The sequence below is a fragment of the Paracoccus onubensis genome (assembly GCF_003591515.1).
GTDB classification, from domain to species: Bacteria; Pseudomonadota; Alphaproteobacteria; order Rhodobacterales; family Rhodobacteraceae; genus Paracoccus; species Paracoccus onubensis.
The window spans coordinates 1-55,015 of the sequence record NZ_QZCG01000017.1 but is presented as its reverse complement, the minus strand read 5'-3'; the positions used below and the strand labels follow the sequence as shown (position 1 = coordinate 55,015).

Sequence of the window (55,015 nt, the reverse complement as noted above, 5' to 3'; positions counted from 1 at the left end):
GGACGGCCATGGCCTTCCCAGTCATCGCCCCCATCGCCCGGATGCTGGACCGCGACGAAGAAGGTCGTCAGGTCGGGGGTCGGACATGGGCCGCACATTTCGGCTCCGACCGGCACCCGGTAGAAAAGCCGCGAGGTGCCGCGTGCCGATCCTTCGGTGTCCAAAGCCCAAAGGCCATCGGTACGGCCAGTATCGGCCAGCGTATTGCCGTCGGTCGTGACCCAAAGCCGGCCATCACTGTCGACGGCGCAATTATCGGGCATGCCGAACCAGCCGTCCTCGGTGGTCGCGGTCGAGAATGTGGCGCCGACCTCGGCGATCGAGGGATCGCCGCATTGCACCAGAATTTCCCAGCGCCCGCTGGTCGCAGTCAGATCGCCGCCATCTTCGGAAATCTCGATGATGTGACCGAACGCGTTTTCGACCCGCGGGTTGGCGGCATCCGCCTCTTCCCGTTTGGTGTTGTTGGTCAACATGACATAGGCCTTGCCCTTCGCGGCATCGGGCTCGATATCTTCCGGGCGGTCCATCGGCGTGGCTTCCAGCAGATCGGCGGCACGGCGTGTCTCGATCAGAATATCGGCCTGCGATTCAAAGCCGTTTTCGGCAGTCAGCACGCCTTCGCCATGGATCATCGGCAGCCATTCCATCGTTCCGTCCTCGTCGAAACGGGCCACGTAAAGCGTGCCTTCATCCAGCAGATCCATATTCGCGGCGCGGTCGTCTGGATTATATTTGCCCGCGGTCACGAATTTGTAGACATAATCGAAACGCTCGTCATCGCCCAGGTAGAAGACGACGCGGCCATCAGCCGCAACCGCGCTTTCCGCGCCTTCATGCTTGAAGCGGCCCAGAGCCGTGCGCTTTTTCGGCCTGGATTCCGGATCCATCACATCGACCTCGACGACCCAGCCGAAGCGGTTCGGCTCATTGGGTTCCTTCGAGACATCGAAACGGTCTTCGAATTCGCCCCAGGCATAGCTTTCATCGGGAATGCCCATCCGCTCGTAATTCGCGGTCTCGGGATGGTCTTCGGGCAATGTGCCCATGAAATAACCGTGGATATTTTCCTCGGCCATGATGTAAGTGCCCCAGGGCGTCACACCGCCGGCGCAGTTATTGATCGTGCCCAGCACTTCCTTGCCGGTCGGATCGGCATTGGTTTGCAGACGGGCATGGCCGGCCGCCGGACCGCTGATCTCCATCGGGGTCCTGGCGGTGATACGGCGGTTCAGCTTGCCGTCCAGAACCGGCTGCCATTTGCCATCCGTCTTGCGGATCTCGATCACCGTGCCGCCATGTGCCGCCATTTCGATATTTACCCGGTCCTCGGTCGCGGCGGCAAGCTCGATCTCGCCATCCTTGATCGTGACAATTCCGGGAAACATCAGATGTTCATTGGTATATTCGTGGTTCACCACCAGCAATCCGTGATCGTCAGCCCCTTCCAGAGGGATGAAACCGACGAAATCGTTGTTATAGCCGAACTGACGCTCTTGCGCAGCCTGGGACTGGTTCGCCGGATCGAATTCCGGCGCATCGGCGAAAACCTTGTCGCCCCAGCGAAGCAGCACATCGGCATCATAGCCTTCGGCCACGTGATGATCGGCATCGACGCCCGCCTTGACCTCGGGGAAATTGAAGGCCGAGCCTTCAATTGCCTCTTGCGCATGTGCATCATCCGCCGCCAGCAACGCGATCGGGCTGACCGTGGCCGAGATCGCCGTGGCCGCCATCGAGCCACGAAGGAAGCCCCGGCGCGAGAAACGGGCGGCGATGATCTCGCCCATGGTGCGGTTATTCGTGGGGTTCAGACCGGGACCATCGGCTTCTTCAAGCTGGCTGGTCCGGAAGACATGACGCGAATGGTTCTGATCGTTCATGGCGCTCTCCTGGCGAATGCTGGGAAGGCCCGGAAACGAGCCTTTCGCCGAAGAGTTAGGAGCGCCGTGTAACGCGACCACAACGATTATGCGAAGGATTTATGACAGCGGGTTAAACACCCAGACAATAACGCAGAACCGCCTTCTGGGCATGCAGCCGGTTCTCTGCCTCGTCCCAGATAACGGAATGCGGGCCGTCCATGACGGCGCTGGTCACCTCGTCCTCGCGATGCGCAGGCAGGCAATGCATGAACAACGAATCGGGCTTGGCTTTTGCCATCAGTTCTTCGTTCACCTGATAGCCGCGCAGCTGGTTATGCCGCCGCTCCTTGGCGGATTGCGGGTCATGCATGCTGACCCAGGTATCGGCAAAGACCAGATCGGCGCCCTCGACCGCCTTATGGGGATCGCGTTCGATGGTGACTCCGACGCCCTGCGAACGGGCGAAATCAAGCGCCTCATGCTCGGGATCGAGCGGCGGAGGCCCGGTAAAGGTGAAATCGAAGCCTAACTGCCCGGCGGCATGGATCACGCTGGCGCAGACATTGTTGCCGTCGCCGACCCAAACCGCCTTCTTGCCCCGGATCGGGCCGCGATGTTCCTCGAAGGTCATCACATCGGCCATGATCTGGCAAGGATGGGTGCGATTGGTCAGCCCGTTGATGACCGGCACCGTCGCATATTCGGCCATCTCCTGAAGCGTGGCCTCTTCAAATGTGCGGATCATGATCAGATCGACATAGCGCGACAGCACCCGCGCGGTATCGGCAATCGTCTCGCCATGGCCAAGCTGCATTTCACTGCCCGACAGGACCATGGTCTGCCCACCCATCTGCCGCACGCCGACATCGAAGCTGACGCGGGTGCGGGTCGAGGGCTTTTCGAAGATCAATGCGACCATATGGCCGGCAAGCGGCTGTTCGTCATCGGACATGCCCTTGGGGCGGCCATTGCGGGCCAGTTTCATCGCCAGAGCCTGATCGATGATCGAGCGCAGGTGGTTCTTGGGGGTCGTGTGGATGTCTAGAAAATGATTCATCTGGATGTCTTTCACGTATTTGGGCCAGCAAGCCCGCTTGCTGCGACGGGGTCAAGGGGGCGCTGCCCCCGCTCAGCCTCAAAATTGAGGCTGAGCACCCCCGAGGTATTTCGGCAAAGAAGAAGTCATCGGAGGCGGGTCATGATCCGGGCGAGTTGCCCCTCGCCGTCCTTGCGGATCGTTTCGCCATGGAATCCGGCCTTTTCATAAGCGCGGATGGCACGATGGTTATCGGGGCTCGGGTCGATGACCAGGGTCGATATTTCGCGCAGGAGCAGATCGCCAAGCCTGCGCAACCAGGCGCCGCCATAGCCCCAGCCTTCTGGCGCGTTGAAGACATCGATCGCAATGGCGTCTTGCGGAAGGTCGTAAAGATGCGGGGCTTCCCATTCATGCGCCGGGAAGTGCTGCGCATATCCGACAGGGGTTTCGCCCTGCAGGGCGATCAGCTGACGCATGGCGGGCTGGTCGAGGTCCTCGGTGATCAGTGCCAGTTGATGCTTCGGATCCGGCCACCATTCCGCGACCGCCGGTTCCTTCAGCCATTCGGCCAGCATCGGCAGGTCGTCCCGGGCGACCGGTCTGAAGCTGTAGTCAGGCATCGAGGCTTTCGGCGGCGCGGTCCAGCCTTGCCACCGCCTCGGCGATCTCTTCCTCGGTGATATTCAGGGGCGGCAGCAGGCGCAGGGTGTTGTCGGCGGCAGGAACCGTCAGGATTTGCTGCTCGTAACCGGCCTTGACCAGATCGGCGGGCGGCAATTTGCATTTCAGCCCCAGCATCAGCCCCTGCCCGCGCACGCCCTCGAATACCGACGGATGCGCGGCGACCAGACCTTCCAGCTTTTGCCGGAACAGCGAGGATTTGCGGTTCACCTCGGCAAGGAAGGCATCATCGGCGACGATCTCCATCACCTTTGCCCCCACCGCGCAGGCCAATGGATTGCCGCCATAGGTCGAGCCATGGGTGCCCGCGACCATGCCCGCCGCCGCCTTTTCCGTGGCCAGCACCGCGCCCAGTGGGAAACCGCCGCCAATACCCTTGGCGACCATCATGATATCGGGCGCGACCCCGGCATATTCATGCGCGAACAGCCGACCGGTCCGGCCCATGCCGCATTGCACCTCATCCAGGATCAGCAATGCGCCGGTCTTGTCGCACAGCGCCCGGATCTCGCGCAGATCGGCATCCTCCAGCGGGCGGATTCCGCCCTCGCCCTGAATCGGTTCCAGCATGACGGCGGCAGTGCGGTCGGTAATCGCGGCCTTCAACGCCTCGATATCGCCCCAGGGCAATTGCCGGAAACCGGGCAGAAGCGGGCCGAACCCCTTGACCATCTTTTCCGAACCGGCGGCGGCGATCGCTCCGGTCGAGCGGCCATGAAAAGCACCCTCGAAGGTCAGGATTTCGATGCGCTCGGCGTCGCCCGCATCGCTCCAGTATTTCCGGGCCATCTTGATGGCAAGCTCGGCCGCCTCGGTGCCGGAATTGGTAAAGAAAACCGTATCGGCGAAGGTTTTTTCGACCAGCATCCCAGCCAGTTTCTCCTGTTCCGGGATCTGGTACAGGTTGGACACATGCCAGATTTTCCCGGCCTGCCCGGTCAATGCCGCCACCAGATCGGGATTGGCATGACCCAGCACATTCACTGCGATCCCCGCGCCCAAATCCAGATATCGGGTGCCGTCCGTGGCGGTGGCCCAGACGCCCTCGCCCCGTTCGAACGCGACGGGAGCACGATTATAAGTCGGCAGAACATGCGAAATCATGGCGGATTCCCCAAATGGAATGATAAATTGTGAAGGCAGGTACGATCGGACGGTGACGAAGCGTCAACGTCGGGAGCGGGCGATTATGGCGGTCCAGGCGATCATGACATCGCCCATAGCGCGGTTTTGCAGGACGCGCAATCACGGTTTCATCCGATAGCCCGTTTTCAGCCAGTGACGGCACAGATACAACACCGCCACCACTACGGCGAGGCAGATCAGCAGCCCGCGCCAGACCGGAGCGTCGCTGACCCCGGTAATCCCGAATCGCGCACCGTCAATCAGGTAGAAGATCGGGTTCCAGTGCGACAGGCTGCGGAACGGCTCGGGCAATGCCTCGACCGAATAGAAGGTGCCGGACAGAAAGGACAGCGGCGTGATCACGAAATTGGTGATCGCCGCCATCTGGTCGAATTTCTGCGCCAGAATCCCGGCAAGGATCCCCAGCCCGCCAAGAAGCAGCGCGGCCAGCAGGATGAAGACCGCCGCCCAGAAAGGATGCGCGACGCCGGTGCCCGTGACGATGACCATGCCCGTGCCGATCACCACCGCAACCAGAGCGGCGCGGGCGACCGATCCGGCAAGATAACCGCTTAGCAGCTCGCCTGCGGAAAGCGGCGGCATCAGCGTATCGACGATATTTCCCTGCACCTTGGCCGAAGTGATCGAGGACGAGGTATTGGCGAAGGCGTTCTGGATCACCGTCATCATCAGGATGCCGGGGCCAAGGAATTCCAGATAGGGCAGGCCCATCACTTCCCCCCGATTCCGTCCCAATGCAAGCGCGAAGACCAGAACGAACAGCCCCGCCGTCATCAGCGGCGCAAAGACCGTCTGCTGCCAGACCGCAAGGAAGCGCATCACCTCGCGCCGGGCCAGGGTCTGCAGCCCCAGCCAATTGACCCGACCGAAGCGGCGCACGCCCATTGCCGTCTGATTCTCCGGAGTCATCTCGCTGTCCTTGAATTTTCCTCGCACGAGGGCTAAATCTCGGCATCCCGTTTGTGACGGGGTCAATCGCGGGTTTCAAGATGGGGCGGCGGACAAATCCCGCCCGGAAAGGCAGTCATGTCCTGGACGGACGAACGAGTCGAGACGCTGAAACGTATGTGGGCCGAGGGTCAGTCGGCCAGCGCCATCGCCAAGGAATTGGGCGGGGTGACGCGCAATGCCGTGATCGGCAAGGTGCATCGGCTTGGCTTGTCCAACCGCAATGACGAAGCCGAAGCCGCGCCTGCCCCCGCCCCGGCAGCCGAAAAGAAAGCCGGGAAGAAGCCGCCCAAACCCGCAGCCTCTCCTGCGCCGGAACCCGCAGCAGCCAAGCCGGCACCCGCTCCGGCCCAGGAAACCGCAGCGCAACCGTCTTTCGTTCCCGTGCCGCGCCGCCCCATCGTTCCCGCCGGCCAGCCCTTGCCGCCGCAGCCTTCGGCCAATGAAATCAGCCCCGAGGCGCTGGCAACCGTCCGCGAGATCGAGAAAAAGGCGCGCAAGCTGTCGCTGATGGAATTGACCGAACGGACCTGCAAATGGCCGATCGGCGATCCGGCGACCGACAAGTTCTGGTTCTGCGGCCTGCCCAGCCAGCCCGGCAAACCTTACTGCGAAGCCCATGTCGGAGTGGCCTTCCAGCCGATGAGCTCTCGCCGCGACCGCCGCCGGTAATGCCTGTCTGTCCCCGGTTGGCTGCCCTTGCCGTCACGATTCGGGACGATGAGGTTCTTCTTGTGCGCCGCCGCAACCCGCCTGATGCCGGTCTTTGGGGATTTCCCGGCGGTCATGTGGAACTGGGGGAAACGGCGTTGCAGGCCGCCGCCCGCGAACTGGCCGAGGAAACCGGCGTGATCGCCGCGCCGCGCCGTTATATCGAGAATGTCGATATGATCCGGCACGGTTCCGACGGCGCGTTGCAACATCATTTCCTGCTGGCCGCGGTTCTGTGCGACTATCTTGACGGCCAACCCACGGCCGCCGATGACGCGTTTGAGGCTGGCTGGTACCCGGTTGAACATGTCCTTGCCGGAAATTTGCCGCTCAGCGATCAGGTTGCGGCGGTTTTGCGGCGCGCTCTTGAAGTGATGCAGCAGGAGGCATGAACCTCCCCTCCGGAGGATCGCGCCTGTGGCAGGCCATAAAATATCGGCAAACCCACCGCTACAGCGTTCCGGCATTACATCAAGGCGTTTCACGATCCGACGAGCCGCTTCCGATCGTGCCTGTCCGGCCTCTGTCTCTTCTTCTTTGCTCAAATACCTTGCCGGGGGTCCGGGGGATGCAAAATCCCCCGGCCATCGCGGGACGCAAAAGGCTCGTCACCCATAATCGAATGAAACCATCATGCTGATGTTGTTTCCACCGAATCTGCCGACGCAAGCCCGGCATCCTGAAATGTCTTACAGGTTGAACACCCGCTCGGGCTGAACGGTGCCGCCCTGATAGCGGCCGATGCAGACCGGGCCTTCGCCATCACTGACCCAGACGGCCTCGCCCCATTCCGCCGTGCCGGTCACTTCGCCCGGATTTCCGTTGCGGATCCGCTGTGCGCCCTGCGGCGTGGCCCGCAGCACCGGCATATCCTCCAGCGCGGCCTCAAGCGGCAGAAGCTGTTCTTCCAGCCAGCCCTGCGTCTCGCGGTCGATCTTGTCGAACCCCACACCATCTTGCACGTCAAACGGCCCCGACCAGATCCGGCGCAGCCCGGCCACATGGCCAAGGCATCCCAGATCCCGCCCCAGATCCCGCGCGATCGAGCGGACATAGCCGCCCTTGCCGCAAACCATCTCGAACCGCGCCGAATCCGGCCCCGATTCGATCAGCGTCAGGCTTTCGACCCAAAGCGGACGGGCGGCGAGTTCGACCTCTTCCCCTTCGCGGGCCAGATCATAGGCGCGTTCGCCCTGTACCTTGACCGCCGAATAGGCCGGCGGAACCTGCATGATCTCGCCCAGATATCCGGGTATAACCCTTTCGATGGCATCGGCATCCGGGCGGATATCGGAACGTCGCAGCACCTCGCCCGAAGCGTCGTCGGTGCTGGTTTCCGCGCCCCAGTTCACGGTGAAATCATAGCATTTCAACGCGTCGGTGATATAGCTGACGGTCTTGGTCGCCTCGCCCAGCGCCACGGCCAGAACCCCGGTCGCGTCCGGATCCAGAGTCCCCGCGTGGCCGGCCTTCTTGGCGTCAAGCGCCCAGCGAACCTTGTTCACCACCGAGGTCGAGGTCATGCCCGCAGGCTTGTCCACGATCAGCCAGCCATTGATATCCCGGCCCTTCTTGCGCGCCATCCGTTACCCCTGAGTTTCCGGAAGATCGGCGGAATAGCGGCAGGGGCACGGGGCGTCAAGCTGCGACAACAGGGTTTTGCCGTCGCCGGCTGGTTGTCGAACCAGTGGTGTGCCTGCCGGCGCCCCCCGAGGTATTTGGACAAAGAAGAAGAGGAGGGCGTGGCCGAGTCCCCGGATCGATCCGGACATCGCCCTTCAGCCGGTCTGATCCACCAGCCCGATCATCGGCCCAAGGCTTCGCCCGAAATCGGCGCGGTTCACGCCGGGCGCATAGAGCCGCGAGATCGAGCCGTCGAAATACAGCGCATCGCGGACGCCAAGCCCGTCGCGGAACAGCCGCCCGAATTCGTGGAACGTCACGGGACGGTCGGAAATGGCGAACCATGCTGTTTGCCCATCGGGCGAAACGCCCACGCCATTGCGGATATATCGGCTGTCCGAATCGACCAGAAAGCGCGGATGCAGATTGCCATCGATCACCAGCATCGGCCCCGATTGGGTGGCCAGCCGGCATTCGGGCCAGGCATCGGCAAAGGCGCGGCTTTCGATCACCTGAAAGGGCCGCTGGCCGCCGGTGCAGAACACCCCGTTTGGCAACATCCCGAAATTCCCGCCGCTCGCAGCCGTGGTCAGCGGCGACAATTCCTCGCCATCGACGATCAGCAACCCGACGGGCCGGTAATCGGAATGGAACATCCCGGCATTCATGGCGAAATTCAGGCTTTGGCCCTGATCCAGCAATTTGCGGACATTCGCGAAATTCCGCAGCGGCTTACCATCCGCGCCATCCTGCCACAGCCGCAGCGCAGGTTCTTGCGCGGCATCGACCTGACAGATGACATAGCCCTGCCCGTCATGGCTCAGCTTGCCGCAACCACCCGAGCCCGCAACAGCGGGCACCGTCATCGCCAGAAGCATCCCCGCCGCAACGCCAAGCCGGCGGCGCAGATCAAGCCTCGTCTTCATCCGGAGCCTCGACATCCCGGCGCACCTGCTCATCCAGAAACATCCGCCGGGTATCGTCCATCCTGTCGAAAGTCTCGTCCAGCCGAAAACGCAGTTCCGGGGCGTATTTCAGCGACATCCCCCGGGCCACCAGATGCCGCAGCTCCGACGCGTTCTGGCGCAGGGCGGCAAGCGCCTCTTCCGCCTCCCGTCCGCCAAGGGGCAGCACATAGGCCGTCGCCACCTTGAGATCGGGCGAGCAGCTTACCTCGCCGACCGTGATCGAATGCCGGTTCAGGGCCGGGTCATGCACATCCCCGCGCAAAAGCACGTCGGAAAGTGTGCGGCGGATCAACTCGCCCACGCGCAGCTGCCGCTGCGACGGGCCGTTGCCATGAGAAAAGCGGTTCTGTGCCATGCGTTCCGACATAGGGGGTCGCGGCGCGCATCGCAACGGGATAAAAGACCCGAAACCATGGGGGTGACAGATGAGTGATCGGGAATTGCCGGGAATCGTGGTGACGGGCGCATCGGGCCGGATGGGGCAGATGCTGGCCCGGCTGCTGCTGGAAAGCGAAACCGCCCGGCTGGTCGGCGTCTTGGAACGCCCCGGCCATGACTGGATCGGGAAGGATATCGGCGAGGCCATGGGCGGTACGGCGGTCGGCGTGACGGTCAGCGGTGACGCCGTGGCCACGATCGCGCAGGCGCAGGCGGTCATCGACTTCACGTCACCGGCCGCTTCGGTCGCCTTCGCGGAACTGACCGCGCAGGCCCGCGCCGTGCATGTGATCGGCACGACCGGCTTCGAGGACGCCGATCTGGTGCCCCTGAAGGCCGCCGCCCGCCACGCGCCGATCATCCGGGCCGGAAATATGAGCCTTGGGGTCAATCTGCTGATGGGGCTGACCCGCAAGGTCGCCGCCGCACTGGGCGAGGACTGGGATATCGAGGTGGTCGAGGCCCATCACCGCCATAAGGTCGACGCCCCGTCCGGCACCGCCCTGATGCTGGGTGAAGCCGCCGCCGAGGGTCGCGGCGCTTCGCTGGCCGACCTTCGCACCCCTGCCCGCGAGGGAATCACCGGCCCCCGCGAAACGGGCAGCATCGGCTTCTCCGCCATTCGCGGCGGCAATGTCGTTGGCGAGCATGACGTGATCTTCGCCGCCGATGGCGAACGCATCGTCCTGCGCCATCTGGCGACCGACCGGGCCATCTTCGCCCGGGGCGCGATCCGCGCCGCGCTTTGGGGGCAGGACAAGGGGCCGGGCGAATATGATATGGCGGATGTGCTGGGACTTGGCTGAGCCCGGGGTAGCCCGGACGGAAAACCGCACTCCACTTTTCCCGAGAATGCTCTAATCTTGCACGCATGGCCCCGTGTGAACCCGTCAAAGTCCCCCTTTCCATGCGCCCGACAGGAATCCTTGGCACCGTTGCGATCGCGCGGCGCAATGTGCTGGAACTGATCCCCGGCATCGCGCTGCGCCAACCCATCGTCTCGGGCCGCACGGGTCTGCGCTGGCATATGGTCATGGACCCGGACAGCCTGCGCCATATCCTCAAGGACCGGGTCGAGGATTATCCGAAATCCACCACCACCAAACTGATCCTCGAACCCGCCATCGGCAACAGCCTGTTCATCGCCGAGGGCGCGGAATGGCGCTGGCAGCGCCGCGCAGCCGCCCCCGCCTTTGCGCATCGCCATGTCTCGGCGCTGGGTCCGGTCATGACGGCGGCGGCCGAGGCGTCATGCAGACGGCTTGAGAATGCGTCGCAACCGGTCGATCTGTTCGCCGAAACCGTCGCCGCGACATTCGAGGTGATCTCGGATCTGACCTTCTCGGGCGGCGAGGGTTTCGACCGCGACGCCGTGCATCAGGCAATCGACGGCTATATCGCCCAAACGGCAAAAGTCTCGCTTCTGGACGTGCTGGGCCTGCCCGCATGGCTGCCACGCCCGGGGCGACTGATGTCGGGCGCGGGGCTGCAGCGGATGAAACAGGTCGCGGATCAGGCCATCGCCCGCCGCGCGGAAGCCGCAGGAACCGATGGCACGCCCGATCTGCTGGATCTGCTGCTGGACGCATCCGACCCGGAAACCGGGCGCAGCATGAGCCGCGGGGAATTGCGCGACAACCTGCTGACCTTCATCGTCGCCGGGCATGAAACCACGGCGCTGACTCTGGCATGGGCGCTGTATCTCTGCGCCTTCGATGCATCGGTGCAGGACCGCGCCGCGACCGAGGCCCGCGCGGTGCTGAATGGCCGCGCCGCCGAGGCCGGGGATATTCCCGCGCTCCCCTATATCGGGCAGGTGGTGAACGAGGCGCTGCGCCTTTATCCCCCCGCCGCCTTCCTAGCCCGGACGGCACGCGCGCCCGACCGGCTTTGCGGGCGGGAAGTCCGCCCCGGCGATACCATCGTGCTGCCGATCTATGCGCTGCATCGCCACCATCTGCTGTGGCGCGATCCCGATGCTTTTGATCCCGATCGTTTCGAAACCCCGCCGGACCGCTTCGCCTTTCTGCCATTCGGCGCCGGCCCCCGCATCTGCATCGGCGCAAGTTTCGCCATTCAGGAAGCCGTCATCATCCTTGCCACGCTGCTGAACCGTTTCCGCTTCTCGCCGGTGCCGGGCCGCGATCCGGAACCCCGCATGATCCTGACCCTGCGCCCGCATGGCGGCGTCTGGCTGAACGTATCGCCAAGGAGCTGAGGGCAATCGCCCTGAGCCGGAACACCGCGCCCCTTCTTCTTTGCTCAAATACCTGCGACAGTTGCCACAGGCACATCCTGGCATGCCTGCCATTCTCCGGGCACAGGGGCAAAACCGCGCAGAAGGCTTTCCCCCCGCCGCATCTGGTGCTAGTTCATGCCCCGACATGACGCCGAGGCTAATCAAATGGATGATCTGACCCCGCTGCGCCAGCAATGGCTGGACCGCATCAAATCCGCCGCCGACCCCGCCTCTATCGAAGAGGTCAGGCTGGCCGCGCTTGGCAAAAAGGGCGAGATCAGCCTGAAGATGCGCGAATTGGGCAAGATGACCCCCGAAGAGCGTCAGACCAAGGGCCGCGCCCTGAACGAATTGCGCGACGAGATCGACACCGCTCTGCGCGCCCGCAAGGCCGCGCTGGAAGATGCCGCGCTGGAAACCCGACTGGCAGAGGAATGGCTGGATGTGACATTGCCGGGCCGCCCGCGTCCGCAGGGCACGATCCATCCGATTTCGCAGGTCATGGACGAGATCGCGGCGATTTTCGCCGATATGGGCTTTGCCGTGGCCGAGGGGCCGCAGGTGGAATCCGACTGGTATAATTTCGACGCCCTGAACATCGCGCCCGAACATCCCGCCCGGCAGGAGCATGACACATTCTTCATGCATCGCGCCGAGGGCGACGACCGCCCGCCACATGTGCTGCGCACCCATACCTCGCCGGTGCAGATCCGCGCGATGGAGGAACATGGCACGCCCATCCGGGTGATCGCGCCGGGCCGCACCTATCGCATGGATATGGATCAGACCCATACGCCGATGTTCCATCAGCTCGAAGGGCTGGCCATCGACCGGGACATTTCCATGGCAAACCTGAAATGGGTGCTGGAGGAATTCTACTCGGCCTTTTTCGGCACCCGCGTCAAAACCCGCTTCCGCGCCTCGCATTTCCCCTTCACCGAACCCTCGGCCGAGGTCGATATCCAATGCTCGTGGGAAGGCGGCCAGCTTCGCGTCGGCGAAGGCGACGGCTGGCTGGAGGTCACCGGTTCGGGCATGGTGCATCCGCATGTGCTGCGCTCTGCCGGGGTGGATCCGGATCAGTGGCAGGGCTTTGCCTTCGGCATGGGAATCGACCGGCTGGCGATGCTGAAATACGGCATCCCCGATCTGCGCGCCTTCTTCGAATCGGATCTGCGCTGGTTGCGGCATTATGGTTTTGCCGCCGGGAACGTGCCCAGCCTCAGCGGCGGGCTGTCGCGTTAGGACCGTTTCACGTTACATGAAATCGGGACCCAAACGCCCGCGCGCCGCTATCTCCCCGCCCGGAATCAAGGGCCGTCAGGCCCGCCGGGCAGCGCCCGACCGCCCGGATGGGCGGGCGCTTTGGTGACGTTATCCTGCGAGTCGGGCTTCGTGCGGGGTTGCACCATAAACTACCTGACCACAGATGCCGGAATGCCCGACCGCCGTCAGGCACTGCCCGGCTCCGAAACATCCTGCGCAATCTCCCTCCGGGGACCGCTCTAGCGCGGCGCTATCGCCGGGCGACTGGCAAACATCGCCTCTCGCCCATCGCTACTTCACCAGCCGCGCAATCAAGGACGAGGTATCCCAACGGCCGCCGCCCATGGACTGAACCTCTTTGTAGAACTGGTCGACCAAAGCGGTCACCGGCAGCAAGGCGCCGATTTCATCCCCTGCGGCCAGACAGATGGCCAGATCCTTGCGCATCCAGTCCACCGCGAAACCGTGATCGAACTCGCCCGCCGCCATCGTTTCGTGGCGGTTCGCCATCTGCCAGCTTCCGGCAGCGCCCTGACTGATGACCTCGACCACCTCACCGATATCCAGCCCCGCCTTTTGCGCGAATGCCAGCGATTCCGACAGGCCCTGTACCAGCCCCGCGATTGCGATCTGATTGCACATCTTGGTGATCTGGCCTGCGCCGACATCGCCCAGCCGGCGGCAAATCTTGGCATAGGCACCGATCACCGGCGCGGCACGGTCGAAATCGTCCTGATCGCCGCCACACATCACGGAAAGCTGTCCATTCTCGGCCCCCGCCTGCCCTCCCGAGATCGGCGCATCGACATAGCCCAGCCCGGCCGCGCGCGCCGCCCCAGCCAGTTCCCGGGTGACGGCGGCGGAAACCGTGGTGTGATCGACGAAGATCGCGCCCTTTTCCATGCCAGCAAATGCGCCATCCTCACCCAGGCAGACCGAGCGCAGATCGTCGTCATTGCCGACACAGGACATGACGAAGGCAGCGCCTGCCGCCGCCTCGCGCGGGGTAGGGGCGGATCCGCCGCCATGCTGCCCGGCCCATTTCCGCGCCTTCTCGGCAGTCCGGTTATAGACGGTGACGTCGTGCCCGGCCGATTGCAGATGCCCCGCCATCGGATAGCCCATCACGCCCAATCCCAGAAATGCCAGTTTCGCCATTATCGTCTCCTTCAGGTGATAGATGCGTCAATATCGCCTCCGCCACTCGTTGAAATGCGTGCGCGGCTGCCTTATGCAGCACCCCACCACCCCGGCGCATCAGGGTCAAGCGCCAAAGAAACGCCAAGGCCAAGCTGACGGATCGCCATTCATGGAACATCCCTTCTGATGCTGAAACTTTTCCGCTGGCTTCTCTGGCTGACAGTGACATTGATTCTGCTGCTGGTGGCGGGGGCGGTGCTGATCTGGTATTTCGCCGTGCGCTCGCTGCCGGATTACAATGGCAGCTATGAGATGGCGGGCATTTCCGCGCCGGTCGAAATCGTCCGCTCGACCGAGAATGTGCCGCATATCTTCGGGGAAACGGACGAGGATGTCTTTTTCGCGCTGGGCGTGGCCCATGCGCAGGACCGGCTGTTCCAGTTGACCGTCTTGCGCCGCGCCGCACAGGGGCGGTTATCCGAGATTTATGGCGCGACGGCCTTTCCGCTGGACAATCTGGCCCGGCGGCTGGGGCTGCAGGAACGCGCCGAGGCGTCGGTCGCGGCGCAAGACAGCGAAACCCTCGCCGCGCTCGAGGCCTATTCCGCCGGGATCAACGAATGGATCAGGCAGGTCAACGAAAACGCCATGGGCAAGGGCGCGCCCGAATTCTTCCTGTTTCCCGATCAGATCACCTATTGGCAGCCCGCCGATTCGCTGGCCATCCTCAAGCTGCTTGCCGCAAGCAGCAGCCGCGCGGTGGGCGACGAAGTCCTGCGCGCCCGGCTGTCGCTGGCATGGCCCGAACAGGGACCCGCGTTCCTTTCGCCGAATGATCCCGTTCCGGCGCCATATGCCTCGTTGTTTCCGGGCGCCAGAATGGCCCCGCCCCGGCGCAGCCTTCCCGAAAACGCATATCCGGATCTGCGCGGGTTCCTGCATCCGGGGATCGGCCTTGGCGCGAATGGCTTTGCGGCGTCAAGCGACCGGACGGCGGCGGATGGCTCGTTGCTGGCCAATGACCCGCAGACGCCGCTGACCGTGCCCGGCCTGTTCTATCTGGCACGGCTGGAACTGACATCGGGCGGCGCGATCGGGGCGACCATTCCGGGAATTCCCGCGATCTGGTCCGGCAGGAATCAGGATCTGGCATGGGGGCTGACTCCCGCAGCCGTCGATGATGCCGATATTCACATCGAGGAAGTCCAGCCCGGCGCCTCGGATCGCTATCTGGGCCTGAGAGGATGGACCCAGTTCAAGACCGACAGCGCGGTGATCAGGGTACTGGACGGTCAGAGCCAAAGAATCACCCTGCGCGAAACCGAAAACGGCCCCCTTGTTCCCGGCATCGATCCCGGTCTGGACGATGTGATTCCGTCCGGACATGTCGCTTCGCTGAGCTGGACCGGGCTTTCGCGCGAGGATCGGACCATGTCGGCCCTGATCGGCCTGATGCGCTCGGACAGCCGCGAAACGGCAGCGAAGGCAATGGAAATGACGGTCGCTCCGGCTTTGTCGGCGACGCTCGCGGATAAGGGCGGCGTCACGCAGATCATCGCAGGCGCCCGGCCCATGCGCCCCGACGGTCACCCCACGGGCGGCATGATGCCCAGCCCCGGCTGGCTTCCCGAAGCACGGTGGACGGGGATTTCATCCATTGCCGACGAAGCCGATCAGGGACAGCTTGCGCCCGGCATGGTGCTGGCGACGGAAGAGGGGCCGGACGGGCTGCGGCGGAGACGGCTTGCCTATCTGCTGATGGACCGCGAGGTCCATTCGCGCGATAGTTTCATCGCCACCCAGCTTGATGTCGTCAGCCCCGCGGCGCGGGCCTTGCTACCCCTTGTCGGGGCCAATCTCTGGTTCAGCGGCGAACCCACCGAAGCCGGCTCGCCAGAGCGTCAGCGACAGGATGCCCTGAACCTGCTGGCCGAATGGGATGGCGGAATGAGCGAGCATCTGCCCGAACCGCTGATCTATGCCGCATGGATGCGCGAGTTGCAGAAACGCCTGATTCAGGACGAGTTGGGCCCGCCCGCGGAGGATATCACCCAGCTTCATCCCGCCTTTATCGAGGCGGTATTCCGGAACCGCAATGGCGCGTCGCGCTGGTGCAATATCGTTCAAAGCGCCCCTGACGAGGATTGCACCACCATCGCCCGGCAATCGCTGGACCGGGCCATTCTGGACCTGACGGAGCGTTTCGGCCCCGAGGTCGCAAGCTGGCGATGGGGCGACGTGCATTATGTGCGCCAGAACCATCCGGCATTGGGCGGCATCTCGGGGCTGGGCTGGATCATGAACCTGACGCAGGCGGTTTCGGGCGGCGAATACACCCTTGCGCGCAGCGGCCTGCTTGGCAGCGGGAACAATCCCTATCAGGCGATCAACGGAGCGGGCTATCGCGGCGTTTACGATCTGGCCGATCCGGACAGTTCGGTTTTCATTATCTCGACCGGCCAAAGCGGCCACCCGTTTTCAAGCCATTATGACGATCTGGCCGAATTATGGCGGCGCGGCGAATATATCGGCATGTCGCTTGACCCCGGGCTGGCCCGCGCTGCCGCTGTCGGCGTGACAAGGCTTGAACCGGCGCAATAAGGCGTTTCGGGTTTATCCGGACCAGACGGTCCTTTGTCAGCCAAACGTCATTGGTCCGCGTCCCGCGATAGCCGGAGGCGCTGCCCGTCGCCAACAGGTCTCTTGGACCGGTGGCGCGACCCGCAGGCACCCCAGAGGTATTTGGACAAAGAAGAAGCAGCGGTGAATTCGCTGTTTTTCGGAATTGGGCGGTCGGTAATCCGGCGCGATCGCCCCGTCTTCACTCTGCCTGCGCCGTCATCGCGACCGGGCCATCGGCATAGCTGGTCCACAGCGTCAGCCGCCCCTCCTCTTCGGTCGCGTTCAGTGTGAAATTCGCGTTGTCGAACAGCGGCGACAGGCTGCGGAACTCGAAGCGTTCGGGACGGCGGCCCATGATATCCGCGGCAAGCTGCGCCAGCATCGTCGCCTGCATCGGGCCATGGACGATCAGGCCCGGATAACCTTCCTCCTCGCGGGTATAGGGCGCGTCATAATGGATCCGGTGACCGTTGAAGGTAAGCGCCGAATAGCGGAACAACAGCGGAGCAGATGGCACGATCTCGATGCGATGCGCGCCATCCGGGGCCGGAGGCAGCGCCTTCTTGGTCGCGCCGGGACTGTCGGCATCGCGATAGACGATATCCTGCCGCTCGGTCAGCACCAGCCGCCCGTCGCTTTCGATCCGGTGCCGGACGACGACGAAGCATAAGAGGCCGCTGCGCCCCTGTTTCAGCGAGACATCGCGAATCTCGGAATGTTGTGTGACGGTTTCGCCGATGCGGATATCGTCATGGAAGGTGAATGCGCCGCCCGCCCACATCCGCCGGGGCAAGGGCACCGGGGGCAGGAAACCGCCCCGCGCCGGATGCCCGTCCGGGCCAAGCTCCTGTGTGGAAACCACCGCCGGGGCAAGGCAAAGGTGGATCAGCAGCGGCGCGATATCACCGTCTTGCGTGCCGCCCGCAAGCCCGAATGTGGCGTTGAACCGTTCCGCGATGGCGGGTGTCAGCAATTCGGACCTGACCTCTTCCCGGCCGATCCATTGGCGCAGATGGTCGATATCGGTCATGTCCTGCTCTTTCCGTCGGACAGCGCGGGAACCGGGCCATAGCGCCGGGGCTCGCCATCGAAGATCGCCGCGGGCGCAGGGATCGAAACCGGCCCGTTCGGTGTCTCGACGGTGATCCGGCGCAGATGCGGATGGGCGGACAGCCCCGCCATGTCATTGACCACGGCAAGGGCCAGATCGGCCTTCAGCGATGCCTCCACGGCGTCTTCCATGTCTCGCCTTGCAAAGCCTTCGCCCACGATTGCATCGGTTTCGGCACGGTTGGCAACACGGGCGACATTGTTGGCGAAACGCGGATCGGTGGCCAGATCCGGCCTGTCCAGAAAGATTTCGGCCAGCTTGCGCCATTCCCGGTCGCTTTGCACCGAGATCAGGACCGCCTGACCGTCCCGGGTCAGGAAAACCCCGTAGGGCGCGATAGACGGATGGGCCATGCCGATCCGCCGGGGTGGTTTCCCGCCTTCGTGCATCAGCAGCGGCACGGTCAGCCAGTCGGCCATCACGTCAAACATCGACACCGAGATATGCCCGCCCCTGCCCGTGATCCCCCGCCGGATCAGAGCCTCCAATATGGCGGCATGGGCGCTTGCCCCGGTGGCGATATCGACGATGGATATCCCCACGCGCGCGGGCCCATCCGGACCGCCGGTGATCGAGCAAAGCCCGGATTCGGCCTGTATCAGCAGATCATAAGCCTTGCGGTCGGCCATCGGGCCTTCCTCGCCATAGCCGGTGATGGAACAGGTGATCAGGCGCGGATAATCCCGCGCCAGCCGTTCCGGGCCGAATCCCAGACGCGCCAATGCGCCCCGCTTGAGGTTCTGCACCAGCACATCCGCATCTTCCAGCAACCGCGCCAATTCGGCTTTGCCCTCTGCCGAGCGCAAATCCAGCACCAGCGATTCCTTGCCACGATTCAGCCAGATGAAATAGCTGGACTGGCCCTGCGCCACATCGTCGTAACCGCGGGCGAAATCGCCCTCGGGCCGCTCGATCTTGATTACCCGCGCCCCGGCATCCGCCAGACGCGAACTCGTGAAGGGCGCGGCGACCGCCTGTTCGATCGCGATGACGGTCAGACCTTCAAGCGGCAGCATCAGAACGACCTTGGCAGGCCAAGCACATGCTCGGCGACATAGGACAGGATCAGATTGGTCGAGATCGGCGCAACCTGATACAGGCGGGTTTCGCGGAATTTCCGCTCGACATCGTATTCGCAGGCGAAACCGAAGCCGCCGTGGAATTGCAGGCAGGCATTCGCGGCCTCCCAGCTTGCCTTGGCGGCCAGATATTTGGCCATATTCGCCTGCGCCCCGCAGGGCTGATGCGCATCGTAAAGCCGTGCCGCCTCGTAACGCATGAGATTGGCGGCCTCGACCTCGATGAAACTTTCGGCGATCGGGAATTGCACGCCCTGATTCTGGCCGATGGGACGACCGAAGACATTACGCTCGCTGACATATTTCGTCACCCGGTCGATGAACCAGTAACCATCTCCGATACATTCCGCCGCGATCAGCGTGCGTTCGGCATTCAACCCGGTCAGGATGTATTTGAACCCCTGCCCCTCTTCCCCGATCAGATTCCCGGCGGGGATTTCAAGGTTGTCGAAGAACAACTCGTTCGTTTCGTGGTTCACCATATTCGGGATCGGGCGGACGGTCATGCCGGATTTCATCGCCTCCCTGATATCGACGATAAAGATCGAAAGCCCTTCGGATTTCTTCTTCACCTCGGCCAGCGGGGTCGTCCGCGCCAGAAGGATCATCAGATCCGAATGCTGTACGCGGCTGATCCAGACCTTCTGACCGTTGATCACATAACGGTCGCCCTTCCTGATGGCGGTGGTCTTGATCTTTGTCGTATCGGTGCCGGTGGTCGGTTCCGTCACGCCCATGCTTTGCAGGCGTAATTCGCCGGTGGCGATCCGGGGCAGATATGTCTGCCGCTGCTCCGCCGAGCCATGACGGATCAACGTGTTCATATTGTACATCTGGCCGTGACAGGCACCCGAATTGCCCCCGGCCCGGTTGATTTCCTCCATGATGACCGTCGCCTCGGTCAGGCCAAGGCCCGAGCCGCCATATTCCTCGGGGATAAGCGCCGCCATCCAGCCCGCGCGCGTCAATGCCTCGACGAATTCCTCGGGATAGCCCCGCTGTTCGTCGATCTTGCGGTGATATTCGTCGGGAAATTCCGCACAAAGCGCGCGAACCGCGTCGCGGATATCCTGAAATCTGTCATATCCAATAGTTTGCATGTCAATCCTCACCAGATCGCGCTCATGACTGGCGTGATCCCCATTATAATGCAAATATATATTATATCTTAAGTCCATATAAAAACGGTATATCAAGGTTCCGCCATGGATATCAGGCAGTTGCGCTACTTCGTGGCGATTACCGACGAGGGCTCGTTCTCGCGCGCGGCCGAGCGGCTGCATGTCGCCCAGCCCGCACTGTCCCTGCATGTGCGCAAGATGGAAGAGGCGCTGGGCACGCGGCTTCTGCTGCGCCATTCCGGTGGCGTCACGCCGACCGAGGCCGGTTTGCGCCTGATCGAACGCGCAAGGCGGCTGCTGGCGGAATTCGATCAGATGCACGAGGACATGCGCCAGATCGGCAGCGAACCGGGCGGGACCGTCAGGATCGGGCTTCCGGGAACCATCAGCGACATCCTTTCGGTTCCCCTGATCGCGCATCTGCACAAACGTCATCCCGGCATCAAGCTGATCGTCGCCGAGGCCATGAGCGGATTCGTCGGCGAATGGCTGGAAGAGGGAAGAATCGATCTGGGAGTTCTATATGGAACGGGGAATCGCAAACATATCCGGCTGACACCACTGCTGCGGGAGGAACTGGTGATCCTGCTGCCGCCAAAGGTCACGCCTCCTGCGCCTGTCACACTGGCTGCGCTGGCCGATATGCCGCTGATCCTTCCCAGTTCATCCCACGGGCTGCGCCGCATGATCGAACAGCATCTGCTGGACAACGGCCTTGCCGCCAGCCCGGCAATCGAGGTGGACAGCTACAATTGCATCAAGCGGCTGGTTCAGGACGGTTTCGGCTGCTCGATCCTGCCCGTCCACGCAGTTGCCGAAGCATCCCGCAGCGGGCTTTTGCAGGCGCTGCCCTTTTCCGATCAACCTATCTGGCGCGGCGCCTATCTGGCTCGCCATCCGACCCGGATCCTGTCGCAAGCGGCCTCTCTCACCAGTCAATCATTGCGGGAGGTCACCGCTGGCCTGATCTCTGACGGTATCTGGCTGGGCGCAAGCGACCCATAGACGGCAGTTCCTGCGATCACGGCCCGCAGAAAGGAAACCCGGGTGGTTACTTGTCGTTCCGACGGATGAACAGCTCGAATCCCAGATAAAGCCCCGCCGCCGCGAACAGGATTGCCCAGAACGGGTTGTCATTCGCCAGCTCTACCCCGGCCCAGATCAGCGGCAGCACCACGCAGAGGATCCGCACCCACAAGGGCCGGAAGAACGGAGCATTCGGATCTACCAGCATCATATCTCCTGTCGTCAGCCAGCCCGACGGACCCGCGCGGCCCGTGTCAATCCCGGCCGGTGCCTTTTGGCATCTCTTCCCGCAGAGCTTCAAGTGCCGCCTGTACCTTGGGGGCACGATGCATATCGACATGCGTGACCAGCCAAAGGGGCGATTCCCATTCCGGCAGGCTCATGACCCTGGCCAGCCCCCCCGCCCGGAAGTCGGGCAGAACGCCAAGCGCCTCGCCTCCCTGCACGATCGCGGCAAGCGCATCACCGTCATTACTGACAAATACGAAATTGGCAGCCGGAACCCGCTCTTCCAGCCAGCGCATGAATGGCGCCCGCTGCCCATCCGCTCCTGGCAGGGGCATAGCGAAGCGATGGGCGGCCAGATCCTCTCCGACGGGACCATAATTATCCAGATACGCAGGCGCGGCATACAGGACCGGGCGCATCGCCAGCAAAGGACGGACTACATAATCCGGTTGCGTCGGCCGCGCCCCGGCGCGGATCGCAAGATGGGCTTCGCCCACCGCCAGCCGAAACATCCTTGCATCGGTCATATAGCGAAGCCGCAATCCGGGGTGACGTTTCAGCAACCGCATCAGGTGTGGCATCACCTCATCCGCCAGATCGGGCAGCGAGGTCACGACCAGCTCGCCCTCGATCCGGTCTCCGGCCCCGGCAATCCGCGAAGCCATCTGCGCGATACGCTCATCCGCCTCGCCACCCATGCGCAGCAGTAACTGCCCCGCCTCGGTCATGGCATAGCCGCGTGCGTGACGCTGGAACAACCGCGTGCCCAGCTGCGCCTCCAACGCATCCACGCGGCGGATCACCGTCGCATGATGCACGCCAAGCATTTCCGCGGCACCGCTGACCGTTCCGGTACGGGCCACGGCCAATGCCGTGCGGATATCGTCCCAGCTTTCGATATTCATGTGCATCCTCGCACAGAGACTGCGCATTTATCGCCATTTTGTTCGGGTTTGCAAAGATATATCTGTCAGCCAAGAACAAATCCGAAGGAACGAAACAGATGCATATTCTTCATATCGACAGCGCCGTCACGGGCGAAGATTCGGTTTCCCGCAAACTGACCGCCGATATCGTGGCCAGGCTGACATCGAAAAATCCCGGCGCCACGGTGACCTATCGCGACCTGAACGAGGGTGTTCCGGCCATCGATACGGAATGGTATCGCGGCGTCCGCCTTGCCCCCGAGAATCCGACGGCCGAACAACAGAAACGTATCGACGCCTCGGACGCCTATCTGAAAGAGCTGCAGGATGCCGATGTGCTGGTCCTTGCCTCGCCGATCTACAATTTCGGCATCACCGCCCAGGTAAAGAACTGGATAGACCAGATCACCCGCGCGGGCATCACCTTCCGCTATTCCGAAGCGGGGCCGGAAGGTCTGCTGAAGGGCAAACGCGCCATCATCGTCTATAGCGCGGCAGGTACGCCGAAAGGGTCCGAGCTTGACTTCGCCTCGGGTTATCTGCGCCACATCCTGGGCTTCAACGGCATCACCGATGTGGAATTCGTCGTTGCCGACCGTCTGGCCATGGACCGCGATGCCGGGCTGGCGCGGGCACAAGAGGCGCTGGACAACCTCGCCGCCTGAAAATCACCTGCTTGCGTGCTGAATTACGGGGCCGCGCCTGTCGCGGCTCCTTTTTCATGACCGGATTATTCCCGATCGCGGCGATCGGGGCTTCATTTCGGCCCAAACGTTGTCTCCCGGGCGGATCGTCTGGCAACTTCATGGTCAAAAGCTCCCCCGGCTTCTTCGTGGCGGCAGCGTCAAGCCGACGAAAGCAGGTTCCGATCACAAAACCTGCTTTCGCGTTGTTATGTGAATGTATCGGACAGGTTCGGTCTACGGTTTCTTATACCGCCGGATGACTTCGCAAACGGCAATGTCATATTCGTCGAACCACGCTTCGCGACCATGTCTTCTGGCCTCGAGATGTTCGGGATGATTTGCCCAGGCCTGCTGATGCTCATCGGTGTCGAACTCGACAATGGTTACATGCTCGCCATCGGTCGCATGGAATTGCTTGAATGATACAAATCCCGGCATTTTCTGGCCAATCTCGGCCATCTTCTTACCGGTTTCGACATATGCCGGACGGGTTTCCTCATTAACACGTGAACGAAATACTGTGATTGGCATTATGGCTTCCCTGATTACTAAGTATCCACGCGCTACACTTGCCCGGTAGGAATAACGGTCGTCAATATGATCCGGGCCGCAAAGTGCATTTGTTGACTCGTCTCCGGTTTTCGCATATCAGACAGCGAATTCCCGGAAGGTTTGCCCTTCCGGTCCCCGTTTGCCGCGGGGATCGCCCCCCGTCAGCGCGTTGCGCCCACGGGGGCATTCGTGCTTTGAACCGGCCTTCCGGGGCCATCGATGAACCGCAGGAGGCCCGCGATGTTCGAGAACCTGTCCGACCGGCTTGGCGGCGTCTTCGACCGGCTGACCAAGCAAGGTGCGCTGTCCGAAGACGATGTCAGGACCGCCATGCGCGAGGTGCGCGTGGCGCTGCTGGAAGCCGATGTCTCGCTGCCCGTGGCCCGAAGCTTCGTCAAGGCCGTCACCGCAAAGGCCACCGGTTCCGCCGTCACGAAATCCGTGACGCCCGGCCAGCAGGTCGTCAAGATCGTCCATGACGAGTTGATCAAGGTCCTGCAGGGCGAGGACGAGCCCGAGGCCCTGCGCATCGACAATCCGCCCGCGCCCATTCTGATGGTGGGCCTGCAGGGTTCGGGTAAAACCACCACGACCGCGAAACTGGCCCGCCGCCTGCAAGAGCGCGAGAAGAAGCGCGTTCTGATGGCCAGCCTCGACACCAACCGCCCGGCCGCGATGGAACAGCTGGCCGTGCTGGGTCAGCAGATCGGCGTCGATACCCTGCCCATCGTCAAGGGCGAATCCGCGACCCAGATCGCCAAACGCGCCAAACAGCAGGCATCGCTTGGCGGCTATGACGTCTTCATCCTCGACACGGCCGGCCGGTTGCATATCGACCAGGTGCTGATGGACGAGGTGCAGGCCGTGCGCGACATCGCCCAGCCGCGCGAGACCCTGCTGGTCGTCGATGGCCTCACCGGTCAGGACGCGGTGAATGTCGCCACCGAATTCGACGGCAAGGTCGGCGTCTCGGGCGTGATCCTGACCCGGATGGATGGCGACGGGCGCGGCGGCGCGGCACTGTCCATGCGCCAGATCACCGGCAAGCCGATCCGCTTCGTGGGTCTTGGCGAAAAGATGGACGCGCTGGAAAGCTTCGACGCGCAGCGCATCGCGGGCCGCATCCTCGGCATGGGCGATATCGTCACGCTTGTCGAAAAGGCCCAGGAAGTGCTGGAGGTCGAACAGGCCGAGCGCATGATGAAGCGCTTTCAGAAGGGTCTGTTCAACATGAACGACCTGAAGGGCCAGCTTGAGCAGATGCAGAAGATGGGCGGCATGCAGTCGATCATGGGCATGATGCCCGGCATGCAGAAAATGGCCAAACAGGCCGAGGCCGCGGGGATGGACGACACCGCCGTGCGCCGCCAGATCGCCCTGATCAGCTCGATGACCAAAAAAGAGCGCGCCAATCCGGCCCTTCTTCAGGCCAGCCGCAAGAAGCGTATCGCGACGGGTGCCGGGCTGGACGTGGCGGAACTGAACCGGCTGCTGAAGATGCAGCGCCAGATGGCCGACACGATGAAGAAGATGGGCAAGATGGGCAAGGGCGGCATGATGAAACAGGCCATGCGCGCCATGACCGGTCGTGGTGGCGGACTGCCCGACATGGCCAATGCCGATCCGGCGAAAATGGCCGAGGCCACGAAGATGCTGCAGGATCCCAAGGGCCTTGGCGGCCAGCTTGGCAAGGCCGGATTGCCCGGCGGGTTCAGCGGATTGTTTCCCAAGAAGTGACCGCAATGCAGCCTCAACCGATCAGTTTGCCCAGACCGCACCCTTTTGAACGCGATGGCGGAAATGCCCTTGCGAACGGTTTCCGGGTGTCGTCGTCATGACCCTGATTTCCGCCGAGATCCCGGTTATCGAGACCGGGCGCCTGATCCTGCGTGAACCGCGTATGGCGGATTTCGAGGCGCATGCCGCCTTCCTCACATCCGGGCGCGCACAATTCGTCGGCGGCCCCCTTGATCGCGCGCAGGCATGGCGCGGCTTTTCCTCGGGCTTCGGGCATTGGATATTGCTGGGCTTCGGAATGTGGACGATCGAGGAAAAGGCAACCCGTCAGCCCGCCGGGCGTGTCGGCATCCTGAATCCCGAAGGCTGGCCGGAACCCGAACTCGGCTGGCATGTCTATGACGGCTTCGAAGGCAGGGGCATCGCCTACGAGGCCGCCCTCGCCGCCCGCAGCGCCGCCGGAACGCATTTCGGCATCACCGCCCCGATCTCGTTCATCGTCCCTGAAAACACCCGCTCGCGCCGCCTCGCGGAACGGCTTGGCGCCACCATCGAGCGCGAGGGCGAGGTTCTCGGCCAGCCCTGCCTCGTCTACCGCCATCCAAGGGAGGCAAGCTGATGCCCTTCTTCTTTGTCCAAATACCTTCCGAGGGCGCAGATTGGCATGCCCGTGCTTCGGGAGCCATCCGGCGACGGGGACAAACGCCCCCCGCGCCCGAGCCCGCCACAGGAGCCAGCGCATGACCGATCCAGTCACCCGCGCCGCCGAATTGCTGAAAGAGCATCGCGCCAGCATCGACCGGCTGGATGCCATCCTCGTCTACACCCTGGCCGAGCGGTTCAGTCACACCCAATCCGTCGGCCGTCTCAAGGCCGAACACGATCTTCCGCCGTCCGATCCCGCGCGCGAGGCGCAACAGATCGAGCGGCTGGAACGCCTCGCGCGTGAGGCCGATCTCGACCCGGAATTCGCGCGCAAATTCCTGAATTTCGTGATCGCCGAAGTGATCCGGCATCACGAACAACTGCAACCCTGACGGGCGCGCGAACCGCGTCCGATACGCCATTTCACAAGGAGAAAACCAATGGCAGTCAAAATCCGTCTGGCCCGTGGCGGCTCGAAAAAGCGCCCCCATTACGCCATCGTCGCCGCCGATACCCGCAAACCGCGTGACGGCCGCTTTCTTGAAAAGCTGGGCACCTATAACCCGCTTCTGCCCAAAGACAGCGAAGAGCGCGTGAAGATGGACATGGAGCGCGTACAGCACTGGCTGGATCAGGGCGCCCAACCGACCGACCGCGTCGCCCGCTTCCTCGAAGCCGCAGGCAAAAAGGAAAAGACCGAGCGCAAGAACATGAAAAAGGCCGAACCCGGCAAGAAAGCCCAGGATCGCGCCGCTGCCCGTGCAGAAAAAGCCGCAGCAGCCGACGCCCCGGCCGAAGAAGCCGCCGCGGAAGAATGATCGTATGATCAGGCCCATGCTGTCCCGCGTGGGTCTGATTGTGCAGAAGCGTTATGTTCCGGCTGTTTCGCCTAGCGGCCCTGCTCGCGCTGGCTTTTCTTGCGGGAATGCTGGCCGAGCGGTCATATCAGAAGGATCGCTGCCTTGATCATGGCGGCAGCTGGAGCAAGGCGGGTTTCTGCGACAGGGGGTAGCCCATGACCGATAAAGTCTGCGTCGGAGCCATTGCCGGAGCCTTCGGGGTCCGAGGCGAAGTGCGGCTGAAAAGCTTCTGCTCGCAACCGCAGGACATCGCCGGATATGGCCCTCTGACGACCGAGGATGGCACCCGCAGTTTCACCGTCAAACTGACCCGCCCCGTCAAGAACGGGATGGGCGCAAGATTGTCCGGGATATCCACCCGCGAAGACGCCGAAGCCCTGCGCGGCACCACCCTTTGGGCACCGCGCGACGCCCTGCCCTCATTGCCGGATGACGAATTCTACCATGCCGATCTGATCGGGCTGGAGGTATTCGATACCGGCGGACAGACGCTTGGCCGGGTTCGGGCGATCTTCGATCATGGCGCGGGTGACATTCTTGAAGTGGCGGGCCGCGAGCTGTTATTGCTGCCTTTCACCCGCGAAATCGTTCCGACTGTCGATCTGAAAGCGGGCCGGATCATCGCCGATCCGCCCGGCTCGGACGAATGAGCGGGGCGCCTAAATCGCATGGCCGCCTGTCCGTCAGGCCCAGCCTGCGCCCGCGCGAACTGATGGCCGAACCGCAGGTCAGGGGCGCCTGGACCGCGACTGTCGTCACCCTGTTCCCCGAAGCCTTTCCCGGCATCCTCGGCCTGTCCCTGACGGGCCGCGCGCTGGCCGAGGGGCTGTGGAACCTTCGCAGTGTCCATCTGCGCGAATTCGGCATCGGCAGGCATCGCAATGTCGACGACACCCCGGCTGGGGGCGGCGCGGGCATGGTGATCCGCCCCGATGTCCTGAGCGCCGCCCTGCAAGAGGCCGGGAATGCCGCACCCATCATCTATATGTCGCCGCGCGGGCGCCCCTTTACTCAGTCCCGCGCGCGCGAACTGGCGCAGGGTCCAGGGGTCACGCTGATCTGCGGTCGTTTCGAGGGGGTGGACCAGCGCGTGCTGGACGCTTATGACGTCGAAGAGGTCAGTATCGGCGATTATGTCCTGACCGGGGGCGAAATCGCCGCACAGGTCTTGATCGACGCGACGGTTCGGCTTATACCGCGCGTGCTGGGGAATCAGGATTCGCTGGCCGAGGAATCCTTTTCCATCGGCAATCGGGGTCTTCTGGAGCATCCTCAGTACACGAAGCCCGCCCAATGGGAAGGCCGCGAGATCCCGCCGGTTCTGCTGTCGGGAAATCATGCGGCCATTTCCGCATGGAGGGCAGCCGAGGCCGAAAGGCTGACCAAGGAACGCCGCCCCGACCTGTGGCGGGCATGGACCGAAGGGGAAAACCCCGGCGGCATGGACCCGACAAAGGACCGACAGCTCTCGGGCGCATCAGACCAATCGCGGGACTACCGCGAGCATGAAAAGGATTAATGCGATGAACCTGATCGCCCAACTCGAAGCCGAGCAGATCGCAGAGCTTGGCAAGACCATCCCGGATTTCAAGGCCGGCGACACCGTGCGCGTCGGCTACAAGGTGACCGAAGGCACCCGCACCCGCGTGCAGAACTTCGAAGGCGTCTGCATCTCTCGCAAGGGCGGCGACGGCATCGGCGCCAGCTTCACCGTCCGCAAGATCAGCTTCGGCGAAGGCGTGGAGCGTGTCTTCCCGCTTTACTCGACCAATATCGATGCGATCACGGTCGTCCGCCGCGGTAAAGTCCGCCGCGCCAAGCTGTATTACCTGCGCGACCGTCGCGGCAAATCGGCCCGTATCGTCGAAAAAACCAATTACAAGCCCAAATCGGGCGCTGAAGCGAACGCTTGAACGAGGTCTCCCGATGAAAAAAGACATCCATCCCGATTATCACATGATCGAAGTCAAGATGAACGACGGCACCACCTATCAGACCCGCTCGACCTGGGGCGCCGAGGGTGAGACCATGACGCTTGACATCGACCCGACCTCGCATCCCGCATGGACCGGCGGCTCGACCCGCCTGATGGATACCGGCGGACGCGTGTCGAAGTTCAAATCGAAATATGCTGGTCTGGGCTTCTGAACCACACCGACATGATCCATATGAAACGCCGTCCTTCGGGGCGGCGTTTTTCATTCAGCCGGACAGCGGACACCCGCCCCTTGCGCGGCCGGGGAAACAGCCCGTGAAAACCGCCGGAACAACCGCCGCGCCTGGCTTCACTTGCACATCTTCTTTGCGGCAAATACCTCGGGGGGTCGCCGGCGGATCGTGCCACTGGTTCAAGAGACCTGCCGGCGACCGGCATCGGGCATCCCGCGCGCAGAGGACCGGCTACTCGCATAAATCTTGACGCATATCGCGCAGGCCTGTCGTCATGCGCAGGCGCGTCAGCGATACAAAAGCGACCGGCCGTCATGAAACAGATGCATCGCGTCGGGTCTCGCGGCAAGGCGCACCATCTGCCCCGACAGCCCGGCATGGATCCCCGGCAGTTTCGCGATCACCGGCGGCGCATCCTGTCCGGTTCCGAAATAAAGCAATGTCACCTCGCCCAGCGCCTCGGTCAGATCCACGCGGCCCTCGAATATCGCCGGACCGTCGGTCTCGAACATATCCTCGGGGCGAATGCCAAGATTGACGGCCAGACCTTCATCCTCCGCCCCTGTCGGAACCGCAAGTTGCGCCTGCCCTCCGCCGTCCAGCGCGACAGTGGTCACCTCGCCCACGGCGGTCACCTTACCCGGCAGCAGGTTCATCGCGGGCGAACCGATGAATTGGGCGACGAATTCGTTCACCGGACGTTCATACAGTTCCAGCGGCGCCCCGATCTGCGCGATACCGCCGCCCGCCAGCACCACGATCCGGTCGGCCAGCGTCATGGCCTCGGTCTGATCATGGGTCACATAGATCATCGTCCGGTCGGGCATCGAGGCCTTTAGCTGCGCAATCTCGATCCGGGTCGCCACGCGCAGGGCGGCGTCGAGATTCGACAGAGGTTCGTCGAACAGGTAAACCTTGGGATCGCGCACAAGCGCCCGCCCGATCGCCACCCGCTGACGCTGACCGCCCGACAGCGCCTTGGGAAGACGGTCGAGATAGGGCGTCAGTTGCAGCATCCTGCCCGTGCGATCGGTCGCCTCGCGGATCTCTGCCTTGCTTTTGCCGGCGATTTTCAGAGCGAAAGCCATATTGTCGCGCACCGTCATATGCGGGTAAAGCGCATATGACTGGAACACCATGGCGATCCCGCGCTGGCTGGGCGGAATATCGTTGACCCGCACGCCATCGATATCCAGCGAGCCGCCGGTGATCTGCTCCAGCCCCGCGATCATCCGCAAAAGCGTGGATTTCCCACAGCCCGAAGGGCCGACGAACACGATGAACTCTCCCGACCTGATGGAAAGGTCGATATTGCTCAGAACCTGGACCTCGCCATAGGATTTCGCGACATCAGTCAGTTTCAAATCGGCCACGGTCAGCCCCTTCCCTGTCAACCTTCGATAATCTGAACCTGCCACGGCTCCAGCCCGCCCGCCTCTTCATCGGACAGATTGGCGCGGATATGCAGCGTTTGCGCATCGTCATGGCGACGGAACGACAAGAGCGGACCATTGGCGGTAATATCGCTCATCTGACCCAGCCTCAGCGCAGAATGCTCGCGCCGCAGCCCGATGGCCCAGCGGTAATGATGCAGCACGGATTGCGCATCCGCCTCTTGCCCGACAACAGCGCGCTGCAAATGCACATGTGGAACGGGCAGCCAGGGCTGGCTTGTCGAAAAGCCGCCATTCACGCCCATATCCCAGACCATCGGCGTGCGGCAGCCGTCGCGCCCCTTGAATTCGGGCCAGAACTCGATGCCATAAGGATCGCGCAGCTCCTCGAACTGCAATTCCGCTTCGGGCAGGCCAAGCTCTTCACCCTGATACAGACAGACCGAGCCGCGCAGGCAGATCAGCACGGTGCAATAGGCCTTTGCCGCCTGCTCGGGCAGATTCCAGCGTGTCACATGGCGCATCACGTCATGGTTCGACAGGGCCCAGCACGGCCAGGAATTCGGTGCGATTTTCTGCAATTGCGCGAAAACATCCGCGATCCGCTGCGCGGTCAGATCATGACCCGACAGAAAGTCGAACACATAGGACATGTCCACCCGTTTGCTTTCCATGCCCTGCGGCGCGCCCGTATATTCCTCGAGCAGTTCAAGCGCCCGCTCGCTATCGCCGATCTCGCCGACGGACACCGCGCCATAGCGTTTCAGAAGCGTATTGAACCGCTCCAGAAATGCCAGATTTTCGGGCTGCGACTTGTCGTATTTATGGCTTTGATGATTGTAGGGGTTCACCGCAGGCGCGGTATCCGCCTTGCGATCCGCTGGCAAAAGCGGAGGATTATCGCGCAATTGCGCGTCATGGAAATAGAAGTTGACCGTGTCCAGCCGGAACCCGTCAACGCCCTTTTGCAGCCAGAATTCGGTCATCTCCAGAAGCGCATCCTGAACCTCGCGATTATGGAAATTCAGGTCCGGCTGGGAGGTCAGGAAATTATGCAGGTAATATTGTTCGCGCCGCGCGTCCCATTGCCAGGCGCTGCCGCCAAAGATCGACAGCCAGTTGTTCGGAGGCGTTCCGTCCGGCTTGGGATCAGACCAGACATACCAGCTGGCTTTCGGGTTATCGCGGCTGGCACGGCTTTCCGCGAACCACGGGTGCCGATCCGAGCTGTGCGACATCACCAGATCGATCATGACCTTCAGACCAAGCTCATGCGCGCGTTCGATCAGCCGGTCGAAATCCTCCATGCTGCCGAAGATCGGATCGATACCGCGATAATCGCTGACATCATACCCGAAATCCTTCATCGGCGATGTGAAGAAGGGTGAGATCCAGACCGCGTCCACCCCCAGCGAGGCGACATAGGGCAGCCGCCGCGCGATTCCCGCAAGATCCCCCACGCCATCCCCGGTCGTGTCCTGAAAACTGCGCGGGTAAATCTGATAAATGATCCCGCCTTTCCACCAGTTTGCAGTATTTTCGGTCATTTAGCCACCTTTGACGGAACCGGCCAGCAGGCCGCGAACCAGATATCGTTGCATTGAAAAGAACACGATCAGCGGAACCGCGATCGAGATGAAGGCCGAGGTCGCGAGAATCTCCCACTCGCCCCCTTTCGACCCCATCAATTCGCGGAGAACGCCGGTCATGACCAATTGTTCCCGTGTATTGCCAAGAAACACCGTGGCGACCAGAAGGTCGTTCCAGACCCAGAGGAACTGAAAAATCGCAAAGCTCGCCAATGCGGGAAAGGACAGCGGCAGGACGATGCGCCGGAAGATCTGGAAATCGCTCGCGCCATCGACGCGGGCCGACTCGATCACCTCTCGCGGCAAGCCGATCATGTAATTGCGCAGCAGATAGACCGCCAGCGGCAGGCCGAAAGCCGTATGCGCCAGCCAGATGCCCATATATCCCTTGCCGATGCCGATGGCGTTATGCATCTGCAGCAGCGGGATCAGCGACACCTGCAAGGGCACGACCAGCAGACCGACCACCCCCGCCGTCAGCAGGGCGCGACCCGGGAAACGCATCCATGCAAGCGCATAGGCCGCGAAAGCCGCGATCAGGATCGGGATCACCGTGGCCGGGATCGTGACGGTCAGCGTGTTCATGAAGGCGCGGCCCAGCCCTTCGGCGGTCAGCACGCGATGATAGTTCCCGATCGTGAAATCGGGCGGCACCGCGGTCGTGGTAAAGATCCGCTCGCCCCGCCGCATCCCGAACGGCTTTTCCGATGTCAGCCGGTAGCTGCCATCCTCGCTTACCGTCAGTTGCCACCCATCCTCGATCTCGACCGTTTCTCCCGGCTGGTATTTGCCCGGCTCGCGCGCACCCGTCCCCCATGCCGACAATTTCTGATCGCCCTCTGTCACCGAACCTTCGATCACATACAGGCCGTCGACCTGCCGCGCGTCGTCATCGGTTCCGGTACGGGCATATCCGGTCTGCTCGGAAGCCGAAAACGACGCCCACCAGCCGCTTGACGAGATCTGGTCGCGGTCGCGAAAGGAAGAGACGAACAGTCCCAGAGTGGGGATCGTCCATAACACCACCAGCAGAAAGGCAGAGATATGGACCGCCCATGTCAGCGAGGATTTCTTTCCGGCCATTCCCTCCATCAGCCGGCCTCCTTGCGGGCATTGTAGATATTCCAGACCATGATCGGCGTGACCACAATCATCAGCACGATGGCAATCGCCGAGCCGCGGCCGTAATCCGGCGATCCGCGGAACATCCAGTCATACATCAGATTCGCCAGAACCTGCGTGCCCCATTGCCCGTTGGTCATCACGAAAACGATGTCGAAAACCTTCAGCACAACGATGGTGATCGTGGTCCAGACAACGGCGATGCTGCCCATGATCTGCGGCACCTTGATCTTGAAGAACAGCTGCCACGGAGAGGCGCCGTCAAGGATTGCCGCTTCGATGGTTTCCTCGGGGATGCCGCGCAGCGCGGCCGACAGGATGACCATGGCGAAACCGGTCTGAATCCAGACCAGTACGATCATCAGGAAGAAATTGTTCCATGGAATCAGTGTCAGCCAGATTTGCGGTTCTCCGCCAAGCCGGGTGACGATCCAGTTCAGCAGGCCGATCTGGGTTTCGCCCGATTCACGAAATTCATAGATCAGCTTCCAGATCACGCCCGCACCGACAAAGCTGATGGCCATGGGCATGAAGATCAGCGATTTGCCGATATTGCCCCACCTGATCCTGTCGGTCAGCTGCGCCGCGAGCAGACCGAACACCGTGGACAGGGCGGGCACGACCAGCAGCCATAACAGATTGTTCCAGATCGATTCCCGGAACTTGTCGTCGCCCAATGCCCAAAGGTAGTTACCGGCGCCCACGAAGCGGCTGCCATCGGCATTATGAAGCGAGCGCCAGAAGCTGTCGATGACAGGATAGACCAGATAAACGCCCAGAAACAGAACCGCCGGACCGACGAACAACCACGGACGGATCATATTCGCCCTGCGGATATTGTCGCCCGCATTCCTGCCGCGCGGCGGGTAGATACTGTCAAGGACGAGGTTCGAGCCCCAGAACCAGACCACGCAGCCCAGCACGCCCATGGCGATGGTGCCCGCGGCCATCAGGAACAGTTCCATTTTCAGTCCCCCCCGAAAAACATGTCAGAGCACGCCGCGTCCGATCTGAAATACGGCCGCCCGCGTCCCGCGATGGCCGGGGGCGCTGTCCGCCGGCAACCCCCGGGATATTTGCGTGAAGAAGTGAAGAGCGGCGGTTTTGATCGGATGTGACATGACGCGCATTACTTCACCGAGTCCCATTTCTCCTGAATCTGGTCGGCCACATCCTGCGCCGATGCGCCGCCGACGAAATCGACCATGCCGGTCCAGAACGCCCCCGCGCCGATCGAGCCGGGCATCAGATCGGAGCCGTCAAAGCCGAAAACCGTGGCATCCAGCAGGATTTCCCCCATCCTACGCTGCGTATCATTCGCGTAAGCCTCGGGGTTCACGCCGGTATGGGGCGTGACGAAACTGCTTTGAGCCATCCAGATCTCGTGCGCGGCGGGGGTTTTCAGAAACTCGATGAAGGCAAGCGCCGCGGGATTGTCCGACAATACCGAGAACATTGTGCCGCCGCCCAGCACCGGCTTGCCAACGCTGCCATCGGCAGGGGCCGGGAAATAGAAGAAATCCACATCCAGCCCGACTTCGATCCCTTCGGGGAAGAAGGACGGGATGAAGCTGGCCTGATGATGCATGTAGCAATCGGGCGGGAATTCGAACAGGCCCTTGGGACTGTCGCGGAAATCCGTCGAGGAAACCGATGCAGCCCCGCCCGAGACGAAATCGTCATTTCTGGCGAACCAGCCGAATTCCTCGATCGCCGCCACGACCTTGGGATCGTTGAACGGCAAGTCGTTGGTGGTCCAGGCCCGATAATCTTCGGGGCTGCCGGTCCGCAGCATCAGATCCTCTACCCAGTCGGTCGCGGGCCAGCCCGTCGCGCCGCCCGCACCAAGCCCGATACACCACGGCGTCTCGCCATCCGCCGCGATCTGTTCGGTCAGAGCCTTGAGATCCTCGTAGGTTTCGGGCACCTCATATCCCGCATCTTCGAAATTCTCGGGAATATACCAGACCAGCGATTTCACATCGGCCTTGAAGGGAAAGGCATACATCGCCTCTTCCCCGTCCTTGCCTGCATAAATGCCCAGATCTGCCCAACTGTCGCCGGCGGCATAATTATCGCGCACCCATTGCGCCGTTTCCTCGCCCAGCGGCCTGAGATGCCCTTTCTTCGCCAGATCGGCGGCCAGACCGGGTTGCGGGAAAACCGCGACATCCGGCGGTGATCCTGCCTCGCTGTCGATCACGATCTGCTGCTCGAAACTGTCCGAGCCGGAATAATTCACCTTCGCCCCGGTCGCCTCTTCGAAATAGGGCAGAAGCGAGGTGAACAGGTCCTGATCCACCCCAAGCCAGGGGCCGAGAACCGTGAATGACTGGCCATCCAGATCGCCATGAGCCGCCTTGAAATCTTCGAGACTCTGCCAGTTGATGCGATCATCGCTGCCCGGTTCGATCACCATCTGCGCCTGCGCCATTCCGGCACCCAGGGCAATTGCGGCGGCGGTAACATAAAATACAGTTTTCATAAGATCCTCCCTGAACCTTTCTGGAAACATGTTCCGACGATTGATTGTTATCGCTATCAGTCCTTTCTCGTAAGGAATTGTCAAATAAAACTCACTCCCATTCCAGTTCCTTATAGGCTGCCGTCGCGTCACGCGCCGCAGTTTCTTCAAAAGAATTCCATTTATTTTCAATTATTTGCATGGATTTCGCGATCACTGGCACCGCGTCGGACATGGGCAATCCATCAGCTATCGCTGCACGGGTGGAGTCCCTGAGCATGGTCAGAAATTCCGTTTGCGGCGTGACAGCGATTTTCCAGCTTTCCGCAACCTCTCCATGCCCCGGGACGATCCGGCGCGGCATCGGCGCAGGCGCAGCCTCCAGCCATTCAAGCCAGCCATTCAGGGATCCATCGACAACCGGGGTCAGGTCGCGAAAGATCAGATCGCCGCTGAAAAATGTTTCCGTTTTGCTGTCGAATACCGTCAGATCATTGTCGGTATGCGCGGTACCCTCGGCCTTCAGCAGCAATTCCCGGCCGCCAAGGTCGATGATATCGCGATCCGCAACCTGTCGATCCGGCAGAATGACCTCGGTTCCGATCACCTCCTGCGGCGGATAGAGTTCGGCGAGATTGTCCAGATAGGTCTGCGCCCGATACTCAAGCGCGGCCGGCAATGCGGCATGGCCGACGATCTCGGCGCCCGCTTCCTTGAAAACCGATGTGCCAAGCACATGATCGGGATGCATATGCGTCAGGATCACATGACTGATCGGCAGATCGGTCAATTGCCTGATCGCGGCAAATAATTCCTGCCCCTGCCGCCGCGAGACCCCGCTATCGATCACCGCGACGGATTTCTCTCCGATCACCACGCCCAGATTGGCGATGCGGCCATTCGCGGATTCTTCCATCTGAACCGACTCGCCCAGATAGACATGGACACCAGGTGCCAGTTCCCGCAGCGGCAAAGCAGGCAGTGAAGTAGCCGATTGGCATGAAACCTGTTCTTCCAGCAGGTCCGGATGTCGCTTCAGCCAGTTCCGGCTGACTCGTTCCGCCTGCGACTCGCATTCCGCCATGACAGCGCTTTCCGCTTCAGGCAGGAGAATTGGCACACAATCACCAGAAGATCCGGCAAGACAGGCGCTTAAAATCAGATGAATCATTGCCGAATGTTCCCAACAGAGCCTTTCCCGGTAAAAAGCATGACCTTTTCAAAGTAAAAAGATCGGCATCAGACCTTCGTCGTGTTGACACATGCTGCCTCTCATCTACCATAAGATCCAGTCGTGATTTCCACGGCACTGCTTGAGGAGAAACGTTTATGGCATGGACCAAACCTACCCTGAAGGAAATTGCCTGCGGCATGGAAATCAACATGTACGCTCCGGCCGAGGATGAGCCTGTACTGTTCTGATCCATGATGAGCAGACAGAAACCGGCCCTGTCCGAGTGCTTCGGGCAGGGCCGATTTCGTCTGACGCGATATGCAGATCATCATTCTGGGCGCAGCGGCGGGCGGTGGCTTGCCGCAATGGAATTGCGGATGTGACAATTGCAATGCCGCACGTAATGGGCGTATCCCGCCCCTGACTCAAAGCTCGGTCGCGGTCAGCGCGGACGGGCAGAACTGGGCGATTCTGAACGCCTCCCCGGATATTCGCATGCAACTGGCCGCAACGCCTGCCTTGCATCCCGCCGGACCCCGGCAGATGCCTTTGCGTTCGGTGCTGGTCACGAATGGCGATATCGACCATGTGGCAGGGCTTCTGACCCTGCGCGAAAGCCAGGCGTTCGACCTGCTTGCAACCCCCGCCATTCATCAGGCGCTGGCGGCGAACCCGATGTTGTCGGCCCTGCGCACGGATCTGGTCACACGCCGCGAGGTCGCATTGGATCAGGATATCCGGCTTGCGCCCGGTCTGGACGCCACGCTTTTCGCCGTGCCCGGCAAGGTGCCGCTGTATCAGGAGGGCGAGGTGGTCGAGACCGGCCTTGTCGGAGAAACCACGGTGGGGGTCGAATTGAGGGCCGGGGGGCGGCGCGCCCTTTATATTCCCGGCTGCGCCGATATGCCGGACTGGCTGAAATCCCGCATCGCCGGTGCGGATCTGCTGATGTTCGACGGCACCCTGTGGGAGGATGACGAGATGATCCGCATGGGGCTTGGCCAGAAAACCGGGCGGCGCATGGGGCATATGCCGGTCGTGCAGACGATCCGGGATCTGTCGGGGCTGGATATCGGGCGGCGGGTCTTCGTGCATATGAACAATTCGAACCCTCTGACCGATCCCGCAAGCCCGCAGGCGGCCGAGGCAGAGGCACAGGGCTGGCAGATCGGCCGCGACGGAATGGAGATCACGCTGTGAAAGACGTCCCCAATCAACCGCAATCCCGCGAGGAATTCGAGGCGCGCCTGCGTGCCATCGGGGCGGAACGCTATCACGACCGCCATCCGTTTCATGCCCGGCTGCATGGCGGCGAATGCTCCCCGGACGAGGTTCGGGCCTGGGTTATCAACCGCTGGATGTATCAATCGCGCATCCCGATGAAGGACGCCGCCTTCATGTCGCGCGTGGACGATCCGGCTCTGCGCCGCCGCTGGCGCAAACGGATCGAGGATCACGATGGCGGGGTCGAGGAAGGCGGCGGCATCCGCCGCTGGCTTGCCCTTGCCCGCGCCGTAGGTCTGGATCCGGATTACGTCGCCGGCGGCACGGGTATCCTGCCCGCCACCCGTTTCGCCGTCGACGCCTATGTCCGTTTCGTTCGCGACATGCCCTTGCTGGATGCGGTTGCCGCCAGCCTGACCGAGCTTTTCGCCCCGAAAATCCACGCCCAGCGGATCGAGGGCCTGCTGGCGCATTACGATTTCGCCGATGACCGCAGCCTTGCCTATTTCAAGAAACGCCTGACCGAAGCGCCCGAGGATGTCGCATTCGGCCTTGATTACGTGCTGACCCATGCCGATACGCTGGAAAAACAGGACGCTGCAGCGCGCGCCCTGATCTTCAAGACCGATGTCCTCTGGGCGCAGCTTGACGCGCTTTGGCATGCCTATGTGCAGGACAATATCCCGCCCGGCGCATGGCAGCCCGGAGAAGGCCTGCTGTAATGGAACCGCTGATCCGCCCCGACGACATCCCCTATCTGCCGCGTGGCGTGCGCCTGCAACAGGATCGGGTGCGTGGCATCCGCGTGCTGCAAGCGCCGGAACGCGCCATGCAACTGGATGCCATCGGGGACGCGATCCTGTCGGAACTGGACGGACAGCGAAGCATGGCCGCCATCACCGGCGACCTCGCCGCACGCTATAATGCGCCGCCCGAACAGATCGCCGGCGATATCCGCGACTTCCTGACCGGGCTGATCGAGCGGCGCATGGTCTTCCTGAAACCTTTCGAAATCGACGCGGAGGATCATCCATGACCTCCGGAACATATCGCCGGACGACCGCAACCCGGCCATGCCCGCCCGGCCCCCTGCTCTTCTTCTTTGCCCAAATACCTTGCCGGGGGTCCGGGGGATGCAAAATCCCCCGGCCATCGCAGGACGCGATACGCGACCATTTCCATCACGATCCGAAGCTCCCCTAAGGATTCGCCATGAAGGACCTTCCCACCCAACCCCGCGATCTTGACGGCAATCCGGTCACGCCCGGCCTGCCGATGGCGATGCTGGCCGAGATCACGCATCGCTGTCCGCTGGCCTGCCCCTATTGCTCGAACCCGGTTGAACTGACCCGTGCGGCTCAGGAAATGCCCGCCGAGGACTGGGCGCGCATTTTCCGCGAAGCCGCGGATCTGGGGGTGCTTCAGGTCCATATCTCGGGTGGCGAGCCCGGCGCACGGCGCGATCTGGCGCAGATCGTCGCATCGGCGCGGGATGCGGGACTTTACGTCAATCTCATCACCTCGGGGATCGGCATCACCCGGGCGCGTCTGGAAGAGCTGGATCAGGCCGGGGTCGATCACGTTCAGCTTTCGCTGCAAGGCATCCGCCCCGACATGGCCGACCGGATCAGCGGTCATCCCGGCTCGTGGGACAAGAAGATGGGTTTCGCCGGATGGGTGGCCGAGATCGGCTTTCCTCTGACCATCAACGCCGTTGTCCATCGCCAGAACATGGAGCGCCTGCCCGATATGATCGCCCTGGCCGAAACCCTTGGCGCAAGGCGGATCGAGGTTGCGACCGTGCAGTTCCACGGCTGGGCCGATCTGAACCGCAAGGCCCTGATGCCCACGCGCGAGCAGGCGGCTTTTGCCCGGCAGGTCGTCAATGACGCCCGCACAAGATTGCGCGGCAGACTGGTGATCGATTACGTTCCCGCCGATCACCATGCCGTCTATCCCAAGGCCTGCATGGGCGGCTGGGGCTCGACCGGACTGAATGTCGGCCCCGACGGCACTGTTCTGCCCTGTCACGCGGCAGGTTCGATCACATGGATGCGGTTCGAGAATGCCCGTGATCGCCCACTCTCCGATATCTGGCATCTTTCCGAATCCTTCAACGCCTTTCGCGGCACGGAATGGATGCCCGAACCCTGCCGCAGTTGCGATCGCAAGACACTGGATTTCGGCGGATGCCGCTGTCAGGCGATGGCGATTGCCGGCGATGCCCGCGCGACCGACCCGGTCTGCTCGAAATCGCCGCTGCATGCGCAGGTCGTGGCCCGCGCCGAATCGGATGCTGCAACTGACACCACAGCGGATACCGCCGAACTGATCTATCGGCGGATGAAGAAGACCCGCGAATTGCAGGGATAATATGCTATGATGGCAACCGGCTTTGTTTAAACCCGGGGTGATCTGGAGGGGGCAATGAAAGGTTGGCTTGTTGCAACGGCGCTTTTGACGGCCGCGCCCGTCTGGGCCCAGGAGAATGCTCTGCGCCCTTCGGAGACATGGGAGGATCTGCGGGAATCCGTCATCGGTCTTACCGAAGAGCCGCCGGTGGACCCTGCCATGCTGGATCTTGACGCGCCGATCCGCGCCAATGACGCGGCCATCGTGCCGATCCGGATAAGCCAGCCCTCTGACGCCCCCGCTCTGACGGATCTCATGCTGGTGATAGACGCGAACCCGGCCCCGGTCGCCGCCGAATATACATTTGGCGAAGCATTGATGCCGCTGGATTTCGAGGTTCGGGTCCGCGTCGACGCCTATACGGATCTGCGCGCCATCGGGACATTGGCGGATGGCGGCAATGTGATGGCAGGGCGTTTCGTCAAGGCATCAGGTGGATGCTCGGCCCCGGCGGGCAAGGATATGGCGGCGGTCAGGGATAGTATGGGCGAAATGCGCTGGAAAACCGCGCAGGAAGACGGTCGCACTCTGGGCACCCTGATGATCCGGCACCCGATGTTTTCCGGGTTGCAACGCGATCAGGTCACGCTGATGAACATCCCCGCCCATTTCATCGACCGGCTGGAGGTCAAACAGGGCGATGAAGTGCTGTTCACCATGGAAGCCGGGATTTCGGTCAGCGAGGATCCGGTGTTCCGCTTTGCCTATGAACCCAATGGCCAGCCGATCAGCGTTCATGCCGAGGACACCGAAGGCAATATCTGGGATCAGACATTCGACGCCGCCGGATAGACGGTCGGCGCGATCAACGCAGTCGTTTCAGCCGCGCCGGTCGCAGAACGTCTTAGAGCATGACACCCGCCCGGATTCGCGCCCTTTCCCCTTCTTCTTTGTCCAAATACCTCGGGGGGCGCCGGCGGGTCGCGCCACTGGTTCAAGAGACCTGCCGGCGACGGGCAGCGCCCCCGGCCATCGCGGGACGCAAGCAACCGGCGTTTCCGATCCAACGCGACCCGTTCTAGCTGACACGCCCTGACGCGGGACTGTCCGGCGGCTCGACATCCGGACGGACCGGCGTGAACTCTGCCTCTTGCTCGTCCTTGCGATCGGTGGCGGAGCGGTCAGGGGCAGTGGAGCTTTCATCGCCGCTACCGGCTTCGGCGGAGGTCTCGCGCGTGGTGACGGTGACCGACGGATCGACATCGACATCCACGTAATCCTCTTCGCGCGGGACCATCCCCGGCGCGACATCCGCGATCTCGGTCTTAGCCGGCGCTTCCGGCTTTTGCTGCGGCGCTTCGGAATCGGAAACGGCGGCATCCGCATCCGCGATGGCCGCAGGGTCCGAAGTTGCCGTCCCACCCTTGTTCACCGGCCCCACAAGCAATGGAAGCATCTCGGCACCCGAAGTCGCCGGGGCCGGATCCTTCATCTCGGGTTCGCGCCATGTCAGCGTATCGAAACCGCCGCAGCTATCGCAGACCGGCGCCCAGTTGGACATGATGTTGTGGCATTTGTCGCAGACCCATTGCGGGCCGCGCGAAGCCGTCAATGCGCGCGCCAGCCAGCCCCGGACGACGCTGTCATCGGCCCCCTCGCCGCGTTCGACCGCCGCCATGATCGACAGGGTGCGCACGGTCGGATGCGCCTGCGCCAGATCGCCAAGCGCACGGCGGGCGCCGGGGAAATCCTCGGCCGCCAGCAGCAGCTCGGCTTTCAGCAGGCGCGATTCCTCGTGATCGGGGTTCTTGCGCAGAAGCGCGTCGAAACGGCGCAGACGCTGGTTCGGCGTCTCGTCCGGCACGATCTCGGCATAGGCGGCAGCGATATCGGGATGCGGCCGCACCGACCATGTCTTTTCAAGGATGCGGGTCGCATTGCGGAAATTCTTCTGCGCGATATAGCCCCGGGCCGCCAGCACCGCCGCAGGGATCAGATCGGGCGACGCCTTGGCCGCCGAGATCGCCGCCTCGCGCGCACTGACCGAGTTTTCGCTCGACAGCACCTCGCTGGCCTCCTGCAGCGCCAGAACGGCGTCGCGGCGGATCGCGACATCCTTCGTCAGTTCGCCCTGACGGCGCTTGTCCTTCAGCGTGGCACGCGCGCCCTTCCAGTCATGCTCACGCGTCTGAAGTTCCAGCAGCGTGTTCTGAAGCTCCTTGTGCTTCGGCTTGATCGCATAGGCTTTCTGGGCCAGCAGCATCGCGGATTTGGTATCGCCCTCGTCCAGTTTCTGCTTCATCAGCCCCCGGATGCCGACGAAACGCGTGCGCTCATCCTCCAGCAATTTGCGATAGGTCGCATTGGCCCGCGCGGTATCACCCGCGACCTCGGCGGCCTGCGCGGTCAGAAGATTGGTGATATGCGGCCGGTCAAGGAATTTCTCGGCCTTCGCGGCCTTGTCCAGCGCAAGCTTCCCCTCGCCCGAGGCGATGGCAAGCATACCCTCGCCAAGCGCATCATATCCCTTGCGCTCGCGCGAGCGGGTGAAATAGCGGCTGATCGAGGTTTCATCCCCCGCAAGAAAACGCAGGAAGGCAAGCACCAGTCCAAGCAGCTTGAACACCAGCCATGCCAGCACCATCAGCACAAGCAGCGCGACGACCGCCTTGACCGGCGTCAGCATGATCTCGGTGCCGGCATATTCCAGGAACAGCGGCTGCGCGGTCTCGGACAATTTTATCGCACCAAGGGCAATCGCCAGAACCGCAGCAAAGAAGAATAGTATCTTCAACAAGGACAGAAACATGGGCCGGGTCCTTAATTCGTGGATGTCGTCAGGTCGGACAAGGCCGCCTGCGCATCATTGTAAGCCTGTGCCCCTGCCAGCCATTCGGCCATGGCAGGAACCTGTCGGGCGTTTTCGGGCAATGCCTGCATCTCCTCCAGCGCGGCGGCGATATCGCCCGCCTCGACACTGGCATTCGCCCGGGACAGCACCGCATCGGCATCATCCCCTTCACGCGGCGCAACCGAACGCGCACCCGTCTGGGCCTTCAGGAAATTCGTCAGGGCATTCCCGCCGCCGCCCTCGGCATCCGACGTCGACACCCGCAGGACCGCGCGCGACGCGTCGCCAAAGCCGTCCTGCAAGTCATCAAGGCTTGGAATGTCCTTTTGCAGCGCCTCGGGCGCATCCATGCCGGCATCGGTGAATGCCTGCTGCGCCTCCTGCGCGGTCACGCCCTTGTCAAGCGCCGCCTGCAACGAGGCAACCGCCGCCACCGCCTGAGCCCGCCGGGTGCTTTCCGCGGCTTCCTCTTGCAGCTTGGCGGCTTCTTCCTGAACGGCGGCGATCCGGCTTTCGACATCGCTGGCCATGCCGCCGATCTGTTCCTGCAGGCTCTGCGCCTCGTCGGCAAGCGCCTGCACGCGCTCGGCGGCTTCGGGATCGATACTGGGCCGGGCTTCAAGCTGTGCGATCTTCGCCGCCTGCTCTTCAAGCTGCTTTTGCAACCCGGTCAGATCGATTGCCGGCGCTTCGGGATCATCCGAGGGAACCAGCGACGCATTCCCGGCATCAGAGGGCTCTGCGCCTGCATCCGCAGAACCTTCGGTTGCGGCCTCCGGCGTTTCGGAACTTGCTGCACCCGCTTCTTCCAGCGCGGCAATCCGCTGGGTGTGTTCCTCCAGCATGGCCTGAATATCATCCGGCAGCGCCGCCTCTGCCACCGGAGCATTTGCGACGGCCTCTTCGGCGGCTGCGGTCGCGGCGGTGACCGCTTCTTCACGGATCGCCCCGGCGTCGATCCCGGCCTCCTGTTCGGGAAGCCAGCCTGCGGGCAAATGGGGAAGCGCCCAGATCGTCGCGGCAGCCCCCAGCCCGGCAGCAACCACCCCGCCAAAGGCCACCGGCCAGAAGCCGGTCTTGCGCACGGTCACCTGCTGTTGTGGCGCAGGCGCCGGTTCGGTCACCCCGGCCGGTGTAGCCTCCGAAGCGGGCGCCTTTTCCGAAGCGACGGCGGCGGCCTGCGCAGGCTTGCGTGCATCGACCGGCGGAACCCCGCCCTTGATCTCCGCAGCCGGGGTATCCTTTGGGGTATCCTTGGTCATATCCGCCGATTCCGATGGCTGTTCGGCCACTTCCGGCTGATCGGTCACGGGATTCGCGCTATCCTGCTTCGCCTCGGCCGCCGGGCGTCCGGTACCGGCCTTGCCGACAAGGGTCGAATCAACCGGGCTGATAACCCCTCCGCTGGCCGCGGCGGAATCACCTTTGCCTTCACCCACATCCCTTGTCGCGACGGCACCCGGCTCTGCCGCCTCTTTCTTCAATTTCAACGTCTCGGTTGGCTGTTCCGGCTGAGATTCCGTCGAAGTCTTCGAGGCTTTGCTTTTGCTTGGCTTGGTCACATTCGGTCCCCGTCATCACACGCCATGGCGAAATACATGCTGCCATGTCTTTACGCTAACCTACTCAGGCAACGCCACAGTCTCAACCCGATGTGATCAGCTTTGTTCCATGCCCGCCATTAGTCGGATGGCCGAAATCATTGCCCCGGCGATCGGGGTTTCGGCGATTATCTGCCTGCCCGAAGGCCCTTGCCATGCCTGCGCAACCGCCGGGCTGATCGCGGCAATCCACAATTCCGCACGGCAATCCGTCATATATCCGGCCAAAAGCCGTGCCGAGCGCGGAGAAAACAGCGGCAGCAGAACCGGCGCTTCACCGGCAAGCAAGGCCCGCGCATCCTCGTTCAGCGGCTGCGCGATCTGATCATAGACCACCATTCCCTCGACCGGCAATTCGCGGGCCAGATAGCGGCCATGCGGGTGGATCAGCGGCGTTTCCGCCGATTCGATCAGCGGGAACAGGGAGTCCGCGAACCCGTTGCCTTCCCGCGTCTCGAAACCTGCCTCCCGCGCGACCTGTGCCGTACGCCCGCCCACGCAAAGCGCCAGCCGCCCGCGCCCCGGCCCCGCAGACGCCACCGCATGGGCCGAGGTGAAGACCAGCCCCCGCGCCGCGCGCAGCCGCGCCGCATCATGCGCCACCGGTTCGATCCGCAGGACGGGCGAGATCACCGCCCGGAATTCCGGCAGCATCGCGGCGAAGCGCCGGGAATCCGCTTCCGGGCGTGTCAGCAACAATCCTGCTGTCATTCGGCTTGGCATTGGCAATTCCCGTCCGGCGGTGCTACTTGCTTCTGGGTAAGCGCCAATCCCTCTCCGGGCAAGAGCATGGACGACCTGATTTTCCTTGGCATCGAAAGCAGTTGCGACGATACCGCCGCCGCCATCGTCACCGGCGAGAGGCGGATTCTGTCCTCGGTCGTCGCGGGCCAGACCGAGATGCATGCGGATTTCGGCGGCGTCGTCCCCGAAATCGCGGCCCGCGCCCATGCCGAGCGGCTGGATCATTGCGTCGAGCAGGCACTGCAAGAGGCCCGGCTGGGCCTGTCCGATCTGTCTGCTGTGGCGGTGACCGCAGGGCCGGGGCTGATCGGCGGGGTCATGGCCGGGGTGATGACAGCCAAGGGGATCGCGGCCGGGGCCGGGTTGCCGCTGGTTGGCGTCAATCATCTGGCCGGCCATGCCCTGACGCCGCGCCTGACCGACGGGATCGGCTTTCCCTATCTGATGCTGCTGGTCTCGGGCGGGCATTGCCAGTTCCTGCGTGTCGACGGCCCGCAGGAGTTCCACCGTCTTGGCGGCACCATCGACGATGCCCCGGGCGAGGCGTTCGACAAGCTCGCCAAGCTGCTGGCCCTGCCGCAACCCGGCGGCCCTTCGGTCGAAGCCGAGGCGCGGCTGGGCGATGGCGACCGGTTCGAACTGCCCAGACCGCTTCTTGACCGGCCCGGCTGCGACATGTCGTTTTCCGGCCTGAAAACCGCCGCGCTGCGCCTGCGCGACCGTCTGATCGCCGAGCAGGGCGGGTTGCGGCAATCCGACCGGCAGGATCTTTGCGCGGCGTTTCAATCCGCCATGGCCGGAATCCTGGCCGAGAAATCCCGCCGCGCGCTGGCCGCCAGCCCGGCTCCGGCTCTTGCCGTAGCGGGCGGGGTCGCCGCCAATCAGACCATCCGCGCGGCCTTGCAACAGGTCGCGGCCGAATCGGGGGCGCAGTTCCTTGCGCCTCCGCTGCGGCTTTGCACCGACAATGCGGCCATGATCGCATGGGCAGGCATCGAGCGTTACCGCGAAGGCGCACGCGACGGCATGGATCTGGCCGCCCGCCCCCGCTGGCCGCTGGACCAAAGCGCCGCGCCGATGCTGGGCAGCGGCAAGAAAGGGGCAAAGGCATGAAGCTGGCGATTCTGGGCGCGGGAGCATTCGGCACGGCGCTTGCCGTCGCGCTGTCCGCCAATGGGCCGGTGACGCTTTGGGGGCGCAGCACCGGCTGGAGCCGCGAGAACCCGCGCCTGCCCGGCGTGACCCTGCCCGATGCGGTCACCGTGACCGACGATCTGCCACGCGCGGCACAGGCGGATACATTGTTGCTGGCCCTGCCCGCGCAGAAGCTGAACGATTTCCTGACCGCAAACGCTCGCATCCTGCGCGGCAAGACCCTGATCAGCACCGCCAAGGGCATTGACCTGACTCGCCTGACCGGCCCGTCGCAACTGATCGCCACCGCCTGCCCCGATGCGGCGGTCGCAGTGCTGACCGGCCCGTCTTTCGCCGCCGATATCGCGCGCGGCCTGCCTACGGCCCTGACGCTAGCCTGCACCGATGCCGGGCGCGGCAAGGTGCTGCAACATGCGCTGTCGACACCAGTCCTGCGGCTTTACCGAACCACGGATGTCACCGGCGCGGAACTGGGCGGGGCATTGAAAAACGTCATCGCCATCGCCGCCGGAGTCGCGATCGGGGCCGGGCTGGGCGATTCCGCTCGCGCGGCGATCGTCACCCGGGGCTTCGCCGAGATGTCGCGCCTGTCCGCCCGGCTTGGCGCGCGCCCGGAAACGCTGGCCGGTCTGTCGGGGCTGGGCGATCTGATGCTGACCTGCTCGTCGATGCAATCCCGCAATTTCCGCTTTGGCCATGCGAAGGGCGCAAGGCAGGATTTCGATGCCGCCACCACGGTGGAAGGCGCAGCCACCGCCCTTGCCGTCACCGGACTGGCCCGGCAGATGGGCGCGGATGTGCCGATCGCTGCAATGGTCGCACAGCTTGCACAGGGCAGCGTTTCCGTGGGAGATGCTATGGAACTGTTGATGAACCGTCCGCTGAAGGAGGAATGATGCCGCTTTTCGCCGTGATCTGCCGGGACAAGCCCGGCGCGTTGCAAACCCGCCTCGATACCCGCGAGGCGCATCTTGCCTATATCAATGACACCGGTATCGTCGCCATGGCCGGTCCCCTGCTGGAACAGGGCGAGATGCGGGGTTCTCTGGTCATTCTCGACGCGGCGGATCTGACCGCGGCAGAGCAATGGGCCGCGAATGATCCCTATAAATCCGCCGGGCTGTTCGACAGCGTGCAGGTGACGGAATGGAAGAAGGTGATCGGCTGATGGCTTACTGGTTGTTCAAATCCGAGCCCGATGTTTTCGGCTGGGACGATCTGGTTGCGAAGGGCGATCAGGGCGAGGAATGGGACGGCGTGCGCAATTATCAGGCCCGCAACAATATGCGGGAAATGAAAAAAGGCGATCTGGGCCTGTTCTATCACTCGAATCAGGGCAAGGAGGCGGTCGGCATCTGCGAGGTCAGCGCCGAAGCCCATCCCGACAGCACCACCGATGATCCCCGCTGGGAATGCGTGGATGTGAAGGCGGTCAAGCCGCTGCCACGCCCTGTCTCGCTGGAGCAGGCCAAGGTCGAGCCGCGGCTGAAGGATATGGCGCTGGTGAACAATACACGCCTGTCCGTCCAGCCCGTGACCGATGCCGAATGGGCCGTGGTCATGGAACTGGCGGGGCTGTAGGCGCCGAACCGCCGCACAGCGACTTTGACGGACGGCCGTCACAGCCGACGTTCACGAATCGCTTACGATCATAACCGGAACCGCTTCATTTCGTGCCGTCCCGGCGTTACGCTTATCCAAAACAGCACGACCAAGGAGATCCCATGGCACAGCGACTTCACCTCGTTTTCGGCGGCGAGCTTGTCGATCCGCAGCGGAACGAGTTCCGCGACACCAACGCCATCCATATCGTCGGCGTCTTCCCCAATTACCAATCCGCCTATAACGCCTGGAAATCCGAAGCGCAGCGCACGGTAGACAGCGCGCATACCCGTTATTTCATCGCGCATCTGCATCGCCTGCGCGACGAGGAACAGGCAGCCGGGCCGACTGAAGAACTTGGCAACTGATGGCCCTTGCGGGGCTGGGACGGCTTGGCCTGTGGCTGCATCTGCGCCACGGTTCCGGTGTTTCGGGCGGGATTTCCCTGCCCGAAGGCCAGGGCCCGTTGCTTTTCCTCAGCTACGCGCAATCCCGCAAACTTGCGGCCGATCGGATTTCCGCGATCCTGAAGAAAGCCCGCCCCGACCTGCGCATTCACGAGGTGAATCCCGGAGACCCCATCGATCCGGACAAAAATCGCGGCATGATGCGGCATCTGCTTGGACAAGCCCGCCCTTTCGCAGTGCTTCTGCTTGGAACCGACCTGCCCGCCGCATTGATCTCGGAGGCGGTCGCACAGGAAATTCCGGTTATTCTGGGCGAGGCCGATCTGGAACCGCGCGAGCAGCGCTGGACGCTGACCGCCGGAATGAGGCGCGATCTGCTGAATTCGCTGACCATGACCTTCGCCACCGACACCGCCAGCCACGAGACGGCGCGGCGCATGGGCATCGCGCCGCGCCGGGTCACGATGACCGGCCCCATCACCGAGATCCGCGATCCCCTGCCCTGCAACGAGGCCGAGCTTTCGGTCATTGCCGATCTTCTCAACGGCCGTCATTCGTGGCTTGCCACCTGCGTCCCCGCCTCCGAGGAACAGGCGGTGCTGACCGCGCATCGCGCCGCCTTGCGTCAGGCCCATCGCACCTTGCTGTTTCTGATCCCCGCTTCCGCCGAACGCATCGGGCCGCTGGAGGAACGATGCGAACGGAATGGCCTGATCGTCGCCCAGCGGGCAATGGATGAAGAGCCGCTGGACGATGTTCAGGTGCTGCTTGTGGATTCCCCCGAAGAGCTGGGCCTTTGGTACCGTCTGGCGCCGGTGACCTATATGGGAGGCACCTTATCCGGGGATGACGGCGAAACCCGCCACCCGTTCGAGCCGGCGGCGCTTGGATCGGCCATCGTCCACGGACCGGCGACAGGACGCTTTGCGACCGAATGGCATCAGCTTGACGCAGGCGGCGCGGCGCGGCAGGTTGCCAATCCGGATGACTTGGCGCGTGTCATCGCCGAACTCACCCTGCCCGAACTGGTCGCCGAACTTGCCAGCAATGCCTGGACCGTTGGCACCGGTGGCGCAGGAGTCGCCATGCAGATCGCCGCTTACATACTGGATCTGCTGAGCAAGGTCCGGACATGATGCGCGCGCCCGCTTTCTGGTATATCCACCCGCCAAGCCTGCAAGCCCGGATGCTGGCGCCGCTGGGCGCGCTTTACGCCCACGCCACGGCGCGGCGATTGCGGCGCGGCGCGCGCATCCACGTCGGCGCGCCGGTGATCTGCGTCGGCAACCTGAACGCTGGCGGCACCGGCAAGACACCCACCGTGATCCATCTGCAGCAATTGCTGCAGGCACGGGGCATCGCCGCGCATGTCGTGTCGCGCGGTTATGGCGGCAGCGCCTCGGGGGTTCTGCGGGTCAGGGAACGGGACCATGACGCATCGCTGACCGGGGATGAACCTTTGCTGATGGCGGCGTTCGGCCCCGTCTGGGTCGCGGATGACCGGGCAGCCGGGGCAAGGGCGGCCATCGCCGCCGGGGCAGAGGCGATCATACTTGACGACGGGTTTCAGGATCCGGCTCTGGCCCATGACCTGTCGCTGGTCGTCGTCGATGCCGCCAAAGGGTTCGGCAATGGCTTGTGCCTGCCCGCCGGGCCGCTGCGCGAACCCGTCAAGGCGGGGCTGGCACGTGCCGATCTGCTGCTGTCCATCGGCGACGGCCCGGCGCAGGCACGGTTTACGCCGCCCGCCGGCCTGCCGCGCCTGCAGGGACAACTTGCGCCACTGCAAACCGGGATCGACTGGCAGGGTCACCGGGTGCTTGCTTTCGCTGGCATCGGCCACCCCGAGAAATTCTTTACCACGCTGCAGGGACTGGGGGCGGAACTGGTTCGGGGCGAGGCGCTGGACGATCATCAGCCCTTCACGCCCGCATTGCTGAAACGGCTGGAGACCGAGGCGCAGATGCAGGGCGCACAGCTTGTGACGACCGAAAAGGACGCCGCGCGCCTGCCCCGCGATTTCCGCGCCAGGGTGCTGGCATTGCCGGTGCGGCTGGAGATCGACAATCCCGACCCGCTGACACAGGCGCTTGACCGTTTGTTTCCCGCCTGACCGGCTTTTCCGCCCATCCGCTTTGCAATTCGCCGGATCGTGCCGATATATAGCGGGAACCGCCCGTGCGAGAGGAAGGACATCATGTCAGGCAAGGCGATGCAAAGATTGAGTTTTTATCTGCTTGTGCTGCTGGCGCTTTATGCGTCCCTTGCCGGCGCGGGATAAGGAGCGGGCATGTCACAACGTTACGGCGGCAAGTTCTCTCCCGGCGGGATTACCGGCAATTCCGGTCGCATGCCCGCAATGGAAACCCGGCATCGGCTGCAGGGAAGGCCGAAATGGGTCACCATTGCCGCGATGCCGCTGCTTCTTACTGCCTTCTTTCAGGATCCGGCCGGGCTGGTCGCCAATCTGGCAGGCTTCGGGCTGATCGCTGCGGGAATGTGGATGACCGGCGAAGGTCTGAAGGCCGAGGCCGCCTATGACCGCCGCCGGGTCGCCCGCCGCCCGGCCATTCCCCGCAAGCTGTTCGGGGGCGTGATGGCCGCTCTGGGCCTTGGTCTGGGCGCGTTCGAACCGGGCGCGATGGTCGGAAGCGGGTTGATCGGCGTGGCCGGTCTGGGCTTGCACTGGCTGGCCTTTGGCGCCGATCCGATGCGCAGCAAGGGGATGGAAGGCATCGACAGTTTTCAGCAGGATCGCGCCGCCCGGATGATCGCCGAGGGACAGGCCCATCTGGACGAGATGAAGGACGCGATCCGGCGCAGCGGTGAAAGACGGCTGGAAGCCCGGGTGGCGATATTCGAGGCGACCGTGCAGGAATTATTCGATCAGGTCCGCGAAGAACCCGCAAATCTGGGCGCGGTGCGGCGCTATATGGGCATTTATCTGATGGGCGCGCGCGACGCGACGGTGAAATTCGCCGATCTCTATGCCCGTTCGCAGGATGCCGGCGCGCGGGCGGCCTATGAGCAGTTCCTGACCGATCTGGAAAATGATTTCAATGCGCGCAGCAAACAATTGCTGGAGGGTGACCGCAGCGATCTGGATATCGAGATTTCTGTATTGCGCGACCGGCTGGCACGCGAAGGGGTGCGCCCCGCCGATACGGATACGCGCCCGGCGCTGGGATCCGAGGATGCGCAGACGCTGGACGATCTTCTGACGATGCCCGAACAGGAAAAGACCAAGCGATAAATGCCCCGTTACGCCCTGAAGATCGAATATGACGGCGGTCCCTTTTCAGGCTGGCAGGCGCAGGCCGACCAGCCGTCGGTGCAGGAAGCGGTCGAAAATGCCCTGTCGCGGCTTGACCCGGGTTTCGCCGAAGGGGCGCGGATCGCGGCTGCGGGCAGGACCGATGCCGGCGTGCATGCCACCGGTCAGGTCGCCCATGCCGATCTGGGCCGCGAATGGGACCCGTTTCGCCTGACCGAAGCGCTCAATTTCCATCTGAAGCCTGCTCCGGTTGCGATTCTGGCGGCGGCGCGGGTGGCTGACGATTTCCACGCCCGTTTCTCGGCCACGGAAAGGCGCTACAGCTTTCGGCTGATCGCCCGCCGCGCACCGGTGACACATGAGAAAGGCCGGGTCTGGCAGGTCACGCACCACCTGGACGCAGAGGCGATGCGCCAGGGTGCCGCCCATCTGATCGGAAAGCATGATTTCACCACCTTCCGCTCGTCGATCTGTCAGGCGCAAAGTCCGGTCAAGACCATGGACGAGATCCGGATCGAGGAACGCGAGATCCCGCATGGTCAGGAAATCCTGTTCCACCTGCGGGCGCGATCCTTCCTGCATAATCAGGTCCGTTCGATCGTCGGCACGTTAGAGCGGGTGGGCGCGGGATCATGGCATCCCAGCAAGGTGGGCGAAGCACTGGCAGCATGCGACCGCGCGGCATGCGGGCCGGTCTGCCCGCCGCAGGGGCTGTATTTGACGGGCGTGGGCTATCCGATCGGAATCTTCGGCGATTGAGGGCGATTGCGGTGCCGGCGGGGACGCTCTTCCTGCCGGGAAAGCACGATCTTGGCGGTATTCCACAAAATCCACAAATCAAGCGCCAGCGAGTTCTGATGCAGGTAGATCAGGTCGATCCGCAGCTTGGCGGGCAGGCAGCGGCGGTAATAGGCACGCTCGGTCGCTTCGGCGCTGTCGCAACGGGCAAGAATGCGATCCTCGTGCCGATGATAGATCAGCGTGGCAAGGCCGGTCACGCCGGGACGGCAGCGCAGGACCTGCTTGTAGGTCAGGGGAAACCGCTCGACATATTCACGCAGCGGAGGGCGCGGGCCGACAAAGCTCATTTCACCGCGCAAAATATTGAAAAGCTGAGGGAATTCATCTATCCGGCTGCGCCGCAAGAAGCGGCCGATCGGGGTGATGCGCCAATGTTTATGCGCCCCGGTTGCGCCGGAATCCTTGTCCTGCAACAGCATGGTCCGGAACTTCAGTTGCCGGAAGCTTTGCCCCGGCGCCCGCATCCGTTCCGCCCGGTACAGGATGGGCCGCCCCTGCACGATAAGCAGGATCAAGGCCACAACGGCCATAACGACCGACAGCGGGATCAGCAAAGCCACGGCGAATACGACATCGAACAATCTTTTCCGAAACGGATGACCGACAGCTTCGGCGCCATCCTCATCCTGCTGCAGAACCAGATTCGCATTGGTGACATCCGCAAGGCTTATCGCCTTTGCGCCAAACTCGCCCCCGCCCCAATCACGATGGATGGTCACCCCGGAATCCCGATTATTTTACCCGCTTAGTCCTTGATTAACACGGTATTCATTGCATGGGAACCCAGAGTTGGGTTTGACAAGAGGTGGCTTGCCTATTTGCTACACATGGGTCACTTTAAAAGTGATTTTCCAAGCAAGGCGCGGTTTTCGATGCGCAAGTTTCTAGTCCTGCTGGACGACAGTCACGAATGTCTGAACGCGATGCGGTTTGCCGCCATGCGCGCGGCGAATACCGGCGGCGGCGTGGTCATCCTGTCGGTCATCCCCGCCAATGATATTCAACACGGCTTCGGCGTCGCCGATGTCATGCGGGCCGAAGCGCAAGAGCGGATCGAGGCGCATTTCGAGGTCTTTGCCAAATGGATGCGCTCGCGCCAGAAGGTCGAGCCGGAATTGCGCATTCGGGAAGGCGACCCGGCCGAGGAACTGATCGCACAGATCAGCGAGGATGAGGAAATCGGCATTGTCGTTCTTGGACTGAACAGCGACAAGGCAGCCGCGAACCCGGTCCTGAGCAGGCTTCTGCGCGAGGCGGGGCCCCTGTCCTGCCCGATCACGGTCGTGCCCGGCGATCTTTCGAAAGAACGTCTGGAGGCCATTACCTGACGCAGGCGATGCTTGACCCGCACCCTCCGCGTCGCCATATCGGAACCAAAGGAGCGCAGTCATGTTCATCCAGACCGAAACCACGCCGAATCCGGCGACGCTGAAATTTCTTCCCGGCGAGACCGTGCTGGCCAGTGGCACCGCCGATTTTCCGAATGCGGGGGCAGGCGAAAAATCGCCTCTGGCACGGCGGATATTCGCGATCGAGGGCGTCACAGGCGTGTTCCTCGGCCGCGATTTCGTGACCGTGACCAAATCCGAGGATGCCCCCTGGGACCATCTGAAACCCTCGATCCTCGGCGCCATCATGGAACATTTCCAGTCCGGCGCCCCCGCCATCGAGGGCGAAGCGCCGGCAAATGATGGCCATGCCACCCATGACGGCCCGGATTCCGAGATCGTCGGGCAGATCAAGGAACTGCTGGATACCCGTGTTCGTCCGGCCGTGGCACAGGATGGCGGCGACATCACCTTCCACGGCTTTGATCGCGGAATCGTCTATCTGCATATGCAGGGGGCCTGCGCGGGCTGCCCCTCGTCCACATTGACGCTGAAAATGGGGATCGAGAATCTGCTGCGCCATTACATCCCCGAGGTGATCGAGGTCAGGCCCGTTGCCTGAACCCGTCGTCCTTGGCTTCGACACATCGGCCGCGCATTGCGCGGCCGCTTTGCTGTGCGAAGGCAGGATCATGGTATCCCGCCACGAGGAAATGGCCAGAGGCCAAGCCGAACGGCTGTTTCCGATGCTGGAGGAAATGCTGGCCGAAGCCGGGCTGGGCTGGCGCGACCTTGATGTGATCGGTGTCGGCACCGGTCCGGGCAATTTCACCGGCATCCGGGTTGCCGTCGCGGCGGCGCGTGGGCTGGCATTATCGCTGAGCATCCCCGCCATCGGTATCAGTGCGCCCGAGGCCGCCGCTTACGGGCTTCCGCGCCCGTGCCGGGTGATCTTGCCCGCCCGCCGCGATCAGGTGATCTGGCAGGATTTCGGTGACGGCGGGGAGGCAGGTCAACCGCAGCTTGCCGCGCCCGATTCGCTCCCGCCCGGCCCGGCGCAGGCTGCGCCCGTGGTTCCGCTGGCCGAAGCGATCGCGCAGCTTGCCC

The 55,015-nt window shown here is 63.0% G+C and carries 60 protein-coding genes (1 of these 60 cut by a window edge); 35 read left to right on the top strand and 25 right to left on the bottom strand.

Annotated elements, in window-relative coordinates; translation table 11 throughout:
• The 5 genes from D3P04_RS20530 to D3P04_RS20510 form a co-directional block, all read right to left on the bottom strand.
• Positions 1–1,883, bottom strand: the 5' portion of a protein-coding gene (locus D3P04_RS20530; protein WP_119751739.1) for a PhoX family protein. Its footprint begins 112 nt before the window's first position; 1,883 of the gene's 1,995 nt are visible here — the first part of the coding sequence; its start codon is at positions 1,881–1,883; the stop codon falls past the left edge of the window.
• 112 nt (positions 1,884–1,995) lie between these two features.
• Positions 1,996–2,922 (bottom strand): ornithine carbamoyltransferase, encoded by a 927-nt coding sequence (gene argF / locus D3P04_RS20525; protein ID WP_119751738.1) that lies wholly within the window; start codon positions 2,920–2,922, stop codon positions 1,996–1,998.
• A 125-nt stretch (positions 2,923–3,047) separates the two neighbouring features.
• A complete protein-coding gene (locus D3P04_RS20520) occupies positions 3,048–3,524 on the bottom strand; it encodes a GNAT family N-acetyltransferase (RefSeq protein WP_119751737.1) in 477 nt (158 codons plus the stop codon).
• Positions 3,517–4,689, bottom strand: coding sequence for an aspartate aminotransferase family protein (locus D3P04_RS20515; RefSeq protein WP_119751736.1), 1,173 nt, complete (start codon positions 4,687–4,689; stop codon positions 3,517–3,519). The genes D3P04_RS20520 and D3P04_RS20515 overlap by 8 nt, the downstream gene beginning before the upstream one ends.
• 141 nt (positions 4,690–4,830) lie before the next feature.
• Positions 4,831–5,640 carry an ABC transporter permease gene (locus tag D3P04_RS20510; RefSeq protein ID WP_232845106.1) on the bottom strand — a complete coding sequence of 270 codons (810 nt, stop codon included), beginning with the start codon at positions 5,638–5,640 and terminating at the stop codon, positions 4,831–4,833.
• A gap of 117 nt (positions 5,641–5,757) precedes the next feature.
• Between D3P04_RS20510 and D3P04_RS20505 the strand changes: the two genes are divergently transcribed.
• Together D3P04_RS20505 and D3P04_RS20500 are read left to right on the top strand one after the other, a co-directional pair.
• Positions 5,758–6,351, top strand: coding sequence for a GcrA family cell cycle regulator (locus D3P04_RS20505; protein WP_119751735.1), 594 nt, complete (start codon positions 5,758–5,760; stop codon positions 6,349–6,351).
• Positions 6,351–6,782 carry an NUDIX hydrolase gene (locus D3P04_RS20500; protein ID WP_119751734.1) on the top strand — a complete coding sequence of 144 codons (432 nt, stop codon included), beginning with the start codon at positions 6,351–6,353 and terminating at the stop codon, positions 6,780–6,782. Before D3P04_RS20505 ends, D3P04_RS20500 begins: the two co-directional genes overlap by 1 nt.
• Positions 6,783–7,079: 297 nt before the next feature.
• Here D3P04_RS20500 and truB read toward each other — a convergent pair whose 3' ends face one another.
• From truB to rbfA, 3 genes are all read right to left on the bottom strand, one after another.
• Positions 7,080–7,973, bottom strand: coding sequence for a tRNA pseudouridine(55) synthase TruB (gene truB / locus D3P04_RS20495; protein ID WP_119751733.1), 894 nt, complete (start codon positions 7,971–7,973; stop codon positions 7,080–7,082).
• Between the two features lie 195 nt (positions 7,974–8,168).
• Positions 8,169–8,939, bottom strand: coding sequence for a phosphodiester glycosidase family protein (locus D3P04_RS20490; RefSeq protein ID WP_119751732.1), 771 nt, complete (start codon positions 8,937–8,939; stop codon positions 8,169–8,171).
• A complete protein-coding gene (gene rbfA / locus D3P04_RS20485) occupies positions 8,923–9,336 on the bottom strand; it encodes a 30S ribosome-binding factor RbfA (protein WP_119751791.1) in 414 nt (137 codons plus the stop codon). Before rbfA ends, D3P04_RS20490 begins: the two co-directional genes overlap by 17 nt.
• A 70-nt stretch (positions 9,337–9,406) precedes the next feature.
• Here rbfA and dapB point away from each other — a divergent pair, with 70 nt between their 5' ends.
• The 3 genes from dapB to pheS all read left to right on the top strand — a co-directional run bounded on the left by dapB (position 9,407) and on the right by pheS (position 12,903).
• Complete coding sequence (gene dapB, locus D3P04_RS20480; protein WP_119751731.1) at positions 9,407–10,225, top strand: 4-hydroxy-tetrahydrodipicolinate reductase; 819 nt, start codon at positions 9,407–9,409, stop codon at positions 10,223–10,225.
• Between the two features lie 101 nt (positions 10,226–10,326).
• Positions 10,327–11,637 (top strand): cytochrome P450, encoded by a 1,311-nt coding sequence (locus D3P04_RS20475; protein ID WP_333473110.1) that lies wholly within the window; start codon positions 10,327–10,329, stop codon positions 11,635–11,637.
• A 186-nt stretch (positions 11,638–11,823) separates the two neighbouring features.
• Positions 11,824–12,903, top strand: a complete 1,080-nt coding sequence (pheS, locus tag D3P04_RS20470) for a phenylalanine--tRNA ligase subunit alpha (protein WP_119751729.1) — start codon at positions 11,824–11,826, stop codon at positions 12,901–12,903.
• 312 nt (positions 12,904–13,215) lie between these two features.
• Here pheS and D3P04_RS20465 read toward each other — a convergent pair whose 3' ends face one another.
• Complete coding sequence (locus D3P04_RS20465) at positions 13,216–14,082, bottom strand: NAD(P)-dependent oxidoreductase (protein ID WP_119751728.1); 867 nt, start codon at positions 14,080–14,082, stop codon at positions 13,216–13,218.
• Between the two features lie 168 nt (positions 14,083–14,250).
• On the opposite strand from D3P04_RS20465, the gene D3P04_RS20460 reads away from it, so the two are divergent.
• A complete protein-coding gene (locus tag D3P04_RS20460) occupies positions 14,251–16,665 on the top strand; it encodes a penicillin acylase family protein (protein ID WP_119751727.1) in 2,415 nt (804 codons plus the stop codon).
• A gap of 220 nt (positions 16,666–16,885) precedes the next feature.
• On the opposite strand, the gene D3P04_RS20455 is transcribed toward D3P04_RS20460, so the two are convergent.
• From D3P04_RS20455 to D3P04_RS20445, 3 genes are read right to left on the bottom strand one after another with little or no spacing between them, the layout of a single operon-like run.
• Positions 16,886–17,716 (bottom strand): FAS1-like dehydratase domain-containing protein, encoded by an 831-nt coding sequence (locus D3P04_RS20455; RefSeq protein ID WP_119751726.1) that lies wholly within the window; start codon positions 17,714–17,716, stop codon positions 16,886–16,888.
• Complete coding sequence (locus tag D3P04_RS20450; protein ID WP_119751725.1) at positions 17,713–18,813, bottom strand: CaiB/BaiF CoA transferase family protein; 1,101 nt, start codon at positions 18,811–18,813, stop codon at positions 17,713–17,715. The genes D3P04_RS20455 and D3P04_RS20450 overlap by 4 nt, the downstream gene beginning before the upstream one ends.
• A complete protein-coding gene (locus D3P04_RS20445) occupies positions 18,813–19,976 on the bottom strand; it encodes an acyl-CoA dehydrogenase family protein (protein WP_119751790.1) in 1,164 nt (387 codons plus the stop codon). Before D3P04_RS20445 ends, D3P04_RS20450 begins: the two co-directional genes overlap by 1 nt.
• Before the next feature lie 105 nt (positions 19,977–20,081).
• Here D3P04_RS20445 and D3P04_RS20440 point away from each other — a divergent pair, with 105 nt between their 5' ends.
• Entirely contained in the window at positions 20,082–21,002 is a 921-nt protein-coding gene (locus D3P04_RS20440; protein ID WP_119751724.1) for a LysR family transcriptional regulator, read from the top strand.
• Positions 21,003–21,048: 46 nt separating this feature from the next.
• On the opposite strand, the gene D3P04_RS20435 is transcribed toward D3P04_RS20440, so the two are convergent.
• Both D3P04_RS20435 and D3P04_RS20430 read right to left on the bottom strand, forming a co-directional pair.
• Positions 21,049–21,234, bottom strand: a complete 186-nt coding sequence (locus tag D3P04_RS20435) for a hypothetical protein (RefSeq protein WP_220475381.1) — start codon at positions 21,232–21,234, stop codon at positions 21,049–21,051.
• 43 nt (positions 21,235–21,277) lie between these two features.
• The gene (locus D3P04_RS20430) at positions 21,278–22,156 is read right to left on the bottom strand and encodes a LysR family transcriptional regulator (protein ID WP_119751723.1); all 879 of its coding nucleotides are present in this window, start codon (positions 22,154–22,156) and stop codon (positions 21,278–21,280) included.
• Positions 22,157–22,254: 98 nt separating this feature from the next.
• Between D3P04_RS20430 and D3P04_RS20425 the strand changes: the two genes are divergently transcribed.
• Entirely contained in the window at positions 22,255–22,842 is a 588-nt protein-coding gene (locus D3P04_RS20425; protein ID WP_119751722.1) for an FMN-dependent NADH-azoreductase, read from the top strand.
• A 255-nt stretch (positions 22,843–23,097) separates the two neighbouring features.
• Here the strand turns inward: D3P04_RS20425 and D3P04_RS20420 are convergent, their stop codons facing one another.
• Positions 23,098–23,394, bottom strand: coding sequence for an antibiotic biosynthesis monooxygenase family protein (locus tag D3P04_RS20420; RefSeq protein ID WP_119751721.1), 297 nt, complete (start codon positions 23,392–23,394; stop codon positions 23,098–23,100).
• A 261-nt stretch (positions 23,395–23,655) separates the two neighbouring features.
• Here D3P04_RS20420 and ffh point away from each other — a divergent pair, with 261 nt between their 5' ends.
• The 9 genes from ffh to rpmE all read left to right on the top strand — a co-directional run bounded on the left by ffh (position 23,656) and on the right by rpmE (position 28,805).
• Positions 23,656–25,152, top strand: coding sequence for a signal recognition particle protein (ffh, locus tag D3P04_RS20415; protein ID WP_119751720.1), 1,497 nt, complete (start codon positions 23,656–23,658; stop codon positions 25,150–25,152).
• Positions 25,153–25,249: 97 nt separating this feature from the next.
• A complete protein-coding gene (locus D3P04_RS20410; protein WP_119751719.1) occupies positions 25,250–25,771 on the top strand; it encodes a GNAT family N-acetyltransferase in 522 nt (173 codons plus the stop codon).
• A 121-nt stretch (positions 25,772–25,892) separates the two neighbouring features.
• Positions 25,893–26,189: a chorismate mutase gene (locus D3P04_RS20405; protein WP_119751718.1), complete on the top strand. Its 297-nt coding sequence runs from the start codon at positions 25,893–25,895 to the stop codon at positions 26,187–26,189.
• Positions 26,190–26,237: 48 nt separating this feature from the next.
• Positions 26,238–26,615, top strand: a complete 378-nt coding sequence (gene rpsP, locus D3P04_RS20400; RefSeq protein ID WP_119751717.1) for a 30S ribosomal protein S16 — start codon at positions 26,238–26,240, stop codon at positions 26,613–26,615.
• 53 nt (positions 26,616–26,668) lie between these two features.
• Positions 26,669–26,809: a hypothetical protein gene (locus D3P04_RS23480; protein ID WP_182912950.1), complete on the top strand. Its 141-nt coding sequence runs from the start codon at positions 26,669–26,671 to the stop codon at positions 26,807–26,809.
• A 3-nt stretch (positions 26,810–26,812) separates the two neighbouring features.
• Positions 26,813–27,307, top strand: coding sequence for a ribosome maturation factor RimM (gene rimM, locus D3P04_RS20395; RefSeq protein ID WP_119751716.1), 495 nt, complete (start codon positions 26,813–26,815; stop codon positions 27,305–27,307).
• Positions 27,304–28,176 carry a tRNA (guanosine(37)-N1)-methyltransferase TrmD gene (trmD, locus tag D3P04_RS20390; RefSeq protein WP_119751715.1) on the top strand — a complete coding sequence of 291 codons (873 nt, stop codon included), beginning with the start codon at positions 27,304–27,306 and terminating at the stop codon, positions 28,174–28,176. The genes rimM and trmD overlap by 4 nt, the downstream gene beginning before the upstream one ends.
• 4 nt (positions 28,177–28,180) lie before the next feature.
• Positions 28,181–28,570, top strand: a complete 390-nt coding sequence (gene rplS / locus D3P04_RS20385; protein ID WP_119751714.1) for a 50S ribosomal protein L19 — start codon at positions 28,181–28,183, stop codon at positions 28,568–28,570.
• Positions 28,571–28,583: 13 nt separating this feature from the next.
• Positions 28,584–28,805 (top strand): 50S ribosomal protein L31, encoded by a 222-nt coding sequence (gene rpmE, locus D3P04_RS20380; RefSeq protein WP_119751713.1) that lies wholly within the window; start codon positions 28,584–28,586, stop codon positions 28,803–28,805.
• A gap of 308 nt (positions 28,806–29,113) precedes the next feature.
• Here rpmE and D3P04_RS20375 read toward each other — a convergent pair whose 3' ends face one another.
• The 6 genes from D3P04_RS20375 to D3P04_RS20350 all read right to left on the bottom strand — a co-directional run bounded on the left by D3P04_RS20375 (position 29,114) and on the right by D3P04_RS20350 (position 36,479).
• Entirely contained in the window at positions 29,114–30,199 is a 1,086-nt protein-coding gene (locus tag D3P04_RS20375) for an ABC transporter ATP-binding protein (protein ID WP_119751712.1), read from the bottom strand.
• Positions 30,200–30,216: 17 nt separating this feature from the next.
• Positions 30,217–31,767, bottom strand: a complete 1,551-nt coding sequence (locus tag D3P04_RS20370) for an alpha-amylase family glycosyl hydrolase (protein ID WP_119751711.1) — start codon at positions 31,765–31,767, stop codon at positions 30,217–30,219.
• Positions 31,768–32,901 (bottom strand): carbohydrate ABC transporter permease, encoded by a 1,134-nt coding sequence (locus D3P04_RS20365; RefSeq protein ID WP_119751710.1) that lies wholly within the window; start codon positions 32,899–32,901, stop codon positions 31,768–31,770.
• Positions 32,901–33,896, bottom strand: coding sequence for a carbohydrate ABC transporter permease (locus tag D3P04_RS20360; protein ID WP_119751709.1), 996 nt, complete (start codon positions 33,894–33,896; stop codon positions 32,901–32,903). Before D3P04_RS20360 ends, D3P04_RS20365 begins: the two co-directional genes overlap by 1 nt.
• A gap of 164 nt (positions 33,897–34,060) precedes the next feature.
• Positions 34,061–35,416, bottom strand: a complete 1,356-nt coding sequence (locus tag D3P04_RS20355) for an ABC transporter substrate-binding protein (RefSeq protein WP_119751708.1) — start codon at positions 35,414–35,416, stop codon at positions 34,061–34,063.
• A gap of 91 nt (positions 35,417–35,507) precedes the next feature.
• A complete protein-coding gene (locus D3P04_RS20350) occupies positions 35,508–36,479 on the bottom strand; it encodes a quinoprotein relay system zinc metallohydrolase 2 (protein WP_232845105.1) in 972 nt (323 codons plus the stop codon).
• 245 nt (positions 36,480–36,724) lie between these two features.
• Here D3P04_RS20350 and pqqA point away from each other — a divergent pair, with 245 nt between their 5' ends.
• The 6 genes from pqqA to D3P04_RS20320 all read left to right on the top strand — a co-directional run bounded on the left by pqqA (position 36,725) and on the right by D3P04_RS20320 (position 40,997).
• A complete protein-coding gene (gene pqqA / locus D3P04_RS20345; RefSeq protein WP_076522366.1) occupies positions 36,725–36,817 on the top strand; it encodes a pyrroloquinoline quinone precursor peptide PqqA in 93 nt (30 codons plus the stop codon).
• A 70-nt stretch (positions 36,818–36,887) separates the two neighbouring features.
• Complete coding sequence (gene pqqB, locus D3P04_RS20340; protein WP_119751706.1) at positions 36,888–37,769, top strand: pyrroloquinoline quinone biosynthesis protein PqqB; 882 nt, start codon at positions 36,888–36,890, stop codon at positions 37,767–37,769.
• Positions 37,766–38,515, top strand: a complete 750-nt coding sequence (gene pqqC, locus D3P04_RS20335; protein ID WP_119751705.1) for a pyrroloquinoline-quinone synthase PqqC — start codon at positions 37,766–37,768, stop codon at positions 38,513–38,515. Before pqqB ends, pqqC begins: the two co-directional genes overlap by 4 nt.
• Positions 38,515–38,829, top strand: coding sequence for a pyrroloquinoline quinone biosynthesis peptide chaperone PqqD (pqqD, locus tag D3P04_RS20330; protein WP_119751704.1), 315 nt, complete (start codon positions 38,515–38,517; stop codon positions 38,827–38,829). Before pqqC ends, pqqD begins: the two co-directional genes overlap by 1 nt.
• A gap of 176 nt (positions 38,830–39,005) precedes the next feature.
• Positions 39,006–40,166, top strand: a complete 1,161-nt coding sequence (gene pqqE / locus D3P04_RS20325) for a pyrroloquinoline quinone biosynthesis protein PqqE (RefSeq protein ID WP_119751703.1) — start codon at positions 39,006–39,008, stop codon at positions 40,164–40,166.
• 54 nt (positions 40,167–40,220) lie between these two features.
• Positions 40,221–40,997: a quinoprotein dehydrogenase-associated SoxYZ-like carrier gene (locus D3P04_RS20320; protein WP_119751702.1), complete on the top strand. Its 777-nt coding sequence runs from the start codon at positions 40,221–40,223 to the stop codon at positions 40,995–40,997.
• A gap of 226 nt (positions 40,998–41,223) precedes the next feature.
• On the opposite strand, the gene D3P04_RS20315 is transcribed toward D3P04_RS20320, so the two are convergent.
• The 3 genes from D3P04_RS20315 to D3P04_RS20305 all read right to left on the bottom strand — a co-directional run bounded on the left by D3P04_RS20315 (position 41,224) and on the right by D3P04_RS20305 (position 45,308).
• Positions 41,224–42,954, bottom strand: a complete 1,731-nt coding sequence (locus D3P04_RS20315; protein ID WP_119751701.1) for a heme biosynthesis protein HemY — start codon at positions 42,952–42,954, stop codon at positions 41,224–41,226.
• Positions 42,955–42,965: 11 nt separating this feature from the next.
• Positions 42,966–44,558 (bottom strand): COG4223 family protein, encoded by a 1,593-nt coding sequence (locus D3P04_RS20310; RefSeq protein WP_147391969.1) that lies wholly within the window; start codon positions 44,556–44,558, stop codon positions 42,966–42,968.
• A gap of 96 nt (positions 44,559–44,654) precedes the next feature.
• Positions 44,655–45,308 carry a uroporphyrinogen-III synthase gene (locus tag D3P04_RS20305; RefSeq protein ID WP_232845104.1) on the bottom strand — a complete coding sequence of 218 codons (654 nt, stop codon included), beginning with the start codon at positions 45,306–45,308 and terminating at the stop codon, positions 44,655–44,657.
• Between the two features lie 78 nt (positions 45,309–45,386).
• Between D3P04_RS20305 and tsaD the strand changes: the two genes are divergently transcribed.
• The 9 genes from tsaD (at position 45,387) to truA (ending at position 52,538) form a co-directional block, all read left to right on the top strand.
• Positions 45,387–46,454 carry a tRNA (adenosine(37)-N6)-threonylcarbamoyltransferase complex transferase subunit TsaD gene (tsaD, locus tag D3P04_RS20300; protein WP_119751698.1) on the top strand — a complete coding sequence of 356 codons (1,068 nt, stop codon included), beginning with the start codon at positions 45,387–45,389 and terminating at the stop codon, positions 46,452–46,454.
• Positions 46,451–47,392, top strand: a complete 942-nt coding sequence (locus D3P04_RS20295; RefSeq protein ID WP_119751697.1) for an NAD(P)H-dependent glycerol-3-phosphate dehydrogenase — start codon at positions 46,451–46,453, stop codon at positions 47,390–47,392. The genes tsaD and D3P04_RS20295 overlap by 4 nt, the downstream gene beginning before the upstream one ends.
• The gene (locus D3P04_RS20290; protein WP_119751696.1) at positions 47,389–47,664 is read left to right on the top strand and encodes a YciI family protein; all 276 of its coding nucleotides are present in this window, start codon (positions 47,389–47,391) and stop codon (positions 47,662–47,664) included. Before D3P04_RS20295 ends, D3P04_RS20290 begins: the two co-directional genes overlap by 4 nt.
• Positions 47,664–48,077 carry an EVE domain-containing protein gene (locus tag D3P04_RS20285; protein ID WP_119751695.1) on the top strand — a complete coding sequence of 138 codons (414 nt, stop codon included), beginning with the start codon at positions 47,664–47,666 and terminating at the stop codon, positions 48,075–48,077. Before D3P04_RS20290 ends, D3P04_RS20285 begins: the two co-directional genes overlap by 1 nt.
• A 143-nt stretch (positions 48,078–48,220) precedes the next feature.
• Positions 48,221–48,466, top strand: coding sequence for a DUF4170 domain-containing protein (locus D3P04_RS20280; RefSeq protein ID WP_119751694.1), 246 nt, complete (start codon positions 48,221–48,223; stop codon positions 48,464–48,466).
• Positions 48,466–49,641: a 3-deoxy-D-manno-octulosonic acid transferase gene (locus tag D3P04_RS20275; RefSeq protein ID WP_119751693.1), complete on the top strand. Its 1,176-nt coding sequence runs from the start codon at positions 48,466–48,468 to the stop codon at positions 49,639–49,641. Before D3P04_RS20280 ends, D3P04_RS20275 begins: the two co-directional genes overlap by 1 nt.
• Positions 49,641–50,618 carry a tetraacyldisaccharide 4'-kinase gene (gene lpxK / locus D3P04_RS20270; RefSeq protein WP_119751788.1) on the top strand — a complete coding sequence of 326 codons (978 nt, stop codon included), beginning with the start codon at positions 49,641–49,643 and terminating at the stop codon, positions 50,616–50,618. The genes D3P04_RS20275 and lpxK overlap by 1 nt, the downstream gene beginning before the upstream one ends.
• A gap of 177 nt (positions 50,619–50,795) precedes the next feature.
• Positions 50,796–51,758 (top strand): 5-bromo-4-chloroindolyl phosphate hydrolysis family protein, encoded by a 963-nt coding sequence (locus D3P04_RS20265; RefSeq protein ID WP_119751692.1) that lies wholly within the window; start codon positions 50,796–50,798, stop codon positions 51,756–51,758.
• Complete coding sequence (gene truA / locus D3P04_RS20260) at positions 51,759–52,538, top strand: tRNA pseudouridine(38-40) synthase TruA (RefSeq protein ID WP_119751691.1); 780 nt, start codon at positions 51,759–51,761, stop codon at positions 52,536–52,538. It abuts the gene before it with no gap.
• Here the strand turns inward: truA and D3P04_RS20255 are convergent.
• Positions 52,511–53,299 carry a sugar transferase gene (locus tag D3P04_RS20255; RefSeq protein WP_408634412.1) on the bottom strand — a complete coding sequence of 263 codons (789 nt, stop codon included), beginning with the start codon at positions 53,297–53,299 and terminating at the stop codon, positions 52,511–52,513. The genes truA and D3P04_RS20255 overlap by 28 nt on opposite strands.
• Positions 53,300–53,452: 153 nt before the next feature.
• Here D3P04_RS20255 and D3P04_RS20250 point away from each other — a divergent pair, with 153 nt between their 5' ends.
• From D3P04_RS20250 to tsaB, 3 genes are all read left to right on the top strand, one after another.
• A complete protein-coding gene (locus D3P04_RS20250) occupies positions 53,453–53,908 on the top strand; it encodes a universal stress protein (RefSeq protein ID WP_119751690.1) in 456 nt (151 codons plus the stop codon).
• Positions 53,909–53,969: 61 nt separating this feature from the next.
• Positions 53,970–54,530: a NifU family protein gene (locus tag D3P04_RS20245; RefSeq protein ID WP_119751689.1), complete on the top strand. Its 561-nt coding sequence runs from the start codon at positions 53,970–53,972 to the stop codon at positions 54,528–54,530.
• A partial coding sequence (tsaB, locus tag D3P04_RS20240) for a tRNA (adenosine(37)-N6)-threonylcarbamoyltransferase complex dimerization subunit type 1 TsaB (RefSeq protein ID WP_119751786.1) occupies positions 54,523–55,015 on the top strand: 493 nt, incomplete at its 3' end. The genes D3P04_RS20245 and tsaB, both read left to right, overlap by 8 nt.

Bases quoted from the DNA above. Each gene is read 5' to 3' on its own strand.
- rpsP (WP_119751717.1), top strand. From the start codon at position 26,238: ATGGCAGTCAAAATCCGTCTGGCCCGTGGCGGCTCGAAAAAGCGCCCC.
- rpmE (WP_119751713.1), top strand. From the start codon at position 28,584: ATGAAAAAAGACATCCATCCCGATTATCACATGATCGAAGTCAAGATG.
- trmD (WP_119751715.1), top strand. From the start codon at position 27,304: ATGAGCGGGGCGCCTAAATCGCATGGCCGCCTGTCCGTCAGGCCCAGC.
- D3P04_RS20245 (WP_119751689.1), top strand. From the start codon at position 53,970: ATGTTCATCCAGACCGAAACCACGCCGAATCCGGCGACGCTGAAATTT.
- D3P04_RS20370 (WP_119751711.1), bottom strand. From the start codon at position 31,767: ATGACCGAAAATACTGCAAACTGGTGGAAAGGCGGGATCATTTATCAG.
- D3P04_RS20475 (WP_333473110.1), top strand. From the start codon at position 10,327: ATGCGCCCGACAGGAATCCTTGGCACCGTTGCGATCGCGCGGCGCAAT.
- D3P04_RS20460 (WP_119751727.1), top strand. From the start codon at position 14,251: ATGCTGAAACTTTTCCGCTGGCTTCTCTGGCTGACAGTGACATTGATT.
- D3P04_RS20450 (WP_119751725.1), bottom strand. From the start codon at position 18,813: ATGCTGCCGCTTGAAGGTCTGACCGTCATCGCGATCGAACAGGCGGTC.
- rimM (WP_119751716.1), top strand. From the start codon at position 26,813: ATGACCGATAAAGTCTGCGTCGGAGCCATTGCCGGAGCCTTCGGGGTC.
- D3P04_RS20350 (WP_232845105.1), bottom strand. From the start codon at position 36,479: ATGGCGGAATGCGAGTCGCAGGCGGAACGAGTCAGCCGGAACTGGCTG.
- ffh (WP_119751720.1), top strand. From the start codon at position 23,656: ATGTTCGAGAACCTGTCCGACCGGCTTGGCGGCGTCTTCGACCGGCTG.
- D3P04_RS20250 (WP_119751690.1), top strand. From the start codon at position 53,453: ATGCGCAAGTTTCTAGTCCTGCTGGACGACAGTCACGAATGTCTGAAC.
- rplS (WP_119751714.1), top strand. From the start codon at position 28,181: ATGAACCTGATCGCCCAACTCGAAGCCGAGCAGATCGCAGAGCTTGGC.
- D3P04_RS20425 (WP_119751722.1), top strand. From the start codon at position 22,255: ATGCATATTCTTCATATCGACAGCGCCGTCACGGGCGAAGATTCGGTT.
- D3P04_RS20515 (WP_119751736.1), bottom strand. From the start codon at position 4,689: ATGATTTCGCATGTTCTGCCGACTTATAATCGTGCTCCCGTCGCGTTC.
- D3P04_RS20520 (WP_119751737.1), bottom strand. From the start codon at position 3,524: ATGCCTGACTACAGCTTCAGACCGGTCGCCCGGGACGACCTGCCGATG.
- D3P04_RS20365 (WP_119751710.1), bottom strand. From the start codon at position 32,901: ATGGAGGGAATGGCCGGAAAGAAATCCTCGCTGACATGGGCGGTCCAT.
- D3P04_RS20320 (WP_119751702.1), top strand. From the start codon at position 40,221: ATGAAAGGTTGGCTTGTTGCAACGGCGCTTTTGACGGCCGCGCCCGTC.
- pqqE (WP_119751703.1), top strand. From the start codon at position 39,006: ATGAAGGACCTTCCCACCCAACCCCGCGATCTTGACGGCAATCCGGTC.
- D3P04_RS20410 (WP_119751719.1), top strand. From the start codon at position 25,250: ATGACCCTGATTTCCGCCGAGATCCCGGTTATCGAGACCGGGCGCCTG.
- pqqA (WP_076522366.1), top strand. From the start codon at position 36,725: ATGGCATGGACCAAACCTACCCTGAAGGAAATTGCCTGCGGCATGGAA.
- pheS (WP_119751729.1), top strand. From the start codon at position 11,824: ATGGATGATCTGACCCCGCTGCGCCAGCAATGGCTGGACCGCATCAAA.
- truA (WP_119751691.1), top strand. From the start codon at position 51,759: ATGCCCCGTTACGCCCTGAAGATCGAATATGACGGCGGTCCCTTTTCA.
- rbfA (WP_119751791.1), bottom strand. From the start codon at position 9,336: ATGGCACAGAACCGCTTTTCTCATGGCAACGGCCCGTCGCAGCGGCAG.
- D3P04_RS20295 (WP_119751697.1), top strand. From the start codon at position 46,451: ATGAAGCTGGCGATTCTGGGCGCGGGAGCATTCGGCACGGCGCTTGCC.
- D3P04_RS20430 (WP_119751723.1), bottom strand. From the start codon at position 22,156: ATGAATATCGAAAGCTGGGACGATATCCGCACGGCATTGGCCGTGGCC.
- D3P04_RS20280 (WP_119751694.1), top strand. From the start codon at position 48,221: ATGGCACAGCGACTTCACCTCGTTTTCGGCGGCGAGCTTGTCGATCCG.
- pqqD (WP_119751704.1), top strand. From the start codon at position 38,515: ATGGAACCGCTGATCCGCCCCGACGACATCCCCTATCTGCCGCGTGGC.
- D3P04_RS20510 (WP_232845106.1), bottom strand. From the start codon at position 5,640: ATGACTCCGGAGAATCAGACGGCAATGGGCGTGCGCCGCTTCGGTCGG.
- D3P04_RS20435 (WP_220475381.1), bottom strand. From the start codon at position 21,234: ATGATGCTGGTAGATCCGAATGCTCCGTTCTTCCGGCCCTTGTGGGTG.
- D3P04_RS20315 (WP_119751701.1), bottom strand. From the start codon at position 42,954: ATGTTTCTGTCCTTGTTGAAGATACTATTCTTCTTTGCTGCGGTTCTG.
- D3P04_RS20305 (WP_232845104.1), bottom strand. From the start codon at position 45,308: ATGACAGCAGGATTGTTGCTGACACGCCCGGAAGCGGATTCCCGGCGC.
- lpxK (WP_119751788.1), top strand. From the start codon at position 49,641: ATGCGCGCGCCCGCTTTCTGGTATATCCACCCGCCAAGCCTGCAAGCC.
- D3P04_RS20490 (WP_119751732.1), bottom strand. From the start codon at position 8,939: ATGAAGACGAGGCTTGATCTGCGCCGCCGGCTTGGCGTTGCGGCGGGG.
- D3P04_RS20420 (WP_119751721.1), bottom strand. From the start codon at position 23,394: ATGCCAATCACAGTATTTCGTTCACGTGTTAATGAGGAAACCCGTCCG.
- D3P04_RS20275 (WP_119751693.1), top strand. From the start codon at position 48,466: ATGGCCCTTGCGGGGCTGGGACGGCTTGGCCTGTGGCTGCATCTGCGC.
- D3P04_RS20455 (WP_119751726.1), bottom strand. From the start codon at position 17,716: ATGACCGATATCGACCATCTGCGCCAATGGATCGGCCGGGAAGAGGTC.
- argF (WP_119751738.1), bottom strand. From the start codon at position 2,922: ATGAATCATTTTCTAGACATCCACACGACCCCCAAGAACCACCTGCGC.
- truB (WP_119751733.1), bottom strand. From the start codon at position 7,973: ATGGCGCGCAAGAAGGGCCGGGATATCAATGGCTGGCTGATCGTGGAC.
- D3P04_RS20500 (WP_119751734.1), top strand. From the start codon at position 6,351: ATGCCTGTCTGTCCCCGGTTGGCTGCCCTTGCCGTCACGATTCGGGAC.
- tsaD (WP_119751698.1), top strand. From the start codon at position 45,387: ATGGACGACCTGATTTTCCTTGGCATCGAAAGCAGTTGCGACGATACC.
- D3P04_RS20445 (WP_119751790.1), bottom strand. From the start codon at position 19,976: ATGCAAACTATTGGATATGACAGATTTCAGGATATCCGCGACGCGGTT.
- D3P04_RS23480 (WP_182912950.1), top strand. From the start codon at position 26,669: ATGTTCCGGCTGTTTCGCCTAGCGGCCCTGCTCGCGCTGGCTTTTCTT.
- dapB (WP_119751731.1), top strand. From the start codon at position 9,407: ATGAGTGATCGGGAATTGCCGGGAATCGTGGTGACGGGCGCATCGGGC.
- D3P04_RS20360 (WP_119751709.1), bottom strand. From the start codon at position 33,896: ATGGAACTGTTCCTGATGGCCGCGGGCACCATCGCCATGGGCGTGCTG.
- D3P04_RS20405 (WP_119751718.1), top strand. From the start codon at position 25,893: ATGACCGATCCAGTCACCCGCGCCGCCGAATTGCTGAAAGAGCATCGC.
- D3P04_RS20290 (WP_119751696.1), top strand. From the start codon at position 47,389: ATGATGCCGCTTTTCGCCGTGATCTGCCGGGACAAGCCCGGCGCGTTG.
- D3P04_RS20355 (WP_119751708.1), bottom strand. From the start codon at position 35,416: ATGAAAACTGTATTTTATGTTACCGCCGCCGCAATTGCCCTGGGTGCC.
- D3P04_RS20465 (WP_119751728.1), bottom strand. From the start codon at position 14,082: ATGGCGAAACTGGCATTTCTGGGATTGGGCGTGATGGGCTATCCGATG.
- D3P04_RS20285 (WP_119751695.1), top strand. From the start codon at position 47,664: ATGGCTTACTGGTTGTTCAAATCCGAGCCCGATGTTTTCGGCTGGGAC.
- pqqB (WP_119751706.1), top strand. From the start codon at position 36,888: ATGCAGATCATCATTCTGGGCGCAGCGGCGGGCGGTGGCTTGCCGCAA.
- D3P04_RS20505 (WP_119751735.1), top strand. From the start codon at position 5,758: ATGTCCTGGACGGACGAACGAGTCGAGACGCTGAAACGTATGTGGGCC.
- D3P04_RS20440 (WP_119751724.1), top strand. From the start codon at position 20,082: ATGGATATCAGGCAGTTGCGCTACTTCGTGGCGATTACCGACGAGGGC.
- D3P04_RS20265 (WP_119751692.1), top strand. From the start codon at position 50,796: ATGTCACAACGTTACGGCGGCAAGTTCTCTCCCGGCGGGATTACCGGC.